The organism is Lachnoanaerobaculum saburreum DSM 3986 (assembly GCF_000185385.1).
In the GTDB taxonomy this organism is placed as follows: domain Bacteria; phylum Bacillota; class Clostridia; order Lachnospirales; family Lachnospiraceae; genus Lachnoanaerobaculum; species Lachnoanaerobaculum saburreum.
Window position 1 is genome coordinate 1,895,413 of record NZ_GL622296.1, and the last position, 57,671, is coordinate 1,953,083.

General features: G+C 36.5%; 53 protein-coding genes and 6 tRNA genes. 11 read left to right on the forward strand and 48 right to left on the reverse strand.

What is annotated here, in order from left to right; translation table 11 throughout:
* Positions 1–212 precede the first annotated feature (212 nt).
* The 5 genes from HMPREF0381_RS08680 (at position 213) to HMPREF0381_RS08700 (ending at position 657) form a co-directional block, all read left to right on the forward strand.
* Positions 213–283: transfer RNA gene (locus HMPREF0381_RS08680), tRNA-Trp, on the forward strand.
* 11 nt (positions 284–294) lie between these two features.
* Positions 295–368, forward strand: a tRNA-Pro gene (locus HMPREF0381_RS08685).
* 6 nt (positions 369–374) lie between these two features.
* Positions 375–446: transfer RNA gene (locus HMPREF0381_RS08690), tRNA-Glu, on the forward strand.
* A gap of 26 nt (positions 447–472) precedes the next feature.
* A tRNA-Glu gene (locus HMPREF0381_RS08695) sits at positions 473–544 on the forward strand.
* Positions 545–584: 40 nt separating this feature from the next.
* Positions 585–657 (forward strand) — tRNA-Thr (locus HMPREF0381_RS08700).
* A 48-nt stretch (positions 658–705) separates the two neighbouring features.
* On the opposite strand, the gene rsfS is transcribed toward HMPREF0381_RS08700, so the two are convergent.
* The 9 genes from rsfS to HMPREF0381_RS08745 form a co-directional block, all read right to left on the reverse strand.
* Complete coding sequence (gene rsfS, locus HMPREF0381_RS08705; protein WP_008751596.1) at positions 706–1,044, reverse strand: ribosome silencing factor; 339 nt, start codon at positions 1,042–1,044, stop codon at positions 706–708.
* Positions 1,045–1,635: a bis(5'-nucleosyl)-tetraphosphatase (symmetrical) YqeK gene (gene yqeK, locus HMPREF0381_RS08710; RefSeq protein ID WP_008751597.1), complete on the reverse strand. Its 591-nt coding sequence runs from the start codon at positions 1,633–1,635 to the stop codon at positions 1,045–1,047.
* Positions 1,628–2,242, reverse strand: coding sequence for a nicotinate-nucleotide adenylyltransferase (gene nadD, locus HMPREF0381_RS08715; protein ID WP_008751598.1), 615 nt, complete (start codon positions 2,240–2,242; stop codon positions 1,628–1,630). The genes yqeK and nadD overlap by 8 nt, the downstream gene beginning before the upstream one ends.
* Before the next feature lie 3 nt (positions 2,243–2,245).
* On the reverse strand, positions 2,246–2,542 hold the full coding sequence (gene yhbY, locus HMPREF0381_RS08720; RefSeq protein WP_008751599.1) for a ribosome assembly RNA-binding protein YhbY: 297 nt from the start codon (positions 2,540–2,542) through the stop codon (positions 2,246–2,248).
* A gap of 11 nt (positions 2,543–2,553) precedes the next feature.
* Positions 2,554–3,831, reverse strand: a complete 1,278-nt coding sequence (gene obgE, locus HMPREF0381_RS08725) for a GTPase ObgE (protein WP_008751600.1) — start codon at positions 3,829–3,831, stop codon at positions 2,554–2,556.
* A gap of 65 nt (positions 3,832–3,896) precedes the next feature.
* Entirely contained in the window at positions 3,897–4,187 is a 291-nt protein-coding gene (gene rpmA / locus HMPREF0381_RS08730; RefSeq protein ID WP_008751601.1) for a 50S ribosomal protein L27, read from the reverse strand.
* Entirely contained in the window at positions 4,188–4,505 is a 318-nt protein-coding gene (locus tag HMPREF0381_RS08735) for a ribosomal-processing cysteine protease Prp (RefSeq protein WP_008751602.1), read from the reverse strand. It lies immediately after the preceding gene.
* A 5-nt stretch (positions 4,506–4,510) separates the two neighbouring features.
* Positions 4,511–4,819 carry a 50S ribosomal protein L21 gene (gene rplU / locus HMPREF0381_RS08740; protein WP_008754171.1) on the reverse strand — a complete coding sequence of 103 codons (309 nt, stop codon included), beginning with the start codon at positions 4,817–4,819 and terminating at the stop codon, positions 4,511–4,513.
* A 109-nt stretch (positions 4,820–4,928) separates the two neighbouring features.
* A complete protein-coding gene (locus HMPREF0381_RS08745; protein WP_008751604.1) occupies positions 4,929–5,336 on the reverse strand; it encodes a GerW family sporulation protein in 408 nt (135 codons plus the stop codon).
* 196 nt (positions 5,337–5,532) lie between these two features.
* Here HMPREF0381_RS08745 and HMPREF0381_RS08750 point away from each other — a divergent pair, with 196 nt between their 5' ends.
* Positions 5,533–5,973 carry an RrF2 family transcriptional regulator gene (locus tag HMPREF0381_RS08750; RefSeq protein ID WP_008751605.1) on the forward strand — a complete coding sequence of 147 codons (441 nt, stop codon included), beginning with the start codon at positions 5,533–5,535 and terminating at the stop codon, positions 5,971–5,973.
* Positions 5,974–6,748: 775 nt separating this feature from the next.
* A complete protein-coding gene (gene ymfI, locus HMPREF0381_RS08755) occupies positions 6,749–7,468 on the forward strand; it encodes an elongation factor P 5-aminopentanone reductase (protein ID WP_008751606.1) in 720 nt (239 codons plus the stop codon).
* Positions 7,469–7,502: 34 nt separating this feature from the next.
* Here ymfI and HMPREF0381_RS08760 read toward each other — a convergent pair whose 3' ends face one another.
* From HMPREF0381_RS08760 to HMPREF0381_RS08820, 13 genes are all read right to left on the reverse strand, one after another.
* Positions 7,503–7,982, reverse strand: a complete 480-nt coding sequence (locus HMPREF0381_RS08760; RefSeq protein WP_008751607.1) for a DUF5684 domain-containing protein — start codon at positions 7,980–7,982, stop codon at positions 7,503–7,505.
* 144 nt (positions 7,983–8,126) lie between these two features.
* Positions 8,127–9,059: a tRNA dihydrouridine synthase gene (locus HMPREF0381_RS08765; RefSeq protein WP_008751608.1), complete on the reverse strand. Its 933-nt coding sequence runs from the start codon at positions 9,057–9,059 to the stop codon at positions 8,127–8,129.
* A 182-nt stretch (positions 9,060–9,241) separates the two neighbouring features.
* Positions 9,242–9,502 carry a carbohydrate-binding domain-containing protein gene (locus tag HMPREF0381_RS14635; RefSeq protein WP_008751610.1) on the reverse strand — a complete coding sequence of 87 codons (261 nt, stop codon included), beginning with the start codon at positions 9,500–9,502 and terminating at the stop codon, positions 9,242–9,244.
* Positions 9,503–9,526: 24 nt separating this feature from the next.
* Positions 9,527–10,117, reverse strand: a complete 591-nt coding sequence (locus HMPREF0381_RS08775; protein ID WP_040461331.1) for a cell wall-binding protein — start codon at positions 10,115–10,117, stop codon at positions 9,527–9,529.
* Between the two features lie 249 nt (positions 10,118–10,366).
* Positions 10,367–11,437 carry a mannonate dehydratase gene (uxuA, locus tag HMPREF0381_RS08780; RefSeq protein ID WP_008751612.1) on the reverse strand — a complete coding sequence of 357 codons (1,071 nt, stop codon included), beginning with the start codon at positions 11,435–11,437 and terminating at the stop codon, positions 10,367–10,369.
* Between the two features lie 53 nt (positions 11,438–11,490).
* Positions 11,491–13,101, reverse strand: coding sequence for a mannitol dehydrogenase family protein (locus HMPREF0381_RS08785; RefSeq protein ID WP_008751613.1), 1,611 nt, complete (start codon positions 13,099–13,101; stop codon positions 11,491–11,493).
* Positions 13,102–13,228: 127 nt separating this feature from the next.
* A complete protein-coding gene (locus tag HMPREF0381_RS08790; protein WP_008751614.1) occupies positions 13,229–14,839 on the reverse strand; it encodes an FAD-dependent oxidoreductase in 1,611 nt (536 codons plus the stop codon).
* Positions 14,840–14,853: 14 nt separating this feature from the next.
* Entirely contained in the window at positions 14,854–15,417 is a 564-nt protein-coding gene (gene ahpC, locus HMPREF0381_RS08795; RefSeq protein ID WP_040461807.1) for an alkyl hydroperoxide reductase subunit C, read from the reverse strand.
* Between the two features lie 328 nt (positions 15,418–15,745).
* Complete coding sequence (truA, locus tag HMPREF0381_RS08800; protein WP_008751616.1) at positions 15,746–16,483, reverse strand: tRNA pseudouridine(38-40) synthase TruA; 738 nt, start codon at positions 16,481–16,483, stop codon at positions 15,746–15,748.
* A gap of 11 nt (positions 16,484–16,494) precedes the next feature.
* The gene (locus HMPREF0381_RS08805) at positions 16,495–17,295 is read right to left on the reverse strand and encodes an energy-coupling factor transporter transmembrane component T family protein (RefSeq protein WP_008751617.1); all 801 of its coding nucleotides are present in this window, start codon (positions 17,293–17,295) and stop codon (positions 16,495–16,497) included.
* On the reverse strand, positions 17,288–18,172 hold the full coding sequence (locus HMPREF0381_RS08810; RefSeq protein ID WP_008751618.1) for an energy-coupling factor transporter ATPase: 885 nt from the start codon (positions 18,170–18,172) through the stop codon (positions 17,288–17,290). The genes HMPREF0381_RS08805 and HMPREF0381_RS08810 overlap by 8 nt, the downstream gene beginning before the upstream one ends.
* Before the next feature lie 18 nt (positions 18,173–18,190).
* Positions 18,191–19,045, reverse strand: coding sequence for an energy-coupling factor transporter ATPase (locus HMPREF0381_RS08815; RefSeq protein ID WP_008751619.1), 855 nt, complete (start codon positions 19,043–19,045; stop codon positions 18,191–18,193).
* 63 nt (positions 19,046–19,108) lie between these two features.
* Positions 19,109–19,182, reverse strand: a tRNA-Arg gene (locus HMPREF0381_RS08820).
* A 139-nt stretch (positions 19,183–19,321) separates the two neighbouring features.
* On the opposite strand from HMPREF0381_RS08820, the gene HMPREF0381_RS08825 reads away from it, so the two are divergent.
* Entirely contained in the window at positions 19,322–20,677 is a 1,356-nt protein-coding gene (locus HMPREF0381_RS08825) for an MATE family efflux transporter (protein ID WP_008751620.1), read from the forward strand.
* A 28-nt stretch (positions 20,678–20,705) separates the two neighbouring features.
* Here the strand turns inward: HMPREF0381_RS08825 and HMPREF0381_RS08830 are convergent, their stop codons facing one another.
* From HMPREF0381_RS08830 to HMPREF0381_RS08910, 17 genes are all read right to left on the reverse strand, one after another.
* Entirely contained in the window at positions 20,706–21,116 is a 411-nt protein-coding gene (locus HMPREF0381_RS08830) for a hypothetical protein (protein ID WP_008751621.1), read from the reverse strand.
* A gap of 75 nt (positions 21,117–21,191) precedes the next feature.
* Complete coding sequence (locus tag HMPREF0381_RS08835; RefSeq protein ID WP_008751622.1) at positions 21,192–21,443, reverse strand: hypothetical protein; 252 nt, start codon at positions 21,441–21,443, stop codon at positions 21,192–21,194.
* 2 nt (positions 21,444–21,445) lie between these two features.
* Positions 21,446–21,799: a hypothetical protein gene (locus tag HMPREF0381_RS08840; RefSeq protein ID WP_040461333.1), complete on the reverse strand. Its 354-nt coding sequence runs from the start codon at positions 21,797–21,799 to the stop codon at positions 21,446–21,448.
* A 10-nt stretch (positions 21,800–21,809) separates the two neighbouring features.
* The gene (locus tag HMPREF0381_RS08845) at positions 21,810–22,370 is read right to left on the reverse strand and encodes a hypothetical protein (protein ID WP_242824416.1); all 561 of its coding nucleotides are present in this window, start codon (positions 22,368–22,370) and stop codon (positions 21,810–21,812) included.
* A complete protein-coding gene (locus tag HMPREF0381_RS08850) occupies positions 22,348–22,851 on the reverse strand; it encodes a YfbM family protein (RefSeq protein ID WP_008751625.1) in 504 nt (167 codons plus the stop codon). The genes HMPREF0381_RS08845 and HMPREF0381_RS08850 overlap by 23 nt, the downstream gene beginning before the upstream one ends.
* Positions 22,852–22,869: 18 nt before the next feature.
* Entirely contained in the window at positions 22,870–23,304 is a 435-nt protein-coding gene (locus tag HMPREF0381_RS08855; RefSeq protein ID WP_040461335.1) for a GNAT family N-acetyltransferase, read from the reverse strand.
* Positions 23,305–23,314: 10 nt separating this feature from the next.
* On the reverse strand, positions 23,315–24,172 hold the full coding sequence (locus HMPREF0381_RS08860) for a DUF2262 domain-containing protein (protein WP_008751627.1): 858 nt from the start codon (positions 24,170–24,172) through the stop codon (positions 23,315–23,317).
* Between the two features lie 5 nt (positions 24,173–24,177).
* The gene (locus HMPREF0381_RS08865; protein WP_008751628.1) at positions 24,178–24,729 is read right to left on the reverse strand and encodes a hypothetical protein; all 552 of its coding nucleotides are present in this window, start codon (positions 24,727–24,729) and stop codon (positions 24,178–24,180) included.
* Between the two features lie 9 nt (positions 24,730–24,738).
* Positions 24,739–24,957 carry a hypothetical protein gene (locus tag HMPREF0381_RS08870; protein ID WP_008751629.1) on the reverse strand — a complete coding sequence of 73 codons (219 nt, stop codon included), beginning with the start codon at positions 24,955–24,957 and terminating at the stop codon, positions 24,739–24,741.
* 33 nt (positions 24,958–24,990) lie between these two features.
* Positions 24,991–25,308, reverse strand: coding sequence for a hypothetical protein (locus HMPREF0381_RS08875; RefSeq protein ID WP_008751630.1), 318 nt, complete (start codon positions 25,306–25,308; stop codon positions 24,991–24,993).
* A 110-nt stretch (positions 25,309–25,418) separates the two neighbouring features.
* Positions 25,419–26,204: a GTP-sensing pleiotropic transcriptional regulator CodY gene (codY, locus tag HMPREF0381_RS08880; protein WP_008751631.1), complete on the reverse strand. Its 786-nt coding sequence runs from the start codon at positions 26,202–26,204 to the stop codon at positions 25,419–25,421.
* Positions 26,205–26,457: 253 nt separating this feature from the next.
* A complete protein-coding gene (gene nagA / locus HMPREF0381_RS08885; protein ID WP_008751632.1) occupies positions 26,458–27,621 on the reverse strand; it encodes an N-acetylglucosamine-6-phosphate deacetylase in 1,164 nt (387 codons plus the stop codon).
* Positions 27,612–28,337 carry a glucosamine-6-phosphate deaminase gene (gene nagB / locus HMPREF0381_RS08890; protein WP_008751633.1) on the reverse strand — a complete coding sequence of 242 codons (726 nt, stop codon included), beginning with the start codon at positions 28,335–28,337 and terminating at the stop codon, positions 27,612–27,614. The genes nagA and nagB overlap by 10 nt, the downstream gene beginning before the upstream one ends.
* 9 nt (positions 28,338–28,346) lie before the next feature.
* Positions 28,347–31,004: an alanine--tRNA ligase gene (gene alaS, locus HMPREF0381_RS08895; RefSeq protein ID WP_008751634.1), complete on the reverse strand. Its 2,658-nt coding sequence runs from the start codon at positions 31,002–31,004 to the stop codon at positions 28,347–28,349.
* A 378-nt stretch (positions 31,005–31,382) separates the two neighbouring features.
* Positions 31,383–32,714, reverse strand: a complete 1,332-nt coding sequence (locus HMPREF0381_RS08900) for an MATE family efflux transporter (RefSeq protein WP_008751636.1) — start codon at positions 32,712–32,714, stop codon at positions 31,383–31,385.
* Positions 32,714–33,724, reverse strand: coding sequence for a LacI family DNA-binding transcriptional regulator (locus tag HMPREF0381_RS08905; RefSeq protein WP_008751637.1), 1,011 nt, complete (start codon positions 33,722–33,724; stop codon positions 32,714–32,716). Before HMPREF0381_RS08905 ends, HMPREF0381_RS08900 begins: the two co-directional genes overlap by 1 nt.
* A gap of 569 nt (positions 33,725–34,293) precedes the next feature.
* Positions 34,294–39,441, reverse strand: a complete 5,148-nt coding sequence (locus HMPREF0381_RS08910; RefSeq protein ID WP_154647095.1) for an FMN-binding protein — start codon at positions 39,439–39,441, stop codon at positions 34,294–34,296.
* A 575-nt stretch (positions 39,442–40,016) separates the two neighbouring features.
* On the opposite strand from HMPREF0381_RS08910, the gene HMPREF0381_RS08915 reads away from it, so the two are divergent.
* Complete coding sequence (locus HMPREF0381_RS08915; protein ID WP_008751639.1) at positions 40,017–41,759, forward strand: Rqc2 family fibronectin-binding protein; 1,743 nt, start codon at positions 40,017–40,019, stop codon at positions 41,757–41,759.
* Positions 41,760–41,782: 23 nt separating this feature from the next.
* Here HMPREF0381_RS08915 and mgtA read toward each other — a convergent pair whose 3' ends face one another.
* The 7 genes from mgtA to HMPREF0381_RS08950 form a co-directional block, all read right to left on the reverse strand.
* Entirely contained in the window at positions 41,783–44,476 is a 2,694-nt protein-coding gene (gene mgtA, locus HMPREF0381_RS08920; protein WP_008751640.1) for a magnesium-translocating P-type ATPase, read from the reverse strand.
* Positions 44,477–44,478: 2 nt separating this feature from the next.
* Positions 44,479–45,474, reverse strand: a complete 996-nt coding sequence (locus HMPREF0381_RS08925) for an NAD(P)H-dependent glycerol-3-phosphate dehydrogenase (protein ID WP_008751641.1) — start codon at positions 45,472–45,474, stop codon at positions 44,479–44,481.
* Positions 45,471–46,109: a glycerol-3-phosphate 1-O-acyltransferase PlsY gene (gene plsY / locus HMPREF0381_RS08930; protein WP_008751642.1), complete on the reverse strand. Its 639-nt coding sequence runs from the start codon at positions 46,107–46,109 to the stop codon at positions 45,471–45,473. The genes HMPREF0381_RS08925 and plsY overlap by 4 nt, the downstream gene beginning before the upstream one ends.
* Positions 46,109–47,440 (reverse strand): ribosome biogenesis GTPase Der, encoded by a 1,332-nt coding sequence (gene der, locus HMPREF0381_RS08935; RefSeq protein ID WP_008751643.1) that lies wholly within the window; start codon positions 47,438–47,440, stop codon positions 46,109–46,111. The genes plsY and der overlap by 1 nt, the downstream gene beginning before the upstream one ends.
* Positions 47,433–48,803 carry a DUF512 domain-containing protein gene (locus HMPREF0381_RS08940; RefSeq protein ID WP_008751644.1) on the reverse strand — a complete coding sequence of 457 codons (1,371 nt, stop codon included), beginning with the start codon at positions 48,801–48,803 and terminating at the stop codon, positions 47,433–47,435. The genes der and HMPREF0381_RS08940 overlap by 8 nt, the downstream gene beginning before the upstream one ends.
* Positions 48,804–48,927: 124 nt before the next feature.
* Positions 48,928–51,255 carry a glycoside hydrolase family 2 protein gene (locus HMPREF0381_RS08945; RefSeq protein WP_008751645.1) on the reverse strand — a complete coding sequence of 776 codons (2,328 nt, stop codon included), beginning with the start codon at positions 51,253–51,255 and terminating at the stop codon, positions 48,928–48,930.
* Entirely contained in the window at positions 51,242–52,705 is a 1,464-nt protein-coding gene (locus tag HMPREF0381_RS08950; RefSeq protein WP_008751646.1) for an MFS transporter, read from the reverse strand. The genes HMPREF0381_RS08945 and HMPREF0381_RS08950 overlap by 14 nt, the downstream gene beginning before the upstream one ends.
* A 159-nt stretch (positions 52,706–52,864) precedes the next feature.
* Here HMPREF0381_RS08950 and HMPREF0381_RS08955 point away from each other — a divergent pair, with 159 nt between their 5' ends.
* Together HMPREF0381_RS08955 and HMPREF0381_RS08960 are read left to right on the forward strand one after the other, a co-directional pair.
* Complete coding sequence (locus HMPREF0381_RS08955; protein ID WP_008751647.1) at positions 52,865–53,581, forward strand: helix-turn-helix domain-containing protein; 717 nt, start codon at positions 52,865–52,867, stop codon at positions 53,579–53,581.
* 181 nt (positions 53,582–53,762) lie between these two features.
* Positions 53,763–54,938 (forward strand): ribose-phosphate pyrophosphokinase, encoded by a 1,176-nt coding sequence (locus tag HMPREF0381_RS08960; RefSeq protein ID WP_008751648.1) that lies wholly within the window; start codon positions 53,763–53,765, stop codon positions 54,936–54,938.
* A 70-nt stretch (positions 54,939–55,008) separates the two neighbouring features.
* Here the strand turns inward: HMPREF0381_RS08960 and HMPREF0381_RS08965 are convergent, their stop codons facing one another.
* Entirely contained in the window at positions 55,009–56,643 is a 1,635-nt protein-coding gene (locus tag HMPREF0381_RS08965; RefSeq protein WP_040461337.1) for a nucleoside kinase, read from the reverse strand.
* Complete coding sequence (locus tag HMPREF0381_RS08970; RefSeq protein ID WP_008751650.1) at positions 56,640–57,665, reverse strand: branched-chain amino acid aminotransferase; 1,026 nt, start codon at positions 57,663–57,665, stop codon at positions 56,640–56,642. Before HMPREF0381_RS08970 ends, HMPREF0381_RS08965 begins: the two co-directional genes overlap by 4 nt.
* Positions 57,666–57,671 lie beyond the last annotated feature (6 nt).

Consider the following 57,671-nt stretch of genomic DNA (forward strand, 5'->3'; position numbering starts at 1 on the left):
TTTTTCTCTCCTACGCCGGCATTACCCGGATCAGGTTATGGGTTAAGGCAAACCTTTCTCAGCCGTACAAGCACCCCTTTAATATATTACTTTGATATCACCTTGATTATAATACTAATATAAAAATTTTCAATAAATTTTTTTAAAAAAAGGCAAAAAATAATTGTTGACAGATTATAACTTTGCTGGTATATTATCAAAGTACCTTGCATAGGGGAATAGTTCAATGGTAGAGCAACGGTCTCCAAAACCGTAAATGGGGGTTCGAGCCCCTCTTCCCCTGCTTGAATTCCTCGAGGTGTGGCTCAGTTTGGTGGAGTGCAGCGTTCGGGACGCTGAGGTCGCAAGTTCGAATCTTGTCACCTCGATTCAAGGGCCAATTGGTCAAGCGGCTAAGACGACGCCCTCTCACGGCGTAAACCCGGGTTCGATTCCCGGATTGGTCATCAAAAAGTTTAATATCCGTTCTTAGGGCCAATTGGTCAAGCGGCTAAGACGGCGCCCTCTCACGGCGCAAACCCGGGTTCGATTCCCGGATTGGTCATCGTAAGGAAGAGTTCACCTCTTCCTTTGTTTGTATACATGCTTGTGTAGCACAGTTGGTAGTGCAACTCATTCGTAATGAGTAGGTCGTCGGTTCGAGTCCGATCGCGAGCTTAGGTTATAAGCTTAAAAGAGCTGTCACCGTTTTGTGACAGCTCTTTCTTATATCTCTACTTCTGTTCCGTCTCTCCAGATCCTTTCAAGGTCATAGAATACTCTGTCTTCTTTAAGGAAGATATGCACCACTATATCATTGTAGTCAAGCAACATCCATGTAGCATTCTTATTTCCCTCAACAGCTTTCGGAAGGATACCCTCTTTTCCTAAGATAAAGTCTATTTCATCTGATATAGCCTGTACCTGATTTATATTATTTGCACCGGCTATTATAAAATAATCAGCTATAGAACTTATCTTACTAATATCAATGACCTTAATATCATCTCCTTTTTTATCCTCAATAATTTTATAAATTTTTTTTACAATCTCTTTTAATTCCATCTACACCTCATCACTTAGTTCATATGTAAACCTGTCAATATACATGCCCTGACTGCCCAAATAATTAATAGTCGACTTCGCTATTACTTTTACCGCCTTTGACAAATCATGAAAAGACAATGTCCTTATCTTATCCAACTCAGGTAGTTTTTTTCTGTTCGGCTCAATATAATCTGCAACAAATACTATTTTTTCCAACATAGTCATATCTCTTTTACCGGTTGTATGCCATCTTATTGCAGAAAGAATATCCTTATCTTCTATATTATAGTCTTTTTTCGCCAAATATGGTGCATAAACAGCATGCAAAATCTGCGGTGCCTTATCTGATATCAGAGCCACATAAGATAAATCGGTGTAAGGGTCAATATAATTAATCATATCCTCTTTCAACTCTGATGATTTTTTAGCCTTGGCAATATCATGCAAAACACCTGAAAGCTCCGCCTTCACCACATCTTCACCATAGCACATAGCAAGTGCCGCCGCTGTATATGCCACACCCAAAGTGTGTTCATATCTCTTTTTTGATAATTTTTCCTTCAAATCCGTCTTTATAAGATCTATATTTTCACGACTGAAATCAAACATATATTTTCTTCTCTTTTATATACCTACAAACACTTTCAGGAACATATTTTCCTATATCCTCTCCCGCTTTTGCCAGTTCTCTGATTTCGGTTGAAGATATGTCCACATCCACAGTATCCAAAAAGCTGATACCTTTTATCTCGTACTTGCCTTTCAAATACTCAAAATGACTCTTCAGTGTCAAGTTTTCATTACTATAATCTCTTGAAGCTACTATAAGATTTGCTATCTTCAGTATAACAGCCGGATTTTTCCATGTTTCTATCTCATAGAAGGAATCGGCACCCATAATAAAATAAAATTCATCACAGCAAAACCTATTTTCAAGTTTTTCTAAGGTATTAAAGGTATATGAATTTCCTTCCAATGTATTTTCAAAGTCTGAACAATAAAACCCCGCATAATCTTTTATCGCCAATTCTATCATATCTTTTCTCATTGAAAAGTCACTCACTGTTTTATTAAGCTTATGCGGCGGAGTCTTTGCAGGCATAAACCATATTTCATCCAGCTTGCACTTATCTTTAGCTTCTTTTGCCAGTATCAAATGCCCGAAATGTATAGGGTCAAATGTACCGCCGAGAATCCCTACATTATACATACTCATATACTACTTCGGAAGATTTATTTTTCTGTTTTTCGGCTTATCAGCCTGCTTATACAAGACTATCTTCTTTCCGATAACTTGAACCACTTCACTTCTCGTAAGTGAAGCAATATGATTTGCAATTATTTTAGGATCATCAGCACAGTTTTTCAACACTGATATCTTTATCAGTTCTCTCGGCTCCATAGCTTCTGCAACAGCAAAAATATTTTCATCAGTCAAAGATGCCTTTCCTATTTGCATTATAGGGTCAATATTCATTGCCAAACCCTTTAAATATGCTCTTTGTTTACTATTCATTTCTCTCCTAATTATTTATAATAGTCAAATTCATGGCCATACATACGAACAGTATTTCCATCTTCTATTCCGGCTTCCTCAAGCTTTTCCAGTATTCCTGATGTCTTAAGGAATTTTTGGAAGAAATCAAACCCCTTCTCCGAATCAAGATTTGTGTAGCCAAGCATTTTCTCAATTCTTGGGCCTTCCACAACAAACACTCCATTCTCGTCAATCTCCACTGTAAACGGAAGATTCTTATCACTTGAATAATCTATTTCAAATTCTTTTTCAAAAACTGTCGGAGTTTTATCAACAGTGGAAAGAATGTTTACAAGCTCATATAAAAGCTCAGGTATACCCTTTCCGCTTACACCCGATATCGGGAATACTTTAATATCAGGGAAAGCCTCTTTTATTCTTTTGATACTGTCATTTTCTTCACTATATATTGCATCTATCTTATTTGCAGCTATCACCTGAGGTCTGCCAAGTAAGCTCTCATCATAGTTTTTCAGTTCATTTATGATAGTTTTTATATCTTCTACAGGATCTCTGCCCTCTGTAGAAGCCGCATCTACTACATGCACAAGTACCTTGGTTCTTTCTATATGTCTAAGAAAATCATGACCCAGACCTACGCCTTCGCTTGCACCCTCAATAAGTCCCGGAATATCCGCCATTACAAAACCTCCGGCACCCTTTACATCTACCACTCCCAGATGTGGATCCAAAGTAGTGAAATGGTAGTTTGCAATCTTCGGCTTTGCATTACTTACTCTTGAAAGAAGTGTAGACTTGCCTACATTCGGAAAACCTACAAGTCCCACATCTGCAATAACTTTAAGCTCTAAAAGGACAAACATTTCCTTTCCGGGCTGACCCGGCTTGGCAAATTTCGGCACCTGCATAGTGGCTGTAGCAAAGTTCATATTTCCAAATCCACCCTTACCGCCTTTAAGGATCACCTCTCTTTTGTTATCTCCGGACATATCCGCTATGACCTTACCGGATTCAAAGTCTTTTATAACAGTACCCTCAGGTACCTTAATCGTAAGATTTTTTGCATCCGCTCCATGACATTTTCTCTTACCGCCCGGCTCACCGTCTCCTGCCACATATTTTCTTTTCATTCTAAAATCGGTAAGAGTGTTTAGACCTTCATCTACTTCAAAGATGATATCTCCACCCTTTCCGCCGTCTCCACCGTCAGGACCGCCGGCTGCCACAAAAAGCTCTCTTCTAAAGCTCACATGTCCGTCACCGCCTTTTCCTGATTTTATAAAAATTTTTGCACTGTCAGCAAACATAAATACCTCATTACCCCTACAATACTAAATAAGGCCTCATACATCTGTATGAAGCCTCATAACTCTTATTCAGCAATAGCTCTTGGGTAAACAGAAACCTGCTTTTTGTCTCTGCCCTTTCTTTCAAAGCGAACTACACCATCAACTGTAGCGAACAAAGTGTCATCACCGCCACGACCTACATTAAGTCCAGGATGAATCTTTGTACCTCTCTGTCTGTATAGTATATTTCCAGCTAAAACGAACTGTCCGTCTGCTCTCTTGGCACCAAGTCTTTTTGACTCGGAATCACGACCGTTCTTTGTAGATCCGACTCCTTTTTTATGAGCGAAAAGCTGAAGGTTCATTTTAAACATTTACTTGACCTCCTGTAAATTAATCTTGATAAATTCACTGTATCCTTCCCCCATGTCCATAAGGCCAAGAATACATGAATCCAGTAATACTCCCGATTTTTCACTTCTGTCATGCAATACAAGATAAAACAAGCCGTCACTGCAATCAACTGTGAACTTATCATCACAAAATTGTTCCAGCGAATTTGACAAGTTTATTGTAAGTACCGACACTGCAGCACATACTATATCTTTTCCTTCTTCTTCAAATTCCGCATGACCTGAAACTTTCAAACCGGTATATTTGCCGTCTTTAACAAATACAATAACATCAATCATAAAGATTATGCATTAATCTTTTCAATCTTAACTTCTGTATACTGCTGTCTGTGACCGTTCTTCTTGTGGTGACCTTTTTTAGGTTTGTACTTATATACAATAACCTTCTTAGCCTTGCCCTCTCTAAGAACAGATGCACTGACACTTGCTCCTGTTACAGTAGGTGTTCCAATTTTGAGTTCTCCATCGTTTAGTGCAAGAACCTGATCAAATGTAACAGCCTCACCGTCTGCTTTTCCAAGTTTCTCTACTCTAATGATATCTCCTTCTGAAACCTTATACTGCTTACCACCTGTAGCAATAATTGCGTACATAAGGATACCTCCTATTATCATTACTCGCCAAAATTGGTGCTTAAAATCAAGCTTGAAACCAACATTGAGCGGCATACGGACTTAGTATACATTAAATCGGTACCAAATGTCAATCAGTATATTTGCTTTCGCTATCATTTAATATAGTTTCCGCTTTTTTGGTAGCTTCTTTATCTACATCCGACTTATTGGTTATCTTATTTACAAGGTCCGGAATCATATCAAGCAATCTTGTTATAGCATCCTGATTCTTTATATTTACAACCTTTGTTCTGCCTTCTTGAATTATAAGCATTGCAGTAGGTGAAATTTTAGCACTCATACCGCCTCCGCCATTTGATTTTGAAGTATTGTCAAAGGTACCTGCCGCCATACCGCAACTTACATCCACCAGCGGCACTATAGTAGTATCACCAACTATTATAGGTTCTCCCACAACGGTCTTAGTTGTGAGAAAAGTATTCATACCCTTAAAAACAGCTTCTGCATTATCTAAAAAATGATTATTTTTCTCCATCTTTATCCTTTCTGTAGATAATCATATATACTCTCTTAAAGGTTTTATTATATCACATTTTAATTATATCATCTATAATGTTTACATTTATTTCCATATTTGATATGATAATATCAATTCCCAGTTATATACTAGGCATTGAGAGAAAGCTGATAAAATCAAGGATTATCAGTTTATTATAGAAAAGAGGAGTCAAATGAAAATTTCTACTAGAGGTAGATATGCACTGAAGATGATGGTGGAGTTTGCCATAAACATGGAAACACCCACCAAAATAAATCAGGTTTCAAAATCCTACGGAATTTCAGAAAAATATTTAGAGCAAATAGTTTCCATTTTATCTAAGGCCAAACTTGTAAAAAGTATTCGTGGTGCTCAAGGCGGATACCTTCTGGTAAAGCCTGTAGAAGAATATACAGTAGGTGAAATATTAAGACTTACAGAGGGGTCTCTTGCTCCTGTAGATTGTCTGGACGGCAATGGCAATTGTGTACACTCAGACTTTTGTGTAACACAGAATCTTTTCAAAAAAGTGGAGGATGCCATCAACAATGTAGTGGATAATATTTCACTAAAAGACCTTGTTACAGATGAACTTGATATCAGAAGACGAGAAAGAGAACTTTTAGACAAATAAAAGGTATGGTGCATCGTTTCACCATACCTTTTATTTTACTCTAAATATTTATCACTCTATACAATGCTCTAATTTTGCGTTTAATATCACTCTAATGCGCTGATATCTACTCCAACATTTATTATCCTAATGCAACGCTCTAATTTTGCATTTAAAACCACTCTAATGCGTTGATATTTACTCCAACATTTATCACTCTATACAATGCTCTAATTTTGCGTTTAATATCACTCTAATGCGTTGATATCTACTCTAACTTTCATCACTCTAAAATATTACCAACTCCTATTCACTCTTTAACACTCTATCACTCTGTCTTCACTATATCACTGTAACAACCACTCCAACATTTACACATTGATATTATTGAAAGTTTGATTCCTCAAACATCCCTTAGCTTTGACAATTGTGATTATAGCATTAAAATATATTTTTTTATAAAAAAGGTATAAACAGCAGTTTTTTAGGTATGAACGACAGTTTATATAGATTCTCAATAATTTTCCCTAATTAAAAAAGCTGTCAACACTGACAGCTTTTTACCAAGTCCCTATATTCTCTTTTAAAACTCCTATACCATCTTTTATATCACTCTATAATGTGTAACTCCTGTATCACTCTATTTTTATATAATTTCTCTAACGATTGCCATTATATCAGCCTATTTTCATTATACACATAAAAGGTATAAAAAGCAGTTTTTAAGGTACAAACTACAGCTTTTTATTTTACAATATTTAAACTATAATGATTTTAAAATAAGGAGGAGAAGGTAATGAATGTGCTTATAACCGGAGCTTCAAAAGGTATTGGAAGAGCTGTTGCAATTGAATTTGCAAAGAACAAGTATAATATTATAGGATGTGCAAAATCCGACTTTGACGGCTTGGAAGAAACCAAGCAATTTGTCATAAATGAAGGAGTAGATTGCTATACAAGCCTTTGTGATGTCACAAAGGAAGAAACTGTCAGGGACTTTATATTTTATTCTACAAAAAAGCTTGGGCATATAGATATTCTTATAAATAATGCAGGTATAGCATATATCGGACTGCTTCAGGATATGTCAATTACTGATTGGCATAATATACTGGATATCAATCTCACATCTGCATTTTTAATGTCAAAATATATCATTCCCGGCATGTTAAAAACGCAAAGCGGTCATATAATAAATATATCATCTGTCTGGGGCAACAGCGGTGCATCTACAGAGGTGGCTTATTCCGCTTCAAAGGGCGGCTTAAATTCCTTTACAAAGGCACTGGCAAAGGAACTGGCACCAAGTAATATTTTGGTAAATGCTATATCACCGGGTTTTATAGATACCGATATGAATAAAGTGTTTGAAAAAAACGAGTTAGATACAATTTTTGAAGAAATCCCGATGGGCAGAGCAGGACAACCGTCTGAAGTTGCAAGCCTGGTATATAAAATAGCTACATCAAACTATATCACAGGACAGATTATTACAGTGGATGGAGGATGGACATAAAAAAGGAAGGCCCTCGCCTTCCTCATTTTATATTTTAGTACTGTGATCCACTCTCTAAGAATGCATTTCCACGATATTTTGCATCTCCGAAACCAACGATTAAATGGAACACAAACGGTAAAAAGAATAAACCTACTGCAAAAGGTATCTCATAGCCAAAAGATTTGGATATCCAATAACAAAATCTGGCTCTGCCGACTACAAAGATCACAGTTGCTACAAGCCCGATTATTCCAAACAGTCCGCCGATAAAACCGCCGGTCTTTGCTATCCTTGAAATCACAAGAGTATTGACAGCAGACACCACCCATACAAAAAGACCGTAATTGGCAGTCCACACCTTTTCTCCATAGAGATAAGCATTATAAAATGGAATTATTGCTTTCCAACCTTCAAGTCCCATCTTCTCAAATGATTTGAATATTCCTATAACTTCGATAATGTAAATAATAACTGAAAAACAAACAATACCGACTAAAAATGCTGCAAATGCCGCAAAAAAGGTTGCTCCCATAATTTGCCTCCTTAAATGTCTTATTGTCAGTAAAAATACATCTAATTTTCACTGATACTTTATAAAGTATATAGCATTTATTATTATCTTGCAACAAGTTAGCGTAAATTAATTTCTTACTTTTTTATAACAATATCTTTATAGTTAACTAATCCTCAGTTCTTCTATATGCTTTTTGTATTTATTTATTGTATCGGCTTTCCTTATTCTCTTTAAAATCTTACTGTATCTTTCATCCGATAATACCATACCCCAAAGTTCCTTCAGTTTAAATAAGGTATTCCTTTCTCCAAAATCAAGCGACAAATACTCTTCTTTTATATCATCCAAAAAGTCTACCGTCTTTCTTAAATCTGTTATCTTTGCACCGGTTTTTATAGCTTCCGGCAATAGAGGATTTCTTACCAACCCTCTGCCAATCATTACAGTATCAACTTTATTTTCTTTCAGCTGCTCATTTAATATTTTAAAATCATCCATTGTATTTATATCGCCATTATATACAAGCTTGGATTTTAAAATTTTACAAGCTTCTATAAACGCCGGAATATAGACTTTATTTTTGTAGAAATCACTTCTAAGTCTTGGATGAATGATGATTTCACAAAAATTATACTTTTCATATACTTTAACTAAATCATCCCACTCGGAATAATCACAAAATCCTATTCTTGTCTTTATAGAGATTTTGATATCTACTGTTTTTTCAAATATTTCATAGAAGAATTTATCAATTGCTTTTGTATCCTGCAAAAATCCTGAACCTCTGCCTTTTGATGTCACAGTAGCTGACGGACATCCGATATTTATATTAAGCTCATTATATCCCATCTGTTTTATTTCACCGGAGAGCTTAAAAAAATCTTGTACACTGTTAGTAAGTATCTGTGGGATAAGATACTGACCTTTGTTATAATCTTTATCAAGCTCCATCAGCTCGGATTTTGAAAATCCCTTTTTCATATGTGGTGTAATAAAAGGTGTAAAGAACTTGTCCACTCCGCTAAAATGTCTTATATATACCTTTCTGAACACATAATTTGTCACACCCTCCATCGGTGCCATGTATATATCCATAAATCTCCTTACCTAAAAAATAGAGGGCAACCAACCCTCTATCTAAGTTTATCATTTTATATGCATTTATTAAATATATATTTCAGTTTTCATTTTATTCGGATGACTCTTTACTTGGCGCTTGTGGCATCTTTAGCTCATTTCTGCTTGCATCTGTAGGCTTTTGCGGCGGCTGACCGCCTTTAGAATTTCCTCCCGGTCTGCCGTTTGTCAAAAGCTCCGGGACCTTTTGATGTTCTCTCACCGACAGTATTTCCGCCTGTAGCTATAGTTACTTCAGTAGCACCGTCTGTAGTTATACCGGTATCTTCAGCATTTATAGTGATATCGGCATTTTCTATACTTACAGAGTCTTTTCCCTTTATTGCCTTACCCACAGAGTCAATATTTATCTTTCCACCAAGTATAATAAGGTTATCCTTAGAAAAAAGCAGACAGTCCATACCTGTCTGCTCAAAGTTTAAAAATTATTTAGCTACATATTCTCCGTCATTATTTACATAGTAACCGTCAGGAGTTGTTGCATTGTACCACATAGCACCTGAATTATCAAAGTAATACCACTTATGTGTATTCTCTGTTCTAAGCCATCCGGTATTCATATGACCGTCATCATGCATATAGTACCAGTTGTTATTAATATGTCTCCATGATGTAAGCATATATCCCTCAACATCAAAGTAATACCACTTATCATCTTTAAATACCCAAGTGTTCTTTGCATAATTACCTGCACCATAGCTTAACCACCAACCCTTTGCATCCTTCTGCCATGTACCGGCTGTAGAACTCTGAACGGCATTCCTTGACGATCTGTAACCTGATCCTGAACCTGAACCGCCTCCTGATGAACCGCCGCCGCCACGTCTGCGAGAATTGGAGCCTGTAGCATTAGGTACAGACGGTGATGCTAAAGGCTGTGTTGATGCGGTTGTTGTTGTAACAGTTGTAGTATGGGCACCGGGTATTACTATTGCAGACGGAGTTGCATTAGCTGCAAATGCAGCTCCCATTGTCAATCCAACTCCCAATGTTATTGTTGTTAATAATCGTCTCATATATCCCTCCATTTATGATTAAAACTTCATTTATGAAACACTAGGATGATACCACCGTTACAGGTATAATTCAATCTAATTTATCTTTCTAAAAAATTACAAAAATATTACATCAGAATAAGTAATCTATAAAACTTACTATATTTAATATTATATAGATTATTTATTGTTGAACTTTTCGTTTATTTTTATAGAAAACAAGAGAAATATATTGAATCTAACCAAAAATATTTACAGAGCAAAATATATTTATTGTTTTCTATCAAACTTTTCCAATGTATCCCATACGCCAAGTATATACATAACACCCAATGCTCTATCATACAGACCATACCCCGGTCTGCACTTCTCATCCCAGATATGCCTTCCATGATCAGGGCGAATATAGCCTGTATACCCACAGTCATGGTATGCCTTGATTATATCTAAGATACCTACATCTCCGTCACAGTCTCTATGTGAAACCTCTGAGAAATCTCCGCCTTCATAGTGCTTTACATTTCTTATATGTGCAAAGTAGATTCTGTCACAGTGCTTTCTTACTATATCGGCAACCTTGTTATGTTCATTTGCACCGAGTGAACCTGAACACAGAGTAAGTCCTGAATATGGATTATCTACAAGTTTCAAAAACCTGTCAATAGCTGCTTCATCCACCAAAAGTCTTGGAAGTCCGAAAATATCCCATGGCGGATCGTCCTGATGAATAGCCATCTTAATATTACATTCCTCACAAGTCGGCATAATTGCCTCAAGAAAATACCTTAGATTCTCCCAAAGTTTCTCCTTTGTAACCGGCTTATACGCCTCGAACAGCTCCTTTAGATGTTCAAGTCTTTCAGGCTCCCACCCGGGCATTGTATACCCCTTAGAGCCTTCAATAATATATCTTGCCATCTCCATAGGATCTTCTCTGATAACCTTCTTCTCATAAAAAAGTGCATTTGAACCGTCAGGTAACTGATGATGTAGATCCGTTCTTGTCCAGTCAAACACCGGCATAAAGTTATAGCACACAACCTTAACACCAAATTTCGCAAGGTTCTTAAGAGTCGTTTTATAGTTCTCTATAAGTTTATCTCTGCTTGGTAATCCGATCTTTATATCATCATGAACATTTACAGACTCAACAACATCCATATTGAAACCGTAAGGCTCAATTTGCTTTCTTACCTCTTCTATCTCGCTTACTTCCCAGACTTCTCCGGCAGCCTTATTATGCAATGCCCAAACAATGCCTTCAATACCCGGAATTTGCTTGATTTGCTTTAAAGTAACGGAGTCATTTCCTTCTCCGTACCATCGCCAAGTCATTTGCATAGCATTCTCCTTACTATAATATCTATATAATAAAAGCAACAAGGTCACTAATATCAATCAACATATTTTTTTAATGTAGCTCTTATTGCACCCTTACCTGCAATAAGTTCTGCAAAGTATTTTTCCGACTTTTCACCAAGTCCCACATCATATAGATTTACTCCGAATATTGAAGCATCACTAAATAACTTCTCAAACTTTGAATGTATATCACTGTCTCCAATCTTTATATCTGCTACCATAGGAACTACCTTATCAAGTAGCGGATCCGGACTTAGTTCAAATTTATTCAGATTGTCATCTATCCCCATAAGATATCTTGCCCAACCTGCAAATACAAGTGGAATAAGCTTAAGATCTGAAACTTTTAAACTATCGCTCTTTTCATACGCCTTAACTGTCTCACCGAATCTTATTGCAAGCTTTTGTGATGTATCACAGGCAATTCTTTGCGGTGTATCGGGCATAAACGGATTTGGAAGTCTTACTTTTACTACTGTATCTATAAAATCCTTAGGGTCAATAATACCCGGATTTGTAACTACAGGAAGTCCTTCTTTATAGCCTATAGTCTTTATAAGCTTTGTAAGCTCATCATCCCTCATCTCATCACTGATTTTCTTATAATCAAGCAGGCAACCATAAATTGCAAGTGCCGTATGAAGCGGATTAAGACATGTACATACCTTCATTCTTTCCACCATGTCTACAACCTCACGCTTTGTAAATATCACTCCACCCTCTTCAAGTCTCGGCCTGCCGTTTGGGAAGCTATCCTCTATAACAAGGTACTCTGTCTCCTCCGCATTTACAAATGGAGCCACAAAAGTATTCTTACTTGTCTTAACAAAGTCTATATCCTCTATACCGTCCTTTATAAGCATATCCATTACAGAATCAGCCGGTCTCGGTGTTATCTTATCAATCATAGACCATGGGAAACTTACCTTTTCAGGGTCTGATACATATGATAAAAATCCTTTATCACAAACATTATTATCACACCAGTTCTTTGCAAATGCTACAACAGCGGCCTTCAGTTTGTCACCGTTATGTGAACAGTTATCCATACTTACCATAGCTACAGGAAGCTCTCCGGCCTTAAATCTCTCATAAAGCATGGCACATACCTTACCCATGTAGCTTGCAGACTTATCAGGTCCCGCCTTAAAATCCGCCTCTATCCCTGCCGGAGTGTTTCCGTTTCCGTCTGCCACTAAATAACCTTTTTCAGTTATGGTAAAGCTTACCATTTGAAGTGAAGGATTTCTAAACAACTCCTTTAAAGTTTCATAGTCTGAATTTTCCGGATCCACTCTCAAAGACTCCACTACGGAACCTACTATATTCTTTTCAACTGTACCATCACAGCAGAGTTTCATATATATTGTAAGGTCATCAAATGACTTGAATGCCTTATCTATTATTTCATAGTCAAATCCTTCAGCAACCACAAGACCGATATCTGTTTTCTTTTCATTCAAAAGATTGTTAAGAACATTTGCCTGAAAAGCTCTGAAAATATTTCCGGCACCGAAATGAATCCAGTTGGGATTTGCTAAAGTATTTTTCTTAACCTGTTCTCTGTCATACTTGGGCAGAGAGTATCCTAGTTTTTCCCATACTGCTACATTTTCTAAAATACTTTTTTGATTTAATTTCATTATTATTCCCCTTATGTCAGACTGCTTAATATATTAGCATTATTTTAATATAAAAAGCAAGGCTGAACCTGTACAATACCTTTGTTTTTTGTACTGAAGTTCAGCCTTTTTATAAAGACACTTTGTATTATTTATTTATATAATCCAATACCTCTTCAATATTCTTCTTACCGAATAACACCTTATCCTCATTTATTACCATACATGGTACACTCATTACATGATACTTCTCTCTGAGATCCCCGAAATGATTTATATCATAAACTTGTGCATCAATATTTTTATTTAATGAAGCAATTCTTTGTACCGCTACAACAAGGTCAGGACACATAGTACAACTGAGTGACACTAAAATCTTAAATGAAACTTTATCCTTTATTTTTAGTATCTTTTCTCTTATATCATCACTTAAGCCCTGTCCCGGACCTGATACATTATATATACCGAGAATAAAAGAAGTAAATTCATGTCCTCCCGGAACACCATGGAAAGCCAAACCGCTGTACTCTCCATCCTTATATATTTCTACAACCGGTGCCTTTGTTTCATCATGTACTTCTTTTACAGAAATCTTATCTGTCAGTTTGCCAAGTTCATTCATATATGAAAGCAATTCTTTTGATACATCATCATCTTTCACATATACCTTCAAAAGAATATTTTTCTCCATCTTTCCGAATACAGTGTTTAACTGTGCAAGCATATCTGATGAGAACAATCCTTCTTCTTTGACTTCCTCCTTAGGTAAACTTCCCTTTCCTGCACCTGACTGTCTGATAGGAACTATAGGCTTAATACCTGTCTTTTTTTCCATTGCAGCAATATACTTTTCAAGTTCTGTAGCCGCAATACCTGCATCTCCGACAGTTGTTACCACCTGTCTGAGAGGCTTTATACAAACATCTCCTGCCGCATACAGACCTTCTATTGCAGTTTTCTTCGAGGCATCCGTAATTACATGTCCTCTTTCATCCAGTATACCGAAGTCCTTTACTATAGAGGTTGCAGGCTCATACCCTGCAAAAACGAATACACCGAAACCGTCTTTATCTTCAAAGACTTCCTCTTTGCCTGTTTGATTGTTTTTATAAACAATTCTCTCAAGGACGTCTCCACCTTCCACTTTTACCACTTCAGTATGTGTAAGTACAGTAATCTTCTCATTATCATAAGCATGTTGTGCTGTTGTTTTTGCACAGGTAAAATCAGGCTCTCTTATAAGAATAGTCACATGTTTTGCATACTTTGTCAGGAATACACTTTCTTCCGCTGCCGCAAAACCGCCACCTACAACAAAGACTTCCTTTCCTTTAAAGAATTCTCCATCACAAGTCGCACAGTATGCAACACCATGACCCTTAAACTTTGCCTCACCTTCAAATCCTATCATTCTCGGTGATGCCCCTGTAGCAAGTATTACTCCAAAACACTCAATATCCCCTTTTGATGTATGAACCTTTTTAATATCGCCGTCCATATCAATAGAGTTTACTGTAGCAAGTAAGAACTCGGCACCGAAGTTTTGTGCCTGCTTTCTCATCTGCTCTCCGAGTTTTGCTCCTGATATATGCTCTATGCCCGGATAATTTACAACTTCAGCGGTCAGAGTAATCTGACCACCGAATTTTTCTTTTTCTATAACAAGTACACGATAATACGCTCTGGCTAAGTAAATAGCCGCTGTCAGACCTGCGGGACCTCCACCTACAATGACTGCATCATACATGTTTTTACTCATAGTATCCCCTAATATTATAACTGACCTACAAGATCAAGACTTGGCTTTAATGTTTCAGCACCCGGCTGCCACTTAGCAGGGCAAACCTGATCACCATGCTCATGAACGAACTGACAAGCACGAAGTTTTCTTAAAAGCTCATCCGCATTTCTTCCTACTCCGCCTGCATTTACTTCATAAGAAACGATCTTTCCGTCAGGATTGATAATAAAAGAACCTCTCTCTGCCAACCCGTTTTCCTCAATATATACTTCAAAATCTCTTGAAAGTACATGTGTAGGATCTGCAAGCATCGGATACTCAATCTTTGAAATACGCTCTGAATGATCATGCCATGCCTTATGTGTAAAATGAGTATCTGTTGAAACTGAGTAAATCTCACATCCGGCCTCTTTAAACTCCTTATAATTCTTCTGTAAATCCTCCAACTCTGTAGGGCATACAAATGTGAAATCTGCAGGATAGAAGAAAAATACACTCCACTTTCCTAAGATATCCTTCTTAGATACTTCAACAAAATCTCCATTATGAAATCCCTGTACGCTAAACTCTCCAACTTCCTTGTTAATTAATGACATAACTGCCTCCTTATATAAAAAATCAATTTTTGTTTCAACCGGAACAGGTACATCCATATCATAGAATTTAATAAATATTCAAATGATAGGTTTTCCTAACCCCTTGCTATTATATTTAACATAAAATAATTGTATATGCAATAGTATTTTGTAATTTCGGCGTTTTAACTAATAATAATTCCTATTATTACTAATTATTTTACACTAAATTTAAATCGTATCAGTTTCATATATTTCCCTCTTTTTTTAAGCAATAATTAAATATCAAGAGCTGATTTTACATAATATCTTTTTACAATAAAAAAGATGCGATCATCTCGCATCCTGTCTAAATATATTCTATTTCAACCAATGTCAGTCCCTTTGCAGGCATTGTCTGACCTGCAAATTTTCTTTCCTTTGCCTTCATTATTTCAGTGATATGGCTTGGCGGATAAACACCCATCCCAACCTTTATAAGTGTGCCTGCTATTATACGAATCATATTGTAAAGGAAACCGTCTCCCCTTACCACAATAGTGATCATATCCTCATCCTGTAAAACTTCTAAAGAAAATACAGTCCTTATAGGTGAAGAAGCCTGTGACTTTTGTGAGCAAAAGCTTGTAAAGTCATGAGTTCCGATAAAATAACCGCTTGCCTCTCTCATCTTTTCAACATCCAGATTAAAATAGCAAAAATGAGCATAAAGTCTTTCTGTAGGTATATCAATCTTTCGATTTAAAATCCTATATGTATAGGTCTTTATACAGTCGTTTTTCCTTGGATGCCAGTCTGACTCCACCTCATCCGAATATTGTATTCTGATATCATCAGGCAATCTTTGATTGATTGCAAATGCGAACTTATCTGCCGCCATTCTGACATTTGTATCAAATACCGCAACATTTCCATAAGCATGAACACCCGAGTCGGTTCTTGAAGCACCTATCACTTCTATTTCCTCTCCTGTCAACTTAGAAATTGCCCTGTTTAATATCTCTTCCACAGTGATTCCGTTAGGTTGCTTTTGCCAACCACAGTAATTCGTACCGTCATAGGATACTATAAGTCTTATCCTTCTCATGCTCCTACTTTCTAAAAACAAAAAACTACAGCAATACATATCGACATATATACCAGATAGTATAAATATGTCAATATATCTTCTCTCTTATATTTAAGCGGCTTAAGCTTGGTTCTTCCGTCTCCACCATGATAACATCTGGCTTCCATTGCCATAGCAAGATCTGTCGCTCTTCTCATCGCAGAAATAAAAAGCGGCACAAGAAGCGGAACCATCGCCTTTGCCTTTTGTATAATATTTCCCGACTCAAAATCTGCACCTCTTGCCATCTGAGCCTTCATTATTTTATCGGTTTCTTCTATCAATATAGGAATAAATCTAAGGGCAATAGACATCATCATTGATATCTCATGCACAGGTATCCTCACCGCCTTCAAAAAACCGAGGCTCTTTTCAAGTCCGTCTGTAAGTGCATTCGGTGTTGTGGTAAGTGTCATTACAGAAGAACCGACTATAAGGAAAATCAGCCTCATCCCCATAAACAACGATACTCTGATGCCTTCTCTTGTTATCTTAAATATCCAAAACTTAAAAAGTACCTCACCGTCTGTTAAAAACAGATTAAAACTTACACTTATTATAAGCAGTACAAGCACCGCCTTAAGTCCCTTTAGCATAAACTTCACAGGAACTTTTGAAAGTCCTATGGCAATTACCAAAAACACTGTTGCAAGTCCATAACTAAGCCATGAATCGGCTATAAAAAGAGAAATAATAAAAATCATGGTTCCAAAAAGTTTTGTTCTCGGATCAAGTCTATGTATAAAAGAATCTACCGGATAATACTGTCCCAATGTAATATCTCTAAGCATTTTTATCCTTTCTCTTAATATATTTTAATATTGCATCCCTGGCTTCTTCTATTGTCGTTATATCATCTCCCAGGTCAATACCTTCTTTTTTCAACCTTTCAACTATATAGGTTATCCCCGGAGCACTAAGTCCTATACTTTCAAGGAATTTATATTGTTTAAATACTTCCTTAGGTGTTCCGTCAAGCACAAGTTCACCCTTATTCATAACAAGCAATCTGTCTACATACTTTGCTACATCTTCCATACTGTGTGATACAAGGATAATTGTCATATCCCTTTTTTTCTTCAGTTCAATAATTTCATCAAAAAGCTCATCCCTGCCCTTCGGGTCAAGCCCTGCCGTAGGTTCATCCAATATAAGTACCTCAGGATTCATTGCCAAAACTCCGGCTATGGCAACTCTTCTTTTTTGACCTCCTGAAAGTTCAAACGGTGATTTCTTATAAAAGCTTTCATCAAGTCCGACAAGTGCCAGACTCTCCTTTGCTCTGGCTTCTATCTCAAGCTCAGATAGCTTTTGATTTTTCGGACCGAATTCCACATCTGAAAGCACATCCACCTCAAAAAGTTGATGCTCAGGATACTGAAATACAAGTCCTACCTTTTGTCTTAAAAGTCTTAGGTCATATTTCGGAGCATATATATTTTCACCGTTAAAGTAAAGTTCACCTGAAGTGGATTTTATCAGTCCGTTTAGATGCTGTATCAATGTTGACTTTCCTGAGCCTGTATGTCCGATAATCCCTACAAACTCTCCCCTTCTTATCTTAAATGATACATCTTTTAAGGCATACTGTTCAAAAGCAGTTCCTTCTCCATATATAAAGTTTAATTTTTTTGCTTCTATTTGAATATCTTGCACATTTTCTTGCATTTTCTTCTCCAAATATGTTTATTTTAGTATCGGCAAAAGATTATCCACCAATTCATCCAGTGTAAGTATGCCGTCAGGTAATTTCAGCCCTGCTTGCTTCAATTCATATGCCAGTTCAGTTGTACTCGGTACATCAAGTCTAAGCTTTTTAAGCTCTTCCACATGAGAAAAGACCTCTTTCGGTGTTCCATCCATTACTATCTTTCCCTCATCCATGACAATGACCCTGTCAGCCTCTATAACTTCTTCCATATAGTGGGTAATAAGTATTACGGTAATATTTTCCTTTTTATTCAGTTCAAGTACTGTCTTTATAACTTCTTTTCTGCCGTTCGGATCAAGCATGGCTGTAGGTTCATCAAGTACAATACACTTGGGCTTCATAGCCATAATACCTGCTATGGCCACTCTTTGCTTTTGTCCTCCTGAGAGTTTGTTCGGGGATTTATATCTGTAAGCGGTCATTCCTACCGCTTCAAGTGCAGCATCTACCCTCTTCCACATCTCATCTGTCGGAATGCCTATATTTTCAGGTCCGAATGCCACATCTTCCTCCACTACATTTCCTATTATCTGATTGTCCGGATTTTGGAACACCATTCCCACCATCTTTCTCAAATCAAGCAGTGTTTCATCATTTGCGGTATTCAAATCTGAAATAAATACAGTTCCCTCTGTAGGTAATAATATACCGTTTAAGTGCTTTGCAAATGTGGATTTACCGGAGCCGTTATGTCCTAAAACCGCCACAAAATCTCCTTGAGTGATATCAATATTTAAATTGTTGATAGCCCTTTTCACATCCTCTACATTGTCCGCTTCATCTCTTGTTATATAATCAAATATAAGCTTTGTCGCCTTTACTATTCCCATATTTTCCTTTTACTTACTCTTTATAAAACAAAAGCCTCAGCAAGGTTGCTGAGGCTCTAAAAACGTGCGTGAGAAGATTCGAACTCCCGACACCTTGGTCCGTAGCCAAGTGCTCTATCCAGCTGAGCTACACACACATTGCAAGTATGTATTCTACACGAGAGGAATATTTTTGTCAAGTACCTTTTTTGTACCCTTATTTAACATTTGACTTAATCATCTGCCGCCAATATAATAAAACAATCACTCTGTTTTTAAAGATTTTATGGAGGAAATATGTATATAACAAAAACCAATTCTACATTTAACAGAGACATCATAAGGCTTGCCCTTCCGATAGTTATACAAAATATTGTTACAACTGCTGTAGGGTCGGCAGATGTTATAATGCTCGGCTTCATAGGGCAGAATGCGCTTGCAGCCGGCTCACTTGCCAATCAAATAATGTTTATACTGAATCTGGTATATGCAGGTATTTCATCCGGTGTTATCATGTTGGCTGCACAGTATTGGGGCAAAAATGATACAAAGACTATAGAAAACATAATGGGTATTGCAATGCAACTTTCTATCGCCATATCAAGTGTGTTCTTTATACTTGCATTCTTTTTCCCGGGATTTTTAATGCATATTTTCACAAACGATACCAACTTGACAATCTCAGGTATACCGTACTTAAGGGTTGTAAGCTTTTCATATCTGCTTATGAGCTTTTCACAGGTTTATCTTTGCACAATGAGAAGTGTTGAAAGGGTAAACTTCTCTACCGCCGCATATACGGTGGCCTTTTTACTCAATATTATTCTGAACGCAACTTTTATATTCGGATTTTTAGGTCTTCCAAAACTTGGTATCATAGGAGTTGCACTTGCAACCGTTATTGCAAGAGGTGTAGAACTTACCATATGTATCATTGACAACTTCATACCTAAGTCTATACACTTTCGTATAAAAACAGTCTTTAATACAAATAAAGTTCTGTTTTTAGACTTCTTAAAATACTCCATGCCTGCCTTCGGCAATGAGATAGTTTGGGGAATTGCGTTTTCAATGTATTCTGTAATAATGGGACATCTTGGAGGTGATATAGTCGCCGCAAATGCTGTTGTAGTAGTAGCCAGAAACTTCGGAACCGTCGTATGTTTCGGTATTGCAAATGCAGGTGCAATAATACTTGGCAAGTCCATCGGTTCAGGAAACAGTAACACTGTAAAAGCTGATTCTTCTCATTTCTTAAAAATAACCGCACTGTCGGCTTTACTTGGAAGTATTGTTATATTTGTTTTAAGACCTGTATTTTTCAATATGGCAACACTGACTACTACTGCAAGAGATTACCTGAGTATAATGCTTTATATAAGTATGTACTACATCTGGGGACAGGCTCTAAACACCGCATTTATATGTGGAATTTTCCGCTCCGGAGGAGATTCAAAGTGGGGATTTATCTGTGACACTATTGATATGTGGGGATATGCCGTCCCTTTGGGATTTATATCGGCTTTTGTACTTAAGCTTCCGCCGATGTGGGTATACTTTCTTATATGTACCGATGAATTTGTAAAAATACCGTTTGTATATAAGCATTATAAAAGCTATAAATGGCTGAAAAATATTACAAGAGATTTTTAAAATAAGGGGCGATAATCGCCCCTTATAACTATAATTGTATCCATTCCAATCCGTCCACGCTCTTTAATATCAGTGTACTCTTTTCATACCTGTTTTTAAGCACAACTTCATCTTCCACTGATATATCACTATACCAATGATTAAGACTTGCATATTTTCCTCTATGAATATCAACGATTACAGTAGTTATAGGATCCCAGGTTTTCTTTTTAACACTCTCTACAATTACATAATATGCATCCAAGAATACAAGGTTTCTTCCATACATCCAAAACGGAAGTTCTTTATTAAGTAAAGGCAACTTGGCAGAGAAAATAAAATCCCCCATCGGCGGCTCCGTCTCATAGTTTAATACTATCTCACTACCATAGTATGCGATTTCTGCTCCATATGCACCTACACTTACAGGCACACCTTCTTCTGCTATTATAAAATCCATACATTTCCTTTCAAAACCTATACTATACCCTCTGCATCCATTCGAATAGCAAAAAACTCTTTAATTGAATCAGGTTCATTTTCTATATTTTCTTTCATTGATATAAGTCTCCTTTTCAAAATATTCATCCAAATGATGATATATCTTCATATCATCATCTACATCATCTCTTAAGACAATACATATACTTGTATTCTCCGTATCCGTAAAAACATAATTATACTCACCGTAGTAAGCCTGGTAACCGCATCTTTTTAGAGTCAATATTTGACCGACCTTAAAGTTAAAAATATTCTTTCTGACAATATAAGCCTTACCTGTTTCCAATGTTAGTCCTTCTTATAAAAATATAAATATGGGTAGTTTACAATCTCTTCATGCCAGTTATCATCATGCTTTATTATAACCTTTCCGTCTTCATTATAACACCTTGAAACTATCGGTGCCTCGTACTTCGGATTGATTCCCAAAACCATTATTCCGTCCTCAAGCCTTGAATCTTTTGAATCGGTCTTTATATACTTTCCAAAATAGCAATCCCACCTTCCAAAAGGCAACTTATCATCTACGATATTTACAAACTCTTCCAATGTATCCGGCAAAATAAATGTACCGGGATTCGGTGCATTTACATCATCTGCCATACACATACTGCTTCTACTCATATAGACTTTTATTTGCATAATCTTCTCCTTAAAATTTATATAAAAGAGGGAATACCAATCCCACATCAATAGCCATAAATCCCAGTATAATACCCAAAACACCCAAGAATATAGTTAGCCCCTTAACATTTTCACGAATCTGTATGGAAAACTTCCTGTAATCAATACCTCTGTTATTTATAATATTCTCTCTTTCTTCTACTCTGTCCGTTAGTGAGATATTATAACTTCCGCTCTCCACACCAAATGTATACAGCTTAACTCTTGCATCCTTAAAACTGCTTGCCGTAGTCCTAAAAAGATCCGGATATAATATTACAAACTTTCCTGTAGCGTTATTTTTTAGTTTAATATCTAAATTATAAATAGGAGATACTGAATACTTTTTCCCACAAAGCCATATATCATATTTACCGATTTCATCAAGTGAAAAGCTTCCGTCTATTAAGCTTACAGGCATTTCATATATCATCTTAGCCTTAGCAAATCCGGTTACCTTTTTAATGCCGATAACCATAAGATATATTCCCACAGGTACAAGCAGAAACAATAAATATTTCAAATCCTTAATAGATTGTAACCAAGACATTTCCATCCGCTTCCAAAATTTCCTTATAAAAGTCTTTCATTCTTTCAAAACAATCAAGAAGATCTTCTTTTATTTCATCTTCTTCCTCTTCATAGTCCCAAATATTAGGATATAAATCTGCCTCTTTACCTTCTTCCAAACTGAAGCTTTCCAAAGCACTCTCCATATCAAAATCTTCAAGTGCTTTTAATATATCCTTAACTCTGTCTTTTTTTGTATAGGCTATAAAATCTTCTATTTTTTCTATCGAAGTCACACCCACCACAGCTTCACTTAGAGGATCTTCCCATATAGGATCTGATGCACTGACTCCCGTCAGCATATAGTGAAGCAGATCCCAGTTCTTATCTATATCAAGAAGTATTTCCGCCTCCTCATTCCGGTCTTCCACCGTTTCAAAAATATCTTCCTCATTGTCAAATTTTTCAAGTGCTTCCAACTCTTTATCACCTAAATATTGATAACTTGCTCTTAGTCCCATTTTTTCTATCCTTAAATATTAAAATATTTTTATAAATCTTTTTTGTAACTTATCACATTTGTATCCTATATTCTCATAGAATTTATGTGCTTCTACACGATGGTTTGCCGAATTCAGTCTGATAAATGAAATACCGTTATCCATAGCATATTTTTCAATATAACCAATTAGTTTTTTACCGACTCCATTGCCATGGAAATCAGGATTCACAGCCAAACCCAATATATTAAGTCCTGTATCGCTATACACACTTTCATACACCTGTGCATGAACAAATCCGATAACCTTCTTTGTATTCTCATCTTCATATACCGCCAAGATATGATTTTTATTATCGCATGACAATTTCTTTATCTGATTACTTACTGTACTTATATCAACATCATACCCTAAAGATGTTTTGCATATTTTTTGTATATCTTCTGCATCAGATATATCTATTTCTCTTATCATATAATTCCTTTCATCCTCCCATACTTGCAAATGTAATACCTTTTTTCAGGCTTCCGCTAACTGTTATGCAATGCTCTGCAAAAATATCATCATCATTAAAATATGCTGTGAATGAACCGCCGGATGTAATAGAAATTGATTCAATACCTATTCTATCGGCAAAGCTCTCTTCTGTGATTTTTAAGGCTTCTTCCTCGGATTCACACCAATCTCTTGCAAGGTCTATAAGCTTTTTAGCCGCAAATATTCTCATTTCAGCATCCCATTTTTCAACGCTTAAGTACAATTCTTTCATAGCTTTTCTTGCCTTTGTAATTCCCGATTTGTTGTCTTTATCAACATCCAAGGAAATATCAATTTTTTTATCAAGCCAAGGAATATGCCCATCAAAGCTGTTTATAGTTCTATCATACAAAAGCTCACCCAATATATCATCCTCTATGATTATAGGCTTTTTGTACTCTGCCAGTATTTCTTCAAGTTCCGGACTTTTTACATTTTTTTCTATTACATCTACAAGAAGAAAATCAAGACTTTTTATCATAATCTCCGGCAATTCTTCAGGTAATTTCTTACGTACTTTTAAATGATAGACAGTTTCTTTATCAAATTCCGGTATCAAATGATTATCATACTCTTTTTCACTTGCAGCAAACACAAACCTACACTCTTCTTTATGTAGCTCTCCTGTTTCACAATCTATATAAGCCAGGCAAAAAACCGCCACTTCCCAAAATCCGTTTCTCTTACTTGTAACATCACCTTCATGCCTAAGTACAAGAATTTCCTGCTCCTTTTTATCAAAAGAGTTTTCCCATTCGTTCTCAGTCATTTGGTTTCTTTTTCTCATATAATCAATGAGTTCCATTAAGATCAACCCCCTATAAGCTCTGATAATTCATTCTCATCAAGCTTACATTCAGTATATAACTTTTCAAGCAAATTTTCATCAAAATCTATTTCATAATAATCTGTTACAAATTCCTTGAAATCATCATATGTTTCACATATATATCCAAGCATCCATCTGCTTCCGTCATCATCTGACAATTTATTTTGATGAATTTTTCCGTCATACCAAATGAAAAATGTTGTTTTATCTATTTCCCGGTCATCAAAAAGCGAAATATATTTTTCATCAACACCGTCATATATCTTTTTTATAACATTTCTATCAAACTTTTCCTTAGCAAACTGACTCAAACTGCTTTCATGTGCAAATCCCTTTATTAATACAATATCTTCCATAAAAATAACATATAGAGTATCGCCTGAGCCGTTATCAACAATATACTTTAAATAAGTTTCATTTTCTTCTTTATAAATTATTCGAAGATATTCCTCAGAAGGATCAGTCAAGGCATTGTCAAGAAAATATAACGCCTCAAGTCCGTTTCGCATATTACCCCAATCCATATATTTCATTCCATACTCCTATTTATAATCAGTTTTTTTATATCTTCCGGAAACATATCCTAAAATACAAATCTGAGCTATATTCCATTCATTTGCAAGATAGATGCTGCATCTGACTTCATCACCTAAAGTATTTTTTGCAATAAACTCATATCTTCCAAGTTCTTCATTATTTGAAATTCTTTCAATATCTGCTACATCATCTTCAAAACAGTACTTTTCACCTATCTTAAGCATTCTATACTCCTTTTTAAATTTATTATATGATTCCTATTCTAACCTTTCATCAAAATCAATTCCGATATTTGGCCACTTTTTTAGAAATATCCAATTTTTATCTGTTACTACTTTAAGTATATCTGTATCAAACTTCTTTATTTCTTTTATATTTCTTATCTCTCCGCTGTAAACTGTACTTTCTTTATATGAAATCACAATACCTATACAATCTTCATAACATGATAAAGAAGCATATATTTTAAAATCATCTTTTTCATATGAGTAACTGCAAATGCCCACCTCTTTTTCAAAAAGATAGAAAGGCTCACTCTCAAAAAATTCAAAAAAATCAAGTTCATCATATTTCATCTGTACTTACCTCTTACATATACTCTACTATATCAGCAATATACAATCTGTATCTATTGTACTGTTTATTTAAAAAAGACCGACAACTGCCGGTCCTTAATATGCTTACTTTATTTGATACTCTGTTCTTTTTTCACTTCTTCCAGCTCTGCAAATACCACATCATTTATTACTTTGATGTAAGTACCCTTCATGCCGGATGACCTGCTTTCTATTACGCCTGCACTTTCAAATTTTCTTAGTGCATTTACTATCACCGACCTGGTGATTCCTACTCTGTCAGCTATCTTACTTGCTACAAGCACACCTTCATTGCCGTTAAGCTCTTCAAAGATATGTATTATAGCTTCCAGTTCTGAAAAGCTAAGTGTGGATATTGCAGACTTCACAATAGCAATCTTTCTGTTCTCCTCCGCATTCTCCTCATTTACACTTCTCATCATTTCAAGTCCTACCACTGTTGTACCATATTCGCTTAATATTATGTCATCTATATCAAAGCCTTTTTCCTCTTTGTAAATAAATACCGTACCCAGTCTTGAACCTGCAATATCAATCGGGCTTATAATAGCCTGAAATCTGTTTACATTTTTCTCGTCAAATCCAAGTGTTGCAAGATTAACATTTTCTTTAGTGGACAATATTGCGAGTAGCCTTTCATTTAACATCTCATCTATAAATCCTCCGACTTTGTCGGCAATCAATTCTGTGATTTCAGATGTGCCATTATGTGCTCCAACTCCTAATACCTTCCCCTTTTTACTAATAACAAGACTGTTTGCCTCCAGTATTTCTGATAAAACACCACAAATATCATTAAATACTACTTTTTGTGAATTATTATTGTGTAATAACTTGTTAATCTTTCTAGTCTTATCCAATAATTGTACACTCATTCAAGAAAACCTCCCCTTAGAAAACAATGTATTTTCAATAAAGCTCACAACTAAATTTTAGCACAATTTAGACAAATGTACAACTTTTTTATTATATGATTAATATTATTTACTTATCTAATCTTATTGAACCCAAATAATACATTATTTGGATTTTACATTTTATTAAAAATATCAGAATAATATATAGAAAATTTTATATAATCTGTCAATAAATACAAAAGAGGTAGAATTTTTGTTCTACCTCACACAATTATAATTTGCTATATATCTCTTTGCCATGTACATATACCGCCTTTATGTTGAGAGACTTGTCCATCAACACAAGGTCCGCATATTTTCCGTCCTCAATGCTTCCAACCTTGTCAAATATTCCTATCTGTTTTGCAGGATTAATTGTCGCTGCCGCTATTGCATCTTCAAGCCTGATATGCATATCCTGTACAGCTCTCTTCATACACTCAAAAAGATTTGTAACGGAACCTGCAATAGTGCCGTCTTCCAGTACAGCCTTTCTGCCTGTAACATATACCTTCTGACCTCCCAGAGTGTACTCTCCGTCTTCAAGACCGCAGGCTCTCATGCTGTCACTGATAAGTATAACTCTCTCATTGCCGAACATTTTGAATGTAGCTCTGACCACTGCCGGATGAATATGTATGCCGTCACAGATAAGCTCTACACATACTGTATTATTGTCAACAGCTGCACCGATAACTCCGGGAGCTCTATGTGTAAAAGGCGGCATTGCATTGTAAAGATGAGTAACATGAGATGCTCCCTCTTCAAAAGCCTTGCTTGCAGTGTCATAATCTGCCGTTGTATGTGCAATAGACACTATCACCCTGTCCTTTACCTCTTTGATAAACTCCATCGCTCCTTCATTTTCAGGTGCGATATCTACAAGCTTTATAATATTTCCCGATAATTCATTAAGCTCATCAAACAACTTTGCATCACATTTCAGTATATATTTTGATGACTGAGCGCCCTTTTTTGCTTCACTTATAAAAGGGCCTTCCATATTTATACCTACAAGTTTTGCTCCCTCTTCACTCTTATAGGCGGCAGCCTTTCTCATAACTTCTCTAAGTTCATCCTTTGAGATTGTCATAGTTGCAGGGCAAATACTTGTGATTCCCGACCTTGCCTCATACTTTGCTATATTCTTTATAGTTTCATCTTTTGCATCACAAAAATCATCACCCATACAGCCATGGAAATGTATATCTATAAGTCCGGGTATTGCGTAGAGCCCTGTAGCATCTATCTGTCTTTTTTCATGCTTTTTATCACTATCTGATGAAAATCCAAGATTCATAAATGATGACTCTACGAATTTTTCTCCTGAAATATTTATCTCTCTGTTTCTAAATACCTTATCAGGGTCAAATACAATAGCATTTTTTATAAGCATGATAAAGCCTCCGCATCACCTATCAGAATAAAATCATTATGTAATTGCAACACGGATGCAGGCACCTTCGGTGTTACAGAACCGAAGAACGCATCCTTTACTATCTGTGCCTTTCCCTTTCCGCTTACAAGCATAAGTACACGCTTTGCTCTCATAATACTGCCTATTCCCATAGTATATGCCTGCCTCGGCACATCATCAATACTTTCAAAAAATCTCTTATTTGCCTCTATTGTACTCTGTGTCAGATCTACTACATGAGTCTTATCTATGAATTCATCACATGGCTCATTAAATCCGATATGACCATTGTTTCCAAGACCTAACAGCTGCAAGTCAATGCCGCCGAATTTATTTATGATATTCTCATAATCCTCTCCTGCCTTCAGTGCATCAGGCTCCATACCGTCAGGTACATTGGTATTAGTCTTGTCTATATTGATGTGGTCAAAAAGATGTGAGTGCATAAAGTAATAGTAGCTCTGAGCATTATCCTTTGTAAGTCCTCTGTACTCATCAAGATTTACTGTCTTTATCTTGCTAAAGTCAAGTCTGCCGGCCTCATATCTTTTCACCAATTCTTCATAGGTTCCGATAGGTGTGGAACCTGTGGCAAGTCCAAGTACGGCATCAGGTTTTAATAAAACTTGTGCCCCTATGATATCCGCCGCCATCTCACTCATCTCTTTATAATCTTTTGCTTGTAAAATTCGCATAATCGCCCCCTAATTCAGCTGTGCTTTGAATACTTCTTTCGCCTTATCAAGTGCATCTTTGATGCCTTTCGGATTCTTTCCTCCGGCCTGTGCAATGTTCGGTCTGCCACCGCCGCCTCCGCCTACAATTGCGGCAATGCCCTTTATAATATTTCCGGCATGCGCACCCACAGCCAGTGCCTTATCACCTGCCATACACAGCAGGTTTACCTTGCCGTCAACATCTGATGCAAGTACTACCATTCCGTCATCTACATCAGATTTAAGTTTATCTCCGAGATTTCTAAGCTCATTCATTTCAACACCGCTTACATGCATTGCAATGAACTTAATACCGCCTATCTCTTCAATACTTTCCTTGCTGTCTCCAAGTGCCTCGCTTGCAAGTTTAGCTTTCAGCTTCTCATTCTCAGACTTTAGAGTCTTTATCTCTTCTAAGACACTTTCAGTCTTTGATACAAGTTCATTCTCATTTGTTTTTAAAAGCTTGGCGCACTCATTCATTCTGTTTTCAATATTCTTGTAGAATTCTATTACACCGTCATTTGTAAGTGCTTCTATTCTTCTTACGCCCGCTGCAATACCGTTATCTGAAATTATCTTAAAAAGTTTGATATCGGCTGTATTATGCACATGAGTACCGCCACAAAGCTCTTTTGAGAAGTCTCCCATGCTCACAACCCTTACATCTTTCTGATATTTCTCACCGAAGAGTGCCATAGCACCGCTTTTTTTGGCAGACTCTACATCCATCACATCTGTAACCACAGGAAGCGATTTATTTATCTCTCTGTTTACAAGTGCCTCCACATCATCAAGCTCTTCTTTTGAAAGACTCTTAAAATGTGTAAAGTCAAACCTAAGCCTCCTTGCATCTACATAGCTGCCTGCCTGCTCAACATGGTTACCAAGTACCTCTCTTAAAGCTTTGTGTAAAAGATGAGTTGCCGAGTGGTTCGCAGCTGTCCTTCTTCTGTTCTCCGCATCTACTACAGTTTCCACAGTATCGCCAAGCTTAAACATTCCCTGACTTACATAGCCCACATGACCTATTTTATTGCCGCCAAGCTTTATAACATCCACCACATTGAATACGGAGTTGGCTGTCTTTATAATACCTATATCGGCATTCTGTCCACCCATAGTGGCATAAAATGAAGTCTTATCAAGAATAATTGTGCCATGATCACCCTCTGCTACAGCTTCAACTATCTCATCTTCTGTTGTAAGTGCTGTTATCTTTCCGGTATCTGTAAGGCTGTCATATCCTTCAAACACTGATGTAAGCTTCGGATCCAGTGACTGATAGATTGTAACATCCGCACCCATATAATTTGTAGCTTTTCTGGCTGCTCTTGCCTGATTTCTCTGTGCCTCCATAGCTTTATTAAAGCCGTCCTCATCCACACTGAAGCCTTTTTCCTCTATTATCTCCTTTGTAAGATCAAGAGGGAATCCGTATGTATCATACAATCTGAAGGCATCTTCACCTGAAATTATCCTTTGACCGCTCTTAGAAAGATTTTCTTCTATATCTGAAAGTATTGAAAGCCCCTGATCAATAGTTTTATTAAATTTATTCTCCTCTTCAGTAAGAACCTTTAGAATCATCTCTTTCTTCTCCTCAAGTTCAGGATAACCGTCCTTGGAAAGTTCAATAACTTTATTTGCAAGGTTTGCCAAGAAAGTATCCTTTATACCAAGCATTCTTCCATGCCTTGCGGCTCTTCTTAAAAGTCTTCTAAGTACATAACCTCTGCCCTCGTTGCTTGGCATAATACCGTCCGAAATCATAAATGTACATGATCTGATATGGTCTGTAATAAGACGAAGTGACACGTCCTTTTTCTCATCTTCTTTGTATGATGTATGTGCAAGCTCCGCCACTTTATCAAGAAGTGCTTTTATGGTATCCACTTCAAATATTGACTCCACATCCTGAAGTGCCACTGCAAGTCTTTCAAGTCCCATACCTGTATCTATATTCTTTTGGATAAGTTCTGTATAATTTCCCTTACCGTCCGAGTTAAACTGTGAAAACACATTGTTCCAGATTTCCATATATCTGTCACAGTCACAACCTACTGTACAAGTCGGTTTTCCACAGCCGTATTTCTCGCCTCTATCATAATAAACTTCTGAACATGGTCCGCAAGGTCCTTCTCCATGCTCCCAGAAGTTATCTTCTTTTCCAAACTTATATATTCTATCTGCCGGAATACCAATCTCTTTATTCCAAATCTCAAACGCTTCATCATCATCTAAATATACTGACGGATAAAGTCTGTTCGGGTCAAGCCCTGCCACTTCTGTCAAAAATTCCCATGTCCATGCAATAGCCTCATGCTTAAAGTAGTCACCAAAGGAGAAATTTCCAAGCATCTCAAAGAATGTACCATGTCTTGCAGTCTTTCCCACATTTTCAATATCACCTGTACGAATACATTTCTGACATGTACATACTCTTTTTCTCGGAGGTATCTCCTGACCTGTAAAATATGGTTTAAGCGGTGCCATACCTGAATTGATTAGTAGTAGTGAATTGTCATTGTGAGGAACCAAAGAAAAACTCTTCATAACTAAATGTCCCTTGCTTTCAAAGAACTCTAAGAATTTTTTCCTTATCTGGTTTACTCCGTTTTCACCGTTTACACTTTTGTTACACATATATCTGTTACTTTCCTCTTCTTATATCTCTTACTTTTTTGCCCAGTTTGATGCCTATTAATGCTAATATTCCAAAAATAATAGCCTTAACTACACTTCCTAATAATGTTGATAAAAAAACAGCCATAATATACCTCTCTTATTCTTAGGCAATGCCCTATATTTTATAGACAAACTGCCTCTATAATATCATAATCATTGTTAAAACTCAATGTCCGTATTATAAAAGCCAGGACAAACGCATGAGTAAATAAACTATAAGAAATCCCCTTTTCCTTTTTTATGGTATATTTAAGAAAAAGGGGATTTTATAATGAATGAGTTGTTAGAATAACTTGAATATATTAAAGACATATTTTAAATACAGAATATACATCACTATGATAAACTGATCATCCATGTTCGTCTATTAAAAATAATAAGTGATACAACAAGTCTGAATATCTCTTCTGTAGTAAGCAATGTATATACACCTACAATTCCCCATTTAAACATATATGCTGCAAGCATACAAAGAGGAATTCCTATACACCATGTTCCTATAATGTCAATAATCATTATAATTTTTGTATCGCCTCCACTTCTTATAATGCCTCCTCCAAGAATCATGTTTTCAACCTTGACCGGAGCATATAGAGCAAATATTACAAGAAGAATTTTTCCAAGCTCTTTTACATTATAATCCACCCGGTACAATCCGGTATAGACTCCTGCCGACAATATAAGAATTGATGATATAAAGACTGCGCCTATTAACCCCGCAATCATAATTTTCCCTGATTCCCTATATGCCTCCTCATACTCTTTCTTTCCAAGCCTCTTTCCGACCATAACACCTGCCGCAGCCGACAAACCGCTTAAAGCACCCATAACCAGTCCCTGAATCGGAGCCGTAAGCATATATGCCGCAAGATTTGCCGTATCAAGATGCCCATACACACCGGTTTCCACATTCTGTCCCAAACTCCAGAGAAACTCACTTACAAGAATAGGTATAACCATTATAAAATAATCCGGTATGCTAATCCTTTTAAAATGTAATGACAATATCGGCCTATCCCCATCTTTTTTGATGTAAATAATAAATCCGATAAGAATAAATACGAGGTTAAATAGCTGAGAAACAAGGGTTGCAATTGCCGCACCTTTTATTCCCATAGGTAAAAATCCGGCTTTTCCAAATATAAGTATATAATTAAGTCCTGTATTTACAGCTACCGCTAATAAACTTGCAAAAAACGGTATGACCGCATGTTCCTTGCAGCGTAGCCATGTCGATAAAATGATACTGATTGCCATCGGAATATATGAAAATGCTACAATGCGAAAATATACAGCACCCATATTTATAATACCTACATCTTTTGTATACAGTCCAAGAATACTTGCAGGGAAAATTCCTGATGCAAACAAAAATAATGCAGATATTATCACTGCACAGACCATGCTTATATCAAAGCTGCTCCATGCTTCTTTCATATCCTTTGCTCCGATAAACTGTGCTGTTAATATCCCTGCAACAGTTCCTACTGCACCGATTACCACAGAAAAAATCAAAGAAAAATTACCATACAGTCCAACTGCCGATATATTTATTTCTCCCAACTGACCGATCATTATCTGGTCAACAATTGAAAATGATGCCTGCAACATGCTCTGCAATGTAACAGGAACAGCTATTTTACATAATGATTTACTAAACTCTGACATTATAATTCCCTTGTACTTTCTCTTTTTATAAGTTTTACCGGGAGAACTATTCTTGTATCATATTCCTTCCCGTCACGCATATCTTCAATACATCTGATTGCAGCCTTTGCCCTTAAATATGCATCTTGATGAATTGTAGTCAATGCCGGAACGCTTTCCCTGCTTGCCATACTGTCATCCATCCCGATTATTTGCAAATCCTTAGGAATCCGAATACCTCTCCCCTGTAAAAATTGCATAAAGTCCAGTGCATAATAATCGGATACTGCAAAAACTCCGGTAATATCAAGCTTTGAAAGTTCCAAAAACTTATCCTTATAAAATCGTACTCTCCCTTTCTTTGTATTAGGTATTTTCCAGATTACAGTTTCTCCCGGAGCAAAGGCTTTGCAAAATCCGTCGATACGCTCCTTGTCCATACATATATAATTATCTGAAATACATAATGCTTTTTTATGTCCAAGCTTCTTAAAATATTCACCTGCCTTATAACCTCCGTCATAATGATCAATCACAAGATTAACAAATTTTGAGCATTTATCAAAATAGCCGTCATATACAACAAAAGATATCCTCATCTGATTTCGCAGTCTTTCATAATTCTCTTCACAAAATCCCATCAGGATCAGACCGTCCATATTCCACATTGAAGCAAACACTATTACTTCATTGATATCTGTCGTTGTTTTTATCATAAGGAAATATCCTTTTTTATTTACCTCGTGAGAAAGTGCGTTTAATGACGACATTACAAATCCGTCTTCTAAAACTCTGCCCTCATATTTGGGATGATCATTCACTACCACTCCGATAATTCTTGAATTATTTCTTGCAAGCAAAATTCCTGCCATATTAGGAATATATCCGGTCTTTTCAAGTTCTTCTTGAACTCTTTTTACCGTTTCATCCGAAATTTTGCCGGTTTTACCATGAATCACATTTGAAACTGTCGCTGTACTAAGACCCAGCGCATCTGCAACATCAACAATTCTAACTCTGCTCTGTGCCATACCATCCCTTCTTTTCCTGTTATTCTAAAAATGTTGTATCCCTTTAGGCTCCTGCTCATAGTAAATAACGAAACAATTTGCCGTTTACTAAAAGTCTTTTGCATGTGCATGGATTTGCAGAGGAATTTTGCAGCTTGTGAAACGCAAATCCGGTGCAACAACAGCAAATGCCGCCTATCTGCAAGTATAGAGGATAAATTTTCCCCCAGACAAATCCATTGTACAATAGGAATGTAGCTTTCACAACGGTTAAACGCATAACCCGTCACAAAATTTATGTCTAATTTTTGTATTTTTTGTTATATTAATAAGAATTATCTATTATATCAAAACAGAACATTGCTAATAGATAATCATTTATCTATTTTACAACGCTCCATTTATAAATTTGCCTATCCTCTATTCAGACTAATCGTTTTCATAATTTAATAAAAAATCTATTGTAGTTTCATCCGGTAAATTATTATGTATACAAATCTGTTTTATGTATTTTAGAATTTTAAGAGAAAATCACTATAAAAGCGATGCCCACCATGGAGCATCGCCTTATTAAAAGTTAATTACACTATCTAAAAAATCAGTTTTTTAGGGTCATAAAGTTCCCCGACTTTATTTTTCATAATGACTTTTCTTTCTGTGTGATAGGAAGGAATTGTTAAGTCGTTTCTATCATTTTCTCCATCCACATTTTTTCTTTCTAAAGGCTTTTTAGCATTACTGTCAGTAGCAAGCCTTGGTTGCATTGACATATCTCTATTTGCCATTCTAAAACCGCTCTGCTCTGCAAATGCTTTTTTTACAGCCTTTTTTATAGCATCTGATGACACTGTTGCACCGCTTATACCGTCTACAGTATCGATTTCTGATGCCTTTTTGCCGACAAATCTTGGAAGCATATTCAGTGCATTTGCCCAAAATCCTCTGTTTGCCCCTGCATTGGTATCATTGTCCTCTACACTTACAACAGTTCCGGTCTTTTTGTTAATTGTAACTCTAAGAGCCGCATAGTATCCGAACCTTGTGATTTCTTCTTCAACCTCTTTTACTATATTTGAATCATCACCGCTTCCCGAAGCTTCACCTACATCAAATGTAAATGATGTGGATACATATCCGTCAGTTTTATTATTATCTTCAAATACTACAGTATACTTTCCTTTTTGAGTAGAGTCGGTACTGTTGATTGTCAAAGTATTTGAAGACTCTTCAAATGAATAATCCGAACCTTCTTCAAGTTTTTTTCCTGACTCCTTGGTTCCAAAGTACAGTGCTGATACCTTATAGCCTGTATACGGAAGTTTACTCATATCAAATATAACTTTAGCTCCGTTTTCATCATCAAATCCGGTTTGTGAAGAAATTGAAGGTACAGCATTTGTTCCAAGCTTCTTTGGAATATATAACTCCAATCCGTCTATTTCAAATTTCTTATAATTATTTAGCAGATAAGTTATCTTATAAATTCTGCTTCCGGAAAGTATTTCAAAACGCTTATGAGCCAATCTTCCGCCTTTTTGCCTCATATTAACTGAAAATCCGAGGTCTCCGTTCGGCAAAATATTGTCAAGCTGTGACAAGCCGTAAATTCTTGCACTGTTACTGCTTGCACCTGCTTCAAATGTAACACCTAATACATTCTTATCAACTTTGATTTCATCAGGTAACCCCTCAATATGTATCTGATAATCTCCGTACTCGCTTTGATCTGTTAATGATACTTTGATATCTGAAGGATTATAAGCAATTTCACTTGCATTATCACTTGATTTCAGTTCTGAAATCGAAGAATCGGTATGAATAACCTTATATGTAGGCAATTCGTTTTGTGTAACCTCTCTCTTTACTCCTGTTATGGAGTCGGGAGCTGTCATACTTGTAACTGCCGGAATAAGTGCGCTGTGGTTTTCAGCTCCCACTGCGGCCAAAAGCTTAACCTTTGCATATAGTTCCGCATCAATTTGTACCGGAGTCTTAACTCCTCTGATCTTATAACTGTTTTTCTTCTTATCGCTATAAACAGCTGTGGCAAATTTGCCATAGTTTTTAGATGTAGATGAACTTACATCAGTATATTTTCCGTCAAAACTCATACTTTGAACCATAACCGGTTCCTGTCCGATTTGCGGATCGTTACTCTTAGACGGTGGTGTAATTCTTCCTCTCATCAATTCTCCGAAATAGAAGTAAGAGTACGGAAAATCGGCAGTACCGTATAGATCACCTGTAAGTTTTTGATCATCCTCTACATAGTAATAAACTTTAGGTACATACGGATTTCTTACAAGCTTTGTTTTGCCGGTTACATCCTTTCCTTTTACCATAAAGGTCATATTTGTATTTGTAGGGTCATACTTTTTATAGTAGTAAGTGTGCTTATTTCCGTCCACTACCAAATTCAACACATCCATATTTGTTGCCTCAGGAACGGCTTCCTTTGGAAGAGCGGCCTTTACGGCATTTTTAATTGCATTTGATGAAAGTGTTGCTCCCGTAACGGCATCAACAGTATCAACACTGTCATTTGTTTTTCCTACAAGTTTTTCAAACATTTCTACAGACATATCCCAATAATTTCTGTTATTGGCATTTCCCGGTTCTGTACCGTCATCTTGAACCTTTATAATTTTTCCAGTTTTTTCATTATAAGTTACCAAAACCTTTGCCTTATAGAAGAAAGTCTCCATCTGAGCTTCTCCCCTTGCAGTCTTGATATCTCCTGTCTCACTTTCACCGCCCTCATATTTAAACTTTAGTCCGATACTTCCGTTTCCAAACTGTGGACTATGATAGTCTGAAAGTGCAATATTTAAAATATTGTCACTCTTTGTAAGACTGTGACTTAGCTGTGTATCCTTTGCATCCAGTACTTTTACTGTGAAAGTGTCTTTGTCCCATTTATTTTCATACTTTTTCGGTATTGTAACATCAAGCATTAAATGTGCATTGCTGCTTTCAAATTCCTGCTTTGTAATACCGGTCTTCTTATAGATAAGCTCCTGTTTATCATACAATTCAACTGTAGCAGGTAATACTTGCTCAGGCTTTGCTGTTTCAACAAACTTAAATCCAATCCATACATAGCCGCCACTTTCATGGAAAGCTCTGTAGTTTTTAAAGTCTACTGTAAGTACACTGTATTTTTTTCCTACTTTACTCTCAAGCAGTGTTCCTTCATCATTGTATGCTTTTACACTGAATGTATCCTTGTTCCAGTTCTCATATTCTTTAGGTATCTCTACATTAAATATCTTCAGATATCCTTGTGCTTCTCTGAACTTATTAAAGTCTACATTCACTGTTGTAATCTTTTTCTCTCCTGCATAAATCTCAAGTTTTGCAGGTGCCTGCTTTTTAGGATCGGATACATTGACTGTAAATGTCTTTTCAACACTCACATTATCTATAGTTTTACTTATATGGATGGTCTTTTCTCCGATATCATCATTTGTAAAAACATATCCGTTGTCGGGATTTGATGTGAATCTTCCAGCCTTACATGCTTCCCAGCCTACAAATGCCTTGTTGTTTCCGTTCTTTGTAACGGCATTTATCTCAAGATCTCCTATTTCAAGGCTGTCTCCCACATAGTAATTCTTCTTTATAAGCTTTGTCTCAAGGTTAAATGATGCTATCTCTGATGTGTCCTTTGATACATCTATTATTACCGCATATATATCATATCCCCACTCGTCATATCCCGGATGCGGAATATCTTTCATATTGAAACGCCACTGTGAAAGATCTCTGTCATACTTTGCCTTACCGAGTTCTTCTTCTCCCGAGTAGATTGACATTTCTTTTACCTTACCCTTAGCTTCGACCGTATAACGGTATTCATCTTTATTTAGGGCAATATCCTTTGTCTCTCCGTTTTCATAAGATATCTTTATCTTATCCGGATATTTCTTTCCTAACTTCTTTCTTACCTGAATCTCACTTTGTATATCTATCAGTGAATCCGCATTCTTAAAATGCACATGTACAAACTCAAGCAGTGAAGGTAATGTACTTCCATGCAGAGGATCTGTAACTATTCCATAATCTGCAAACTCTGCAGGTGTAATCTCTTTTACCTCTCCACCCTTTAGATGAAGCTTTAATACTGTTTTTGAAAGATCCAAGGTTTGACCTGTTGCAACACTGTCAGGTCTTTTTGCAAACTCGATATACTCAATCTTTTGTTCCTTATGGTCTTTCTTAAACTTCTTTGATCTCTCAAGAGCATTGTCTACAGCACTTAAATGACCTCTTGCAGTTTCGGTTGCACCGCTGACCGCATCATAAACTTCACCTCTTCCTTCATCCAACTGCTTTTTGATACCTTTAGTATCTTCCAATCCTTTAAACTTCTCAAGAAGATAATCTCTCTTTCTTTCATAGCTTCCCGCTATTTTACCGTCATCCGTATATACTACCGAATCGACTTTTTCAATCTTTCCGTTCTTTATAGTAACCTTAACGACATTTGAACCTCTTTGAAGCTTATATCTGCTCCATGTGGCTGTTCCGTACCACTCTCCGTCAGTAAGAGCATCATTGTTTTGCTCAGTCTCTTTTTCACTCTCACTTGGTCTGCTCTCTTCTTGACTTTCAGACTCCTTAGGCTTTTTGCTCTCACTTGGCTTGCTTTCTTCCCGACTTTGTGGTGCCTTAGGCTTTTCGCTCTCACTTGGTCTGCTCTCTTCCTGTTTTTCAGGTGCCTTAGGCTCTTTACTCTCACTTGGCCTGCTCTCTTCCTGACTTTGTGGTGCCTTTGGCTCTTTGCTCTCACTTGGTCTGCTCTCTTCCTGTTTTTCAGGTGCCTTTGGCTCTTTGCTCTCACTTGGTCTGCTCTCTTCCTGTTTTTCAGGTGCCTTTGGCTCTTTGCTCTCACTTGGTCTGCTCTCTTTTTGACTTTGTGGTGCCTTTGGCTTTTCGCTCTCACTTGGTCTGCTCTCTTCCTGACTTTGTGGTGCCTTTGGCTTTTCGCTCTCACTTGGTCTGCTCTCTTCCTGACTTTGTGGTGCCTTTGGCTTTTCGCTCTCACTTGGCTTACTTGATTGACCGGATCTTCCTGATGATCCGCCCGAACTGCCTCCGCCGCTATGTCCTGATGATTTTCCTTTCCTTGATGCTGTCTTCCCATTATTCTTTGCCGTATCGGTTACAGTATTTGTACTACCTGATGAAGCATTTGATGAAAATCCCTTTCCCGCTACATACTGTACCTTGCCTGAGTCATCAGTCCATTGTCCGTTCTCATTAATCTTAAACCCGTCAGGTGTTGTCTTTCCGGCAACCATTCCACCTGATTCTTTTCCGGGTGTAGGATCAAAATAGTAACAATATCCGTCTATCCACTGCCATCCGGTAAGCATACCGCCTCCGGTTGTCTGATCAGGATTGAAAAAATACCATTTTCCCTCAGGACTTTTATACCATCCCGTGTGCATATGTCCTGACACTCCGTCTTTGGCGGAATCAAAATAATATTCTACACCGTTTATATTTTGCCATCCGGTTTTCATTTCTCCACTTTCAGGATCAAGATAATACCATCCTGAAGAAGTCTCAACCCAGCCCTTATGAACTTCATTTTTCTCATTATAAAACTTCCAAGTATCGCCTGACAATTCCCACTTGCCCTTTGTAACGGCTCCCTGACTTGAAAATGTATTGGTAAATCCTAATGTAGAAACAAACATGAACGTAAATATTCTACTAAACGTTCTTTTCACAAAATAAGTACCCCCTCCAGTATAATTGTGGTCAAATTTAATATTGTATTGAATGAAAAATAAAATCAGTAAACTGTGATTTTACTACCTCCTTTCTAAAATAATCAATTTGATACTCGGTTTCAAATTATTTTCTGCAAATTTATACATCTATGATAATTAATACAACAGTAAGTATTACCTAACTCAAAGATGTAAAAAAAGAGCTTTTAAAACTCTTAAAGCAGATATATATATTAATTTTATCTATATTTTCAGATAATTATAAAACTAAGCATATTGATATTAGATTTTTTTTTATCCATTACGCTTGCAATTATAGCATAGTTTATATACATAATAAAGAACTTATATACACTTGTATGAATATATTCAATATTTCTACATTAATATGCATATTATATTATCTTACAATTAGTTTGTTCATTTTTTTAACAAACTTAAGGAAATTCCATTCATAAATTTTATTGCATAATTATGACAGAAACTTAATATCTATAAAATATAAAATCAATGTTGTATTTTATAAGATATAGAATTATACTAATCTGTATATTTTAGAACAGAGGTAAACAATGGCTTTTGACGGTATAGTTATATCAAATTTATCATATGAGCTTCATTCAAATCTGGTTGGAGGCAGAATATCAAAGATTTCCATGCCTGAGGAAAATGAGCTTATTTTTACAATAAAGAACAATGCAAAAACCTATAGACTTTTTATATCTGCAAGTGCTTCGCTTCCTTTAATATACCTTACAGATATAAATAAGCCGGCACCTAAGGTTGCCCCGGCATTTTTGATGTTACTTAGAAAATATATAGGCAGTGCAAAGATAACAAATATATTCCAAGTGGGTTTGGAAAGAATACTTTGCTTTGAGCTTGAACACTTAAATGAGCTTGGAGATCTCAGCCGCAAAAAAATGTATGTTGAGATAATGGGCAAACATTCAAATATCATATTTACAGATGAAAATAATAAGATAATTGATTCCATCAAGCGAATATCTGCAAATATGAGTTCACTCAGAGAAGTACTGCCGGGAAGAGAATACTTCTTACCAAAAGAACTACAAAAAAAAGAGCTTTTAAATATTGAATTGAAAGAGTTTACAGAGATTTTAAAATCAAAAGAGTATACTCTTTCAAAGTCAATATATATGAACTTTGCAGGTATCAGCCCTCTTATAGCAGAGGAAATTATAATTCGTGCTTCACTCTCCTCACAAAGCTCTTGTGTTTCACTAAGTGAATTGGAATATACTCACCTGTTTCATACAATAGAAAATCTCTTAGAGGACATAAATACACATAATTTCAATCCGAATATTATATATAAAGGTGAAGAAGCGCTTGAATTTTCCTCTATCAAGCTTTTTTCATATAAAAATGAAAGTTATAATGAAGTAGACTACACTTCTGTCAGCAAGATGTTATATGACTACTATTATGCTCGTGAGGTCTTTTTACTCAACAGACAAAAGAGTTTTGACCTTAGAAAAATAGTAAATACGGCACTTGAAAGAGCAAGCAAAAAGTACGATTTGCAGGAAAAACAACTTCAGGATGCTGATAAAAAAGATATTTACAGAGTATATGGTGATCTCTTAAATACTTACGGCTATAGTTTAAAGGGTGGTGAAAGCTCCTTTACCGCAGAGAATTTCTATGATGATAATAAGGAAATCACCATTCCGCTTGATAAGAATAAATCCGCAAAGGAAAATGCAAAGAAATATTATGACAGGTATGCAAAGCTTAGCAGAACAACAAAGGCTCTTAGTGAAGAGATTTTGAAGACAAAAAGTGATATAGAACATCTGCAATCCATTCAGACCGCTTTAGAAGTTTCAAGTGATGATGAGAGTCTGTCTCAGATTCGTCAGGAGCTTGTAGACTTCGGATATATCAAAAAACACTCTTCTTCCAAAAAGCAAAAGATTACCTCACATCCTTATCATTACATCTCAAGTGACGGCTATGATATTTATGTAGGCAAAAATAACTACCAGAATGAAGAGCTTACTTTTAAAGTCGCTACAGGTAATGACTGGTGGTTTCATGCCAAAGGTATACCGGGTTCTCATGTTATTTTAAAATCAAATAATGAGGAGGAATTGCCTGACAGGGTTTATGAAGAGGCCGCTTCACTTGCCGCCTTTTATTCTAAGGCAAAGGATGCCGATAAGGTTGAGGTTGACTACATCCAAAAAAAGAATATAAAAAAAGTTGCAGGTGCCGCCCCGGGCTTTGTAATCTATCATTCCAACTGGTCAATAGTAGTTACACCAAGGGCAGACCTTCAACAAAAATAAGAGTATACAGGCTTTATTCACTGTTACAGCCACCCTTTGTGACAGTGTATATAAGCCTTTTTTACTGCTGTAACCAGTATCATATATGCAAATATACATGGTATAAGATATATAAAGTATGGCAACGGCAATGAAACAAATCCGACAGTTTTACCAAGCAGAGTAAAAGGAATTACGGTAATGACTATGATTCCAAAGAAATTAAGCAATGCAAGAGGAGCTGATGCTCGACTTTGTATAAACGGCAGTTTCATTGTACGAATCATATGTATAACCAGTGATTGGCTCCACATAGACTCTACAAACCAACCTGCTTGAAACATTGCCACATAGGTAGCTCTCATCTGATTAAGTTCATTACCGCTAAAATGACTTGCAAGATTATTATATGTCACTCCATGGCTTACAAAATGTGGACAGAACACAAAGTACATAAATATAAATGTTGCAAAATCAAAGATTGAGCTTGTAGGCCCTATCCATATCATAAACTTACCGATACTTGAAGCATCCCATTTTTTCGGTAGCTTGATAAACTCTTCGTCCACATTGTCCCATGGAATTGCGCTGCAACATGAATCATAGATAAGATTAAGTAGTATAAGATGCATGCTTTCCATCGGTAAGAACGGTAAAAGTGCGGAAGCTCCAAGTACTGAAAACATATTTCCAAAATTTGATGATGCGGTCATCTTGATATACTTAATCATATTTGCAAAAGTCTTTCGTCCTTCTACGATTCCGGACTCTAATACAGTCAGATCTTTTTCAAGAAGTATGATATCTGCCGACTCCTTTGCAACATCCACCGCCGTATCCACAGAGATACCTATATCAGCCACTTTCATAGCCGCCGCATCATTGATACCGTCACCCATAAAACCTACTGTATGTCCGTTCTCCCTAAGCACCGATACAACTCTTGACTTCTGACTTGGCGTAAGCTTGGCAAATACATCTGTATCTTCTGCCACTTCTCTAAGTTTTTCATCACTCATCTTTTCAATATCACCGCCAAGCAGCATATTTCTTACTTCAAGACCTACCTGAGTGCATATGGTTTTTGTAACCTTTTCATTATCTCCTGTAAGAATCTTTGTTCTGACACCATGCTCTTTAAGTGCTTTTATAGCACCGGCGGCAGACTCCTTTGGAGGATCTAAAAATGCCAGATACCCCATAAGTATCATTTCACATTCATCATCCACACTGCAACTTTGTTTTTCTATATCTTTTCTGGCAATGGCAAGTACACGAAACCCCTTTATATTAAGATTATCTACCGTTTTCAAAATTCTTTTTCTGAAGTCATTGGTAATCGGTTGTACATTTCCGTTATACTCCGCATAGGAACATATAGAAAGCATCTCTTCAACAGCACCTTTAGTCACCATCTTTATTGTACCGGAATGATTTTGTACCACTGTAGTAAGTCTTCTCCTGCTAAAGTCAAACGGTATCTCATCAATTTTTTTATAATTTTCCGACAAGTCAAGAAGCTGTGAGTCGTTTGCCTCCTCTTCCTCAGTCCTTTGAATGATGGCAAGGTCCATAAGATTCTTATAACCTGTCTGAAAATAGCTATTAAGATAACCGTATCTTAATACCCTTGAATCTTCATCTCCCTTTATGTTCAGATGATACTCCAGTACTACTCTGTCCTGTGTCAGAGTTCCGGTTTTATCCGTACATAGAATATCCATAGCACCAAAGTTTTGTATAGAATTCAAATTCTTTACAATAGTCTGTTTCTTGCTCATTGACACCGCACCCTTTGCAAGACAGCCGGTCACAATCATCGGAAGCATCTCAGGAGTCAGGCCTACCGCAACAGATATAGCGAACAAAAATGCTGAAACCCAGTTTCCCTTTGTAATACCGTTTAAAACAAATACTAAAGGTACCATTACAAGCATAAAGCGAATCAGTACCCATGAAACCGCATTTACACCCTTTGTAAAATTGGTCTCAACAGATTCACCGGCTATTGCCGATGTCATAGAACCAAATAATGTATGATCTCCTACAGATATAACTATTGCAGCGGCACTTCCCGATATGATATTGCTACCCATAAAAGCTATATTTGTATACTCCGTGATATTGTCCTTTTTTTCACAGACTGTAGCAAGTTTTTCAATAGGCTCACTTTCACCGCTTAGACTTGACTGGCTCACAAAGAGATCCTTTGCATCTATTATCCTTACATCTGCCGGAATCATGTCACCGGCTGAAAGGTATACAATATCACCTACCACTACTTCATCAAGCGGAATCTCAACATGGCTTTTATTTTGCCTTGTCACCGTACATGTCGTGGTAATCATGGCTAAAAGCTTTGCCGCAGCATCACCGCTTCTGCTCTCCTGAATAAATCTCAGTACACCTGACACAAATACCATTGTAAGTATAATAACCACTGTAACCGGATTAAAATCCTTTTTTGTATTTCCGAACATATGTAGCATCGGAAATATAATATCTGTTATGGTAGAAACTACAGCCAGACAAACAAGCACCACTGTAAACGGATTTATAAACGCTTCCGCCAATCTTTCCGCAATTGATTTTTTCTTCTCTTTTTTTACCTTATTTGACCCGTTTTTATCTCTGCTTTTAAGCACTTCTTCTTCAGTAAGTCCGCTTAAATTTATATTCAAATATTCTTTTATGTCCTCAACCGAGTGAGTTGCCATATACTCAATATTTGTGTTCATACCTATATTCCAATCTTTTCCGCTATCTTATCTCTAAGCATCAAAGCATCCACTGCCTGCTTCGGATCTTTATTTTCAAAAAGCACGGCATTCACCTCATCCACTATCGGCATACAGATATTGTACTTACTTGCAAGAGCCTTTGCAGCCTTTGCGGAATACACACCCTCTACCACCATTGCCACTTCTTTCATAGCTTCATCCATAGTCTTACCCTGTCCCATAAGCATACCGGCTTTTCTGTTTCTGCTATGTTTGCTTGCACAGGTAACTATCAAATCTCCGATACCTGAAAGTCCATAGAAAGTATCAATATTGGCACCCATTGCAGTACCAAGTCTGCTAATCTCAACAATCCCTCTGGTAATAAGTGCCGCCTTGGCATTGTCACCATACCCGAGTCCGTCTGAAATACCTGCTGCCAGAGCTATAACATTTTTTAATGAACCCCCAAGTTCAATTCCAAGCATATCTGTAGAAGTATATACTCTAAATACCGGACTCATAAATACAGATTGGATAAGCTTTGCAGTCTCCATATCTTTGGCACCCGCCACACAGGTTGTAGGCAGAAGTCTTACCACCTCCTCGGCATGGCTTGGACCTGACAGTACCGCTACATCGGCATTTTTTATTTCATCCGAAATCTGATCTGAAAGTATCTCTAAAGTGTTTTCTTCTATTCCCTTTGCAACATTTACAATGATTTGATTTTTCTTATAAAACGGAGACATTTTCTTTGCTGTAGCTCTTGTAAAAATAGAAGGTACAGACAAAACACAAATATCGGCACTTTCCATAGCTTTCTCCAAATCATCTTCAAATACTATGCCCTCATCAAAGATAATCCCTGGTAAATTCTTATGTGTACGTTTTTCTCTAAGTTCTTTTATCTCACTTTCAATGGCGGACCATACCTTTACACTATGTCCGTTGTCAAAGAGAAGTCTGGCAAGTGCCATACCCCAAGTACCTGAACCGATAACAGCTGTTTTCATTTTTCCACCTTTTTCCCTATTTTATTCTCAGTTCCGCTAAGCAGTCTCTTTATATTTGCCCTGTGCATAAATATGGAAAGAACTCCTATAGCAGCCGTCAAAAGTCTAAACTCCATAGAAGATTGTCCGTCTCCAAATCCATAACTGAACCTGACAAGGAAATGAGACATACCTATCAAAATAATCATTACAAATATAGAACCCAATGAAACATATCTTGTAATTGCAACTGTAATTATAAATACAATCAAACATACTAAGGCTATTCTGATATCAAGTGCCAAAATTATGCCTGCTGTAGATGCTACCCCCTTTCCGCCTTTAAATCCCAGATAGAAAGGAAAATTATGGCCAAGCACCACTCCAAGTCCGATATATAACATATAGATATAGCTTAAGCTTACATTATCTCTGAAGATAAATCTTACAACCAAACATGGTATCAGCGACTTACAAAAATCGCCTAAAAAGACTACCAATCCCGCCTTGGCACCCAGTACTCTAAGTGTATTTGTCGCCCCTGCGTTGCCTGAACCGTAATTTCTGATATCCATTTTATTGAGCTTGCCGAATATATATCCCGTCTCAATATTTCCGATAAAATACCCTATTATTAACAGCCAAATCCTAAGCATTACTTATTGTCCTCTTTCCTCTCTCTGATAATAAATCTGATAGATGTACCCTTAAATCCAAATGCCTCTCTTATCTTATTTTCTAAATATCTTTGATATGAGAAGTGCATCAGCTGCTTTATATTGACAAATATAACAAATGTAGGCGGCTTAACAGCTACCTGTGTAGCGTAGAAAATTTTCAGTCTCTTACCCTTATCGGATGGCGGCTGTTGCATTACCGTAGCTTCTGAGATAATCTCATTCAGTACACCGGTCTGTATTCTAAGAGTTTGATTTTCTCTGACAATATCAATAAGTTCAAACAGTTTCTGGAGTCTTTGTCCGCTTAATGCGGATATAAAGATAAACTCTGCATATGGCATAAAAGACAGTACTCTCTTTATATCATTGGTATATTCATAAACAGTCTTATTATTTTTCTCTATAAGATCCCACTTATTTACCGCAACTATAATACCCTTACCTCTGTCATGTGCAATACCTGCAATCTTGGCATCCTGCTCTGTAACGCCTTCACTTGCATCAATTACAAGAATCACCACATCGGCTCTTTCAACCGCTGTAACGGTTCTGATAATGGAATATCTTTCAATATCCTCTTTTACCTTTGACTTTCTTCTAAGACCTGCCGTATCAATAAATATATATTCCTGCTTGTTGTTCACCACAACAGTATCTATCGCATCTCTGGTAGTACCTGCGATATCAGACACAATAACTCTGTTTTGACCTGTAAGTCTGTTTATAATGGATGACTTACCTACATTCGGCTTTCCTACTATAGCTATTCTCGGTCTGTCATCATCCTCTTCACTTTCATTTCCCTTGCTCTTAAAATGCACTGCCACAGCATCCAGCAAATCACCTATTCCAAGCCTTGATGCGGCTGATATAGCCACAGGATCTCCTATACCCAGATTATAGAACTCATATACATCATTTCCGAACTTTGCAATAGAGTCCACCTTATTTACCGCCAATACCACAGGTTTTCTTGATTTTCTAAGCATATCACAAACCTTGGAATCAGAGTCCACTAATCCTTGTCTGACATCTGTAATAAATACTATTACATCAGCTGTTTCAATGGCTATCTCTGCCTGCTCTCTCATCTGTGAAAGTATAACATCACTGCTTTCAGGCTCGATTCCACCGGTATCAATCAGTGTAAAATTCATATCAAGCCATGTACAATCTGCATAAATTCTGTCTCTTGTTACTCCGGGTGTGTCCTTCACTATGGAAATAGGTTCACCTGCTATGGCATTGAATAATGTGGATTTTCCTACATTCGGCCTACCTATGATGGCAACTACGGGTTTACTCATTTTTAACTCCTTTTTCATATGCCTTATAGGCATTTTCTTCTATATAATTATCAGATACTATGGCATTTACCAGATCATATCCTGACTGACCCACTATCACAGTCTTGACTCCAAGTTCTCTTTCAATATCCGATCTGGTCAGATCATCCAATAATACTTCTTCACCGCTTCTAAACATGTTTACAGAAAGTAAAAGCCTGTCTCCAATATTTTTTCCCCTTAGCTGATTTATAATATCAACTCCGGTTAAAAGTCCTGCCACTGTAATTCTTTCACCAAAAAAATCATTTCTTATAACATAAAGGTTAATCTTTTTTGCAGGAAACTTTTCTTCTATTTCTTTTAAAAGTTCTTCCATAGAATGTGCCGGTAAAATAGCCGTAGCAATGCTTATGGTCTCCAACTTTTTGATATCATCTTTTGATACTTTCAATGTTTCTATAGCATCTTTCACTTCTTCACTTAGAAGTCTCAACATACCTACACCGTTTTCCAGCTGTATATAGCCGTCATAAGTATCTTCAGAGGGCATCTGTCTTCCTGCTATCAAATAAAATTCATCACTTGCCTGTGCAAAATGCATACCGCATTTATCCATTGCTTTTTGTTGAATTTCTTCTATTATATTGATAGTTTCTATTGCCTTGTCCTTATCTACAAGTGTCAACCTGGGCAAATCATCTCTAAACTTTGTGATACCTACGGGAACTACAGATACACTCTCCATAACCGGTGCATATTTTAGCAGATCATTAAGTGTACGCCTTAGCTCCTCACCGTCATTGTAGCCCGGACACATCACCACCTGCCCGTTCATAGGCACATTTTTCTCATAGAGTTTATCTATATACTTTAGAGATTCACCTGCAAATCGATTGTGCAGCATCTTCTTTCTAAGTTCAGGGTTTGTGGTATGCACTGATATATTGATAGGTGCCAGATTGAATCTTATTATCCTGTCAATATCCTCATCCTTCATATTTGTAAGTGTGACATAATTGCCTTGTAAAAACGATAATCTTGAGTCATCATCTTTAAAATAGAGAGTCTCTCTCATTCCCTGCGGCATCTGGTCTATAAAGCAGAAAATACAGTTATTCGTGCAGGACTTATAGTCACTCATAAGCCCCTCATCAAATTCAAGTCCTATGTCATCATAGTCACTCTCTATATCAAGCTCCCACTCCTCACCGTTTGGCTTTTCAATCACCATAGTGAATTCCTCGGCATTTATATAATATCTATAGTCTAAAACATCTTTTATCTCATTGCCGTCTATGGATATAAGCTTATCTCCCGGCTCTATCTCCAGTTCCTCAGCTATAGACCCCTTGGCAACACTCTTTATTATATGAAAATTCATCTTACTCCACTCATTATAAATAGCAAATGACTACTGTCATCTCTCATATAATAACAATCTCACATGTTTTTGTAAAGTAAAGAAAGCTGCTACTTTTTACAGTAACAGCTTTCTTATCACAAATTTATTTCTTAATTTCCTGCAACTTCTTATTTATAAGTGCAAATACTTTCTTCGGATCCGCCTTTTGATCACTTATGAACGAATCCATTTCCTCTACAAGCATACCTCCCATTATTCTAAGTATACTCTTTTTGATCTTCATTGTTCCAAACTGATTTACAATTGATATCAGAATATTTCCGGCTTCATCATTTCTTACCACATCTTCTACAGTATCCTTTATGCTAAAGTATTCCGGATTGAACTCAAGTTTTTTTACATCAAGGCTTTCCGTATCCATATCCTCAAACCAGTTCTTTACTCCGTTTTCGTCTTCATCTTCTACAGGCTTTATATATCCTGTAAAAGGCTTATCTTCTCTGATAAAGGTTGTTCTGTCAGATCTTTTTACATCATCATTTATACCGACCGCCTTTATATAATTTGCACCCATATCAAGTCTTAAATTTTCAAATATAAAAATCTTATCGCCTTCTTTTTCACCTAAGTCATCACCGTTTACAAAAAGTCTTACCTTTGGCATATTTGAGTAAATCTTTATATTTATCTTTTCATTACTTCTGATTGAAAATCTCTTGCTTGTAATATGGACAAAATGTTCCTTTGACCAATATGCTTTGTATACATAGAATGAATCTTTCTTAACCTTTCTGTCTATAGTTACAAGACCCTTATTATTTCTTCCCTTTACACCGCCTTCATCTCTCATATCACAGCCGAAATCAAACATATTCCAAACATATGAACACCAGATTTCAGGTCTCTTACTAAGAAGCTTTGCCATATGTTCATGGTACTCTGCCTGATACTCTTCCGTATAGTCCTTGCAGACAGGTGTATCTGAATGCCAACTTATAATACCTTCACAACCATATTCTGAAAGTCCTACGGCCCTATTCGGATGCATCTTTCTAAATTCATCAAACCAAACCTCATTATCTGTATATTTACCTGAATACCATCCAAAGTATAGATTGTATGCCAATATATCTGTAATTTGATTGTGGTCTGAATCCATAGGCAACATTGATACCTGAGCCATTGTCGTAAGTCTTGATTTATCAATGCTCTTTACAAGCTCATTAAGTTCTTTTAAATTATCTGTAAGTCCCGGAATATACCCTGCTATGGTTATTTCATTTGCAATTCCCCAAAAAAGTATACTGCTATGATTATAATTTTGATAAATCAGCTCTTTCATCTGCTCCATAGCATTCTCATGTGCCTTAGCATCCTTATTCATTCTTGATATAAAAGGAATTTCTGCCCATACTATAAGTCCATATCTGTCACAAAGCTCATAGAAATAGTCATCCTGCTGATAATGAGCAAGTCTTACACTGTTTGCACCTATGTTAAGAATCAAATCAAGATCATCAAAATGATCCATATCATCAAGCGCATTACCCTTGCCGAGTCTGTCCTGATGCCTGCTTACACCTCTAAGAGGTAAACTCTTTCCATTTAAGAAAAATCCCTTATCCGGATCTACATAATACTCTCTCACACCATGGTTTATTTCTACATTGTCAAGCACTTCATTATGTCTTACAAGTTTTACATTAAGACAGTAAAGAAACGGATCTTCAAGACCGTTCCAAAGATGTACATTATCTATCTTAAGGCTCAACTTTGTTATATTATTTGCAGGTACAACAACTGCCCCGATATCTTCGTAATCATCATCTGCCACCTCAACCATAATCATATCCGACTCTTGAGGATTTTTTATATAGGCGGTAATATCAATTATTGCATCATCTCCGTCTATCTTTGATGTAACCGTCACACCGCTACCTGCATAATATTCTATATCAAAGCGGGTCTTAGGTACTGATATCAGGCTTACATTTCTGTATATACCTCCATAGAAAGTAAAATCCGCCATCTGAGGATATACATCAGACTTATTACTGTTATCCACTTCCACAGCAAGAGTAACAGTATTTTTTTTCTCAAAAAATCTTGTGATATTAACTCTGAATCTTGAGTATCCGCCTCTATGTTCCTGTACAAATTCGCCGTCAATATATATTCTTGCAACAGAATTTACGCCTCCAAAGTCTAAGATAAAATCGCTGTCAGGTGATACAAGCGGTTTGGCAATTTTTTTAATATATACAGCTTTTCCCTTATAATAGTCATTTCCACCATCCTGTCCGTCAAATCCGTTATATGTATGTGGTAAATTTATAATATCCCAGGTATCATCTGCAACCGTTGTTTTTGTGACTTCAGTATTCTTTTTAAAAAACCAATCCTTATTCAAATTATCTATTGTTCTCATATATTCTCCTAAAATTATATCCGCTCTGTTATACTCCTGCATTTTCAGATCTTTTCTTTATCTCAGCTATTTTATTCTGAATACTTTCCATCTTCTCCTTTGTTAAAGGATAAAACTTCATAGCAACAAGATTGCAAACAAGTCCGATTATAAGAAGTCCGTACATACAAAACATTGCAACCGCCTTGATTGCAGGGGACATCGGTGTATCAACATTTGGAAGTGCATCCTTAAATCCTATAGACGCACAACAAAGTCCGACTATTGTAGCTCCAAGTGATGAAATCAGCTTATCTACAAATGAAAAAAGTGTACCCATAAGTCCCGGTACATACTTACCTGAACGATATACCTCATAGTCTGCACAGTCCGCAGTCATAGGTATCACTATATTTCCTGATACACCTGTAAATCCCTTCATAAGCAGGAATAATACTAAGAATACTATTGTAAATGTATTCCAACCTGTAAATCCCTTTCCCGGAAATTTTAAAGTTGTAGGATCAAAAACATAAAATGCCGCTATTGAAAGTATGCATGTTGCAAGTCCGCCTATTGTACCAAAGAGCATTGCCTTTCTTTGTCCAAGGTATCTTGCAATATACCCCACACCGAAAAACAACATAAGTGCCGTAGGTATTGCCGTATAAGCTGCAACCTGACCGCCGGCTGCCGTATTTTTACAAACTATTGAGTATACCATGATTACAACCACTGCATTAGTCTGTGTTGTAAGAGCAAGCTTATCTGTAGATGCGGAAACTATAAGCATCTGTATTGCTCTGTTCTTTGATAAAACTTCCCAGTAATCTCTCAGTCTGATCTTTGTAGGTTTTCCAAGTCCGAAAAACTCCGTTCTGTCTTTTCCTGATATCGCAAATATTGCGATAACTGTAAATATTCCGGATACAACTGCCGTTATAAGCCAAAATTCATGGAAAAATTCTTCTGTGAATTTTCCATACTTAGGTATAAGATTTTGAAATACCAAAACAGGTATCGCCGCAAAGAGTATAGTATTGTAAATACCGTCAAATATTGTAAACATAGGTCTTTGTTTAGGATCATTTGTAAGACAGGTCTGTGCCGATTTTGTAACAACACATTGGAAAGTATATCCTATAATATAGATCATATACAAAATAATAAATACCGATAATCTGCTTTTCTCAGGTGCAAGATGTGTTACATGAACTATCAAAAATGAAAATACAGCCAATATAATATTTCCTATAAGCATAAAGGGTCTGTTTTTTCCAAATTTAGAATCTGTCTTATCTACAATATATCCTATAAAAGGATCTGTAATACCGTCCCAGATTCTCATATTCATAATAATGGTAGATGCCAATACCACTCCCACTCCTACGAATCCCACCAGATAATAACTGATAAAATTCATAAAAAACAAATACAAATTTGTAGCTGTGTTATTTAGTGCAAATCCACCTATTTGCCATAACTTGGCCCTATGTATTCCGTTACTGTCCATAAATTACCTCCATTTTTCAGACTTTATTAAGATATTATATTAATTAAAATATTATATTAAATTTGATAATTTAAGAAGTGAGTTATTATCTTTAAAGTAGCATAATATTATGGTATTATTATCACGCAGATATATTTTAGGCTGTTATTGGAGAAAACCATGAACCATCAGGAATATAAAGATAATGAATTGCTTGCAATAAAAAATATTGAGGAAAGATATGAGATAGAAGAAAATTTTTTAAAGATATTATCATCCGGTGACTATTCAAAGGCAATGATAGCCTATAAAGCTTTATGCTCAATGAAATTGGATGGTAGAAGTATGGATTACTACCGTGATGCCAAATATTTAGCTATAGTTTTAGGTACATTATGCAGAAAAACTTTACAGTATAGAAATAAAATACATCCATACTATCTTGACAGCATATCTAAGGAAATGGCAATAGCTATATGTAATACAGAAACTATTACCGATATCAATATTGTTACAAGAAAATTTATTAAAAAGTACTGCCTTCTGGCAAAAAACCACTCACTTCACCAATATACAGAGGTGGTTAACAGAAGTATATCTTATATTGAAATGCACTATGCCGATAAACTCAGTCTTTCAATTCTTGCCTCATATTTACATGTGAGTAAAAACTACCTAAGTGCCGTATTTAAAAAGCAGTTGGGTAAAACTGTTACTGAATTCATCCATGAAATCAGAATGGACAAGGCAATATTTCTTTTGAATTCAACAAAACTTTCTATAGATGATATTTCAGCGATCTGCGGATACAGTGACAGTAACTATTTTTGCAGAATATTTAAAAACAGATATAAACTGTCTCCGGGACAATACCGGAATAATTTATTGCAAAAATAAAATATATAAATAATACTGTTATTTTTCACAAGATTTATGTATGATTTGAAATCTTATCACCAAGAGATTAAATGTTATATTATTGACTTCATATTTTACATAGTGTATAGTATTTTTCGTAAATGGATATTCATGATAGTTCAACCGAACTGTCTTTATTTTAACTACCCGGGAGAAAGAAATGTCAAACGATTTCGTATTTAAAGATCAATTGCCGGTGGCACCGCTAAAAATTGCTGCACTTGAAAGTTGTTATGACTTCGCAAAGCGAGTAAACGACTATATTGTGGAATTCAGAAGAAATGATACTACAGAGCTTATGAATTCTCATTTGGATTTGCACTACAGAGGTTATGATTGTGACAACTATCTTCTTGATATTGCCTGCCCGAGATTCGGTTCAGGTGAAGCTAAGGGTGTCATCAACGAATCTGTTCGTGGTACAGATGTATTTGTAATGGCAGATGTACTCAACCATTCACTTACCTACAAGCTGAACGGCTTCACCAATTATATGTCACCGGATGATCACTATCAGGATCTTAAGAGAATTATCAGCGCCTGTATTGCCAATGCAAAAAGAGTAAATGTTATCATGCCTTTCTTATATGAAAGCAGGCAGCATAAGAAAACAAAAAGGGAATCTCTTGACTGTGCATTGGCGCTAAAAGAGCTTGTAAATATGGGGGTCAGCAATATTATCACATTTGATGCACATGACCCGAGAGTACAAAACTCTATTCCGCTTACAGGCTTTGACAACTTCATGCCGACCTATCAATTTGTCAAGGCAATGTTTGCAAATATACCAGATATGAAGGTAAGCAAAGATGATATGATGATTATAAGCCCTGATGAGGGAGCTATGAGCAGAGCCGTATACCTTGCAAATAATCTTGGAGTGGATATGGGTATGTTCTACAAGAGGCGTGATTATTCAAAGGTTGTAGACGGTAGAAATCCTATCGTCGCACATGAATTCTTAGGTAGTAATGTAGCAGGTAAGGATGTAATCATAGTGGATGATATGATCTCTTCAGGTGAAAGTATGCTTGATACTGCAAAAGAGCTTAAGAAAAGAAATGCCAAAAGAATTATTATATGTGCCACATTTGCTCTGTTCACAAATGGACTTGAGAAGTTTGATGAATTATATACTCAAGGAATTATAAATTATGTATGTACTACCAATGTGCACTACAGAAACCCTGAGCTTTTAAACAGGCCTTGGTATTTAGAAGCCGATATGACAAAATATCTCGCCGCTATTATAAACTCATATAACCATGATGTTTCAATCAGCAAGAGCCTGTCACCGACCATAAAAATACAAAATTTTGTATCAAGATTTAAATAACCGATTTAATAAAAAGGTCGCCTTCACAATAAATGTGGAGGTGACCTTTTAAAGATATTTAGTGAATATTTTAAACATGAAATGCACTTCCGCCTATAAATTCCCTCAATATAGAATTGGACGGTACATTGTCACTTGGTACTCCAAGGAAATAATCCAAAAACTTAAGAAGCCTTTTTGCCTCCGGATACTCTTTAGAGTCTTTTTTTACACTGAATAAAACAGGTTCGACATACTGCTTTAGTACTGCGATTTCATAGTTTAGAGCGGAATTAAAGGTGGCATCCGCACTGCTTTGATACGGAAAAATATTCCTCTCCTCACCTCTTCTGACAGAATCCCACATAGCAAGAGTTTTTGTGGGTGAAATGCCTCTCTTTCTGACATCTCTAATCATCCTTCTAAGAAGTCTGCCGTCTGTAGTAGGTATACGATTATGCTCATCAACATTTAGCTGAGTCAATGCACTTATATAAATTTTATATCTGCTGTCATTTGGCAATCTGTAAGAAAGCTTATCATTCAGACAATGAATACCTTCAATAACCAATATATCATCCTTGCCAAGTTTTAAAAAATTTCCGTTATACTCTCTTTGACCTGTTTTGAAATTAAAGCTTGGAAGTTCAACCCTCTCACCGTCTAAAAGAGCCAGCATATCTGTATTAAACTGTTCAATATCCATAGCATCCAAATTTTCAAAATCAAGTTCACCCTTCTCATCTCTGGGAGTATCTTCTCTGTTCTTAAAGTAATTGTCCACCTCAAGCGGATGCGGCTTTATACCGTGTGCCATAAGTTGTATACTGAGCCTGTGTGAAAATGTAGTCTTTCCCGATGAGGAAGGTCCTGCAATCATAACAAGCTTTACATTTCCCCTCTTTATAATATCATCAGCAATATCTCCTATTTTCTTTTCCATATACGCTTCAGAAATAAGAATCATCTCATTAGTCATGCCGTTTGCAATCATCTCATTGAGCGAACCTACATCGGATACACCCATCTCAATCGCATTGATACTTGCATTATTCAGTTCATTAAAAATCTTCTCTTCAGGTACAAACTCTTCCACTGTTTCAGGATTTTCCTTTTTCGGTATAACCAAAACTATACCGTCCTTATACCTTGTCAAGCTGAATTTATCAATATATCCTGTTGAATACACCATATATCCGTAGTAGTAGTCAATATAGTCCTCAAGCTTATATATATTCACTCTTGATACTCTTCTAAATCTGAAAAGCTTCTCTTTTTCAAAAAATCCGGCATCATGAAACATCTTTATGGCCAAATCAGTGTGTACATTTGTCTTTTCAATTCTGATATTCTCATCCACAAGTTCTCTCATATGATTATTTATCTTCTCTACATCATAATCCGTCTTACTGCCAAGTCTTACAAAAAGTCCGTTACCTGTGGAAAATTCTACTCTTGGACTTATACTACTTCCATAAATATCGTCTATAGCCTTTAGAAGTATAAGTATTGCACTTCTCTCATATATAGATCTTCCTATAGCGTCACTTAATGTGACAAATTCAAGATTAACATCATTCTTTAATGTCTTATGCAACTCTTGAAGCTTACCGTTTACCTTGACAAGCAGAGCTTTTCTCTTGTGTTCCGTTACAATATCAAAATAACTTGTACCCTCCTCATACATATAAGTTTCATTTTCTATATTTACATTAAACTTTTTCATTTTATTTTTCTTATCCAACCTTGCGGTGCTTCAATCTCACACATCTGTATTCCTGTAAGAGTATCATAAAGCTTCTTTGTGATTTCTCCCATACCTTCCATTCCTGACGGTATGTTTATCACTGTTTCACCTTGATATATTCTGCCTATCGGTGAGATAACTGCCGCAGTTCCACAAAGTCCCGCCTCTGCAAAATCCTTAACCTCATCAAACCTGACCGGTCTCTCTTCAGTTTTCATTCCGAGATAATGCTCTGCAACATATAGAAGTGACCTTCTTGTAACAGACGGCAATATAGAATTTGATTTAGGTGTAACTACCTTTTTATCCTTTGTAATAAAGATAAAATTTGCTCCGCCTGTTTCCTCAACATATGTCCTTGTAGCGGCATCAAGATACATATTTTCATCAAAACCTTTTCTATGAGCCTCCATAAGCGGATGAATACTCATAGCATAGTTAAGTCCCGCCTTTATATGTCCCGTTCCTCTGGGTGCAGCCCTGTCAAAATCACTGACTGTAATTGTTATAGGCTTTGCGCCACCCTTAAAGTATGGTCCTACCGGTGTTGTAAACATTCTAAACTGATACTCCGCTGCCGGTTTTACACCGATTACAGGTGATGAAGCAAACATATACGGTCTTATATAAAGTGTAGCTCCACTGCCGAAAGGAGGCACCCATGCTTCATTTGCAAGCACAACCTTATCAACCGCCTCAAGGAATCTTTCCTCCGGGAAAGAAGGCATCTCAAGCCTATTTGCCGAATCATACATTCTCTTTGCATTGAGATCAGGTCTGAATGTGACTATATGTCCTTCCTTTGTTCTATAGGCCTTAAGCCCTTCAAAGACCTCCTGACAGTACTGTAAAATGCCTGCCGACTCATTTATAGTAACATTTGAGTCAGTTGAAAGCTCTCCGTCATCCCATTTTCCATCTTTAAAATTGCTGATATATCTGTAGTCGGTAATCCTATAGTTAAATCCTATATTTCCCCAATCCAAATCCTTTGTTTCCATGATTAT

What these genes read in the sequence shown, in the direction of transcription:
- alaS (WP_008751634.1), bottom strand. Translation starts at nt 31,004, where the DNA reads ATGTGTAACAAAAGTGTAAACGGTGAAAACGGAGTAAACCAGATAAGG.
- HMPREF0381_RS08830 (WP_008751621.1), bottom strand. Translation starts at nt 21,116, where the DNA reads ATGGATTTTATAATAGCAGAAGAAGGTGTGCCTGTAAGTGTAGGTGCA.
- HMPREF0381_RS08960 (WP_008751648.1), top strand. Translation starts at nt 53,763, where the DNA reads ATGTCAAACGATTTCGTATTTAAAGATCAATTGCCGGTGGCACCGCTA.
- HMPREF0381_RS08840 (WP_040461333.1), bottom strand. Translation starts at nt 21,799, where the DNA reads ATGCAAATAAAAGTCTATATGAGTAGAAGCAGTATGTGTATGGCAGAT.
- HMPREF0381_RS08750 (WP_008751605.1), top strand. Translation starts at nt 5,533, where the DNA reads ATGAAAATTTCTACTAGAGGTAGATATGCACTGAAGATGATGGTGGAG.
- HMPREF0381_RS08845 (WP_242824416.1), bottom strand. Translation starts at nt 22,370, where the DNA reads ATGTCTTGGTTACAATCTATTAAGGATTTGAAATATTTATTGTTTCTG.
- HMPREF0381_RS08810 (WP_008751618.1), bottom strand. Translation starts at nt 18,172, where the DNA reads ATGCAAGAAAATGTGCAAGATATTCAAATAGAAGCAAAAAAATTAAAC.
- HMPREF0381_RS08965 (WP_040461337.1), bottom strand. Translation starts at nt 56,643, where the DNA reads ATGAAAAAGTTTAATGTAAATATAGAAAATGAAACTTATATGTATGAG.
- mgtA (WP_008751640.1), bottom strand. Translation starts at nt 44,476, where the DNA reads ATGAACACAAATATTGAGTATATGGCAACTCACTCGGTTGAGGACATA.
- truA (WP_008751616.1), bottom strand. Translation starts at nt 16,483, where the DNA reads ATGAGAAGGATAAGACTTATAGTATCCTATGACGGTACGAATTACTGT.
- obgE (WP_008751600.1), bottom strand. Translation starts at nt 3,831, where the DNA reads ATGTTTGCTGACAGTGCAAAAATTTTTATAAAATCAGGAAAAGGCGGT.
- HMPREF0381_RS08785 (WP_008751613.1), bottom strand. Translation starts at nt 13,101, where the DNA reads ATGAAATTAAATCAAAAAAGTATTTTAGAAAATGTAGCAGTATGGGAA.
- HMPREF0381_RS08925 (WP_008751641.1), bottom strand. Translation starts at nt 45,474, where the DNA reads ATGAAAACAGCTGTTATCGGTTCAGGTACTTGGGGTATGGCACTTGCC.
- HMPREF0381_RS08760 (WP_008751607.1), bottom strand. Translation starts at nt 7,982, where the DNA reads ATGGGAGCAACCTTTTTTGCGGCATTTGCAGCATTTTTAGTCGGTATT.
- HMPREF0381_RS08855 (WP_040461335.1), bottom strand. Translation starts at nt 23,304, where the DNA reads ATGATAAGAGAAATAGATATATCTGATGCAGAAGATATACAAAAAATA.
- HMPREF0381_RS08775 (WP_040461331.1), bottom strand. Translation starts at nt 10,117, where the DNA reads ATGAGACGATTATTAACAACAATAACATTGGGAGTTGGATTGACAATG.
- nadD (WP_008751598.1), bottom strand. Translation starts at nt 2,242, where the DNA reads ATGAGTATGTATAATGTAGGGATTCTCGGCGGTACATTTGACCCTATA.
- HMPREF0381_RS08900 (WP_008751636.1), bottom strand. Translation starts at nt 32,714, where the DNA reads ATGTCAGAGTTTAGTAAATCATTATGTAAAATAGCTGTTCCTGTTACA.
- HMPREF0381_RS08860 (WP_008751627.1), bottom strand. Translation starts at nt 24,172, where the DNA reads ATGGAACTCATTGATTATATGAGAAAAAGAAACCAAATGACTGAGAAC.
- HMPREF0381_RS08850 (WP_008751625.1), bottom strand. Translation starts at nt 22,851, where the DNA reads ATGGGACTAAGAGCAAGTTATCAATATTTAGGTGATAAAGAGTTGGAA.
- nagB (WP_008751633.1), bottom strand. Translation starts at nt 28,337, where the DNA reads ATGCGAATTTTACAAGCAAAAGATTATAAAGAGATGAGTGAGATGGCG.
- nagA (WP_008751632.1), bottom strand. Translation starts at nt 27,621, where the DNA reads ATGCTTATAAAAAATGCTATTGTATTTGACCCTGATAAGGTATTTAGA.
- HMPREF0381_RS14635 (WP_008751610.1), bottom strand. Translation starts at nt 9,502, where the DNA reads ATGGACTGTCTGCTTTTTTCTAAGGATAACCTTATTATACTTGGTGGA.
- ymfI (WP_008751606.1), top strand. Translation starts at nt 6,749, where the DNA reads ATGAATGTGCTTATAACCGGAGCTTCAAAAGGTATTGGAAGAGCTGTT.
- HMPREF0381_RS08825 (WP_008751620.1), top strand. Translation starts at nt 19,322, where the DNA reads ATGTATATAACAAAAACCAATTCTACATTTAACAGAGACATCATAAGG.
- HMPREF0381_RS08865 (WP_008751628.1), bottom strand. Translation starts at nt 24,729, where the DNA reads ATGAAATATATGGATTGGGGTAATATGCGAAACGGACTTGAGGCGTTA.
- HMPREF0381_RS08945 (WP_008751645.1), bottom strand. Translation starts at nt 51,255, where the DNA reads ATGCAGGAGTATAACAGAGCGGATATAATTTTAGGAGAATATATGAGA.
- HMPREF0381_RS08765 (WP_008751608.1), bottom strand. Translation starts at nt 9,059, where the DNA reads ATGGATATATACATGGCACCGATGGAGGGTGTGACAAATTATGTGTTC.
- plsY (WP_008751642.1), bottom strand. Translation starts at nt 46,109, where the DNA reads ATGCTTAGGATTTGGCTGTTAATAATAGGGTATTTTATCGGAAATATT.
- HMPREF0381_RS08745 (WP_008751604.1), bottom strand. Translation starts at nt 5,336, where the DNA reads ATGGAGAAAAATAATCATTTTTTAGATAATGCAGAAGCTGTTTTTAAG.
- HMPREF0381_RS08955 (WP_008751647.1), top strand. Translation starts at nt 52,865, where the DNA reads ATGAACCATCAGGAATATAAAGATAATGAATTGCTTGCAATAAAAAAT.
- rplU (WP_008754171.1), bottom strand. Translation starts at nt 4,819, where the DNA reads ATGTACGCAATTATTGCTACAGGTGGTAAGCAGTATAAGGTTTCAGAA.
- codY (WP_008751631.1), bottom strand. Translation starts at nt 26,204, where the DNA reads ATGAGTGTACAATTATTGGATAAGACTAGAAAGATTAACAAGTTATTA.
- HMPREF0381_RS08805 (WP_008751617.1), bottom strand. Translation starts at nt 17,295, where the DNA reads ATGCTTAGAGATATTACATTGGGACAGTATTATCCGGTAGATTCTTTT.
- HMPREF0381_RS08940 (WP_008751644.1), bottom strand. Translation starts at nt 48,803, where the DNA reads ATGAATTTTCATATAATAAAGAGTGTTGCCAAGGGGTCTATAGCTGAG.
- der (WP_008751643.1), bottom strand. Translation starts at nt 47,440, where the DNA reads ATGAGTAAACCCGTAGTTGCCATCATAGGTAGGCCGAATGTAGGAAAA.
- HMPREF0381_RS08915 (WP_008751639.1), top strand. Translation starts at nt 40,017, where the DNA reads ATGGCTTTTGACGGTATAGTTATATCAAATTTATCATATGAGCTTCAT.
- HMPREF0381_RS08950 (WP_008751646.1), bottom strand. Translation starts at nt 52,705, where the DNA reads ATGGACAGTAACGGAATACATAGGGCCAAGTTATGGCAAATAGGTGGA.
- HMPREF0381_RS08790 (WP_008751614.1), bottom strand. Translation starts at nt 14,839, where the DNA reads ATGAGTAAAAACATGTATGATGCAGTCATTGTAGGTGGAGGTCCCGCA.
- ahpC (WP_040461807.1), bottom strand. Translation starts at nt 15,417, where the DNA reads ATGTCATTAATTAACAAGGAAGTTGGAGAGTTTAGCGTACAGGGATTT.
- HMPREF0381_RS08905 (WP_008751637.1), bottom strand. Translation starts at nt 33,724, where the DNA reads ATGGCACAGAGCAGAGTTAGAATTGTTGATGTTGCAGATGCGCTGGGT.
- HMPREF0381_RS08870 (WP_008751629.1), bottom strand. Translation starts at nt 24,957, where the DNA reads ATGCTTAAGATAGGTGAAAAGTACTGTTTTGAAGATGATGTAGCAGAT.
- rsfS (WP_008751596.1), bottom strand. Translation starts at nt 1,044, where the DNA reads ATGGAATTAAAAGAGATTGTAAAAAAAATTTATAAAATTATTGAGGAT.
- HMPREF0381_RS08815 (WP_008751619.1), bottom strand. Translation starts at nt 19,045, where the DNA reads ATGGGAATAGTAAAGGCGACAAAGCTTATATTTGATTATATAACAAGA.
- HMPREF0381_RS08735 (WP_008751602.1), bottom strand. Translation starts at nt 4,505, where the DNA reads ATGATTGATGTTATTGTATTTGTTAAAGACGGCAAATATACCGGTTTG.
- rpmA (WP_008751601.1), bottom strand. Translation starts at nt 4,187, where the DNA reads ATGTTTAAAATGAACCTTCAGCTTTTCGCTCATAAAAAAGGAGTCGGA.
- uxuA (WP_008751612.1), bottom strand. Translation starts at nt 11,437, where the DNA reads ATGCAAATGACTTGGCGATGGTACGGAGAAGGAAATGACTCCGTTACT.
- yqeK (WP_008751597.1), bottom strand. Translation starts at nt 1,635, where the DNA reads ATGTTTGATTTCAGTCGTGAAAATATAGATCTTATAAAGACGGATTTG.
- yhbY (WP_008751599.1), bottom strand. Translation starts at nt 2,542, where the DNA reads ATGAATAGTAAACAAAGAGCATATTTAAAGGGTTTGGCAATGAATATT.
- HMPREF0381_RS08875 (WP_008751630.1), bottom strand. Translation starts at nt 25,308, where the DNA reads ATGAAATATGATGAACTTGATTTTTTTGAATTTTTTGAGAGTGAGCCT.
- HMPREF0381_RS08970 (WP_008751650.1), bottom strand. Translation starts at nt 57,665, where the DNA reads ATGGAAACAAAGGATTTGGATTGGGGAAATATAGGATTTAACTATAGG.